The following is a 57,534-nucleotide window of genomic DNA, read 5'->3' as shown; positions in this document are numbered from 1 at the left end:
GATGCGCGGGCGGCGTGGTGCCACCGGAGCGCAGAAGCTCACGGTCTCAACCTCGACGCTCTGCTACGAGCCGTGATTGGCCGTGAGTTCGGCGACGACCCACCCACGTGGACCATCGCAGACCCGCTTCCCGACGACTGGATGCCCGCGGACCCCTTTAGAACTGACGATCAGGTCCGCAACCAGACACCGAAGTGGTTGGCCCGGTGCCGGATCTATATCGCCGAGCGAGTTCTGCAGACAGCATGATCAGCGACGACTTCTCCCGCGAGGACATCGAGGACCTTCTCGAAGCCTGACTCTCAGGGGAACGGCCGACAGGTGCGCCATATCCGGGTGGCGGCGACGACGAGGGCGTAGCATCCATCTGTGGGCGCGTACGTCTTCCCTACCGACACAGAGTGGGCAGCATTTCTTCGAGCGCGCCCAGACCTCGACGAAGTGAACTTCTGGCTGCCGAGCACCGTGACGTTCAAAGCGCTGCAGGCAGGCGAGCGGTTCCTCTTCAAGAGCAAGGCCAAGGCTGGCGGTCGCCTGATCGGAGGCGGGCTGTTCAGCGGCCACGTCACGATGCGTGTCAGTGAGACCTGGGCAATCTATGGCGAGGGAAACGGCTGCGACTCTCCAGGCCAACTCCTCAAACGCATCAATCTCTACCGGGCGCGCAACAAGCAGGAGCCCGACCCGGATCCGACCATCGGGTGCATCCTGCTTCGGGACAGCTTCTTCGTGGAACCCGACGATGAACTACCCGTGCCGAGCACATACCCCGGTTCGGCCGTTCGCGGCCGCGGATACTCGGCCGACAACGGCGAGTGGTCATACATCGAGGAGGCCTTCGCCCAGATGCTGCTCTCGGCGAACGTGCCGATCCTTCACCCAGATTCCGATGCGGCATCGTTCATCGACGGCCCCACTCGCGGGGAGCCGAGGCTGTTCATCCCACGTGTAGGACAGAAGGGATTCAAGAGCCTTGTCCTCTCGTCCTACCATCACCGTTGCGCCATCTCGGGGGCGAAGATCACTCCGACCCTCCAGGCCGCGCACATTCGGCCCGTCTCAGAAGGAGGGGAGCATCGCGTCGACAATGGCATGCTCCTGCGGTCAGACGTGCACATCCTGTTCGACGCTGGCTACCTCGGCATCGATGACCATCATCGCCTTCAGGTCAGCCCGAGGCTGCGTTCTGATTTCGGCAACGGGGACGAGTTCTACTCGAAATCGGGAGAGGTCATCGACCTTCCTGATCGGAAGGTCGATAGACCAGATAAGGATGCAACCATGTGGCACATGGACACTATCTTCCGCGCTTCCTGAGCACAGTGTCTGGCGAACTCCGAAGCTAGCTTTCTGCGGCGGCCCTGTCAGTGGACCGCGTCTCCCACGTTCACACGGCTCGTGCGAGCCACCCTCCAGCACTCTATCGAGCACTGCCAGACGACGCACTCTGCCACCCAAACTCATCGAAGCAGAAGGATGCCTGCTGCACTGCCATCCGTGTATCGATTGGGTGACGGACTCGGGTCGCCACCGGTGCACCACAAGGCTCGCGTGGAACGGTCCGTCTGTCGTACCGGCAGGCACCTCCTGGGCCGAAGCCGCCGACGGGGTCGGGGATGCGGCCCGCATTTTTGGACCTGTGGCATGGTCAGGGCGCGCACAGATAGCCTGAAGCAATTGCCACCGAGGTCAAGAAAGCTGCCCAACCACGTGTCTGATCCTGTTATGAGCGACCCCGCTCACCGCGCGACGCGGCTGTTCCGGTTCCTCGCGCGCGCCCAAGAGATGAAGACCAAGCGAGTCAGGACGTTCGACTCCTACACGCAGATCGGCTCGGTGCAATGGCTGGCGGATGCGCCGCTGCACGAGGCAGTATTCGTCGCGCGTCGGGATGAAGCGCAGGACGACGAAGCAGATGAGCAGTTGGTGATGAGCATCGAGAGATTGGGCAAGCAGCCCGCCCCCGAGATACCTCAGGAGTTGACCGACTGGGTGACGCCAGCACCGAGTTCCACGTCAGAGCCACGGCTTCGCCAGGTGCAGGCGGGCTGGGCGCTCGAGTCCGAGGTTCCCACGAAGGCAAGTCTCGAGGATCGCCCCGACATCCAAGCGGCGTTCGACCAGTGGATGACTCTTTGGCGGCAGTGGGCTGCCGACGAGCGCAGGAATGCACCCGTGCGCGCATATTATGAGCAGCTCTTCCGCATCCACGCCCAGACCGTAGGGCGTGGCGAAGAACTCGAGTTCGTCCTGGGCTTGGGCCTGCTCAGCTGGCGGCCCTCCGATCAGCCCGACGTTCGACGGCATGTCTTCGTCTGCCCGCTGAAGGCCCTGATCGACGACCAATCAGGACGCATCGAGGTGAGCATCGATGACACAGCACGCGGCCTGAACTTCGAGAACGACATGCTCGACCCGGGCGCGCTGCCTGACCGCCACACTCTCGAAAAGGTCCAAGAGCAGGCGTCCGAGTATGCCGATCACGCGCTTGCCAGAGAGCCATTCAGAGCCCTTGCGTCGACCCTGGTGAACCATCTCGATGCGGCCGGCCGATATTTCGATGACGAGCAGCGGCGGCCACCGGCCGAAGACGCAGTCATCGCATGGTCGCCGGCGCTGATTCTCCGACCGCGGCGAGACATCGGCCTGGTCAGGGTGCTTGACGCCATTAGCGACCAGATCGAGTCGTCGGGCGCGGTGCCCGAAGGGATTATGCCCCTCGTCGATCCCGATCACGTGCCCGCTGTCAGCACCAACCCTCGGCCTGGGGCGGTCTTGGACATCGATGGAGACGTCTTCTCTCCGCTGCCCCTCAATGACGTCCAGCGGCAGATCCTCGAACGCGTGAGCCGGCACGCACAGACGCTGGTGCAGGGACCTCCAGGGACGGGGAAGACGCATACGGCAGCCGCACTGCTCTCCCACCTCCTCGCGCAGGGACAGCGAGTGCTGGTCACCGCGCACACAGACCGTGCACTCAGCGAGGTGCGCGGCAAGCTCCCGGACAAGATCAAGCCCCTCGCGGTCTCCGTCATTGGGTCGTCCCACGACGACATGGCGGATCTCAAGGTCGCCGTCGACACGATCTCCCGTGAGTCGAGTGACTTTGACCATGCCGCAGCCGACCATGAGATCACCAAGGCACTCACAGAGGTTGACGAGCTGCGAGGCGCGCGACAGGAGCTGGGTCACCAGTTGCTCCATGCGCGGGAGATCGAGACCGAGACCCACCACCACTTGGGGTACAACGGAACCCTTGCCCAGATCGCCCAGCGGTTCGACGACGAGGTCAACCAGTTCAGCTGGATTGGAGGCCTTGTCGAGTTTGACGGGCAGGTGCCCGCCGCGCTGAGCGACCGGGAGGCTACCTATTGGCTTGAGCTTCTTCGCTCCACGGAAATAGCCGACGACGAGCACGAAGCCCGAATGCGACTGGTCCCGCAAGATCAGGTCCCCGATCCCGAACGATTCTCCCAATCTGTAGCAGCCCGGGCGGAAGCGAGCGCTGCCGTCCAGCAGTTCAACCACCTTGCCCGTCACCCGGCACTGACGCCCGTTCAACGACTCTCCCCGACAGCGCGCTCCGAGGTGACCAAGGAGCTCGTCAGTCTGATGAACGAGGTGGACGCACTGCCCTTGCAGCGCACCCAGTGGATGGAAAAAGCCGTGCACGATGTGCGATCTGGGTTGTCACGCGTGTGGGTCGACCGGCACGAAGCGATCGCCAACCGACTTCGCGGCGTCACCTTGGCAATCACCTTCCTGGGTGTTGGCACGACGGTGCGGTGCCCGGAAGATGCGGGACCCCTGCTTGCCATGGCGGAGACGCTAAAGGCTCACCTCGCGACCCATGGGCCTCTGAAATTGCATCCTGACGGCACGCCAAAGATCGGCGTCTTCGCTCCGTCCGTGGTCAAGAAGGTTGACCTACTCTTCGAGCAGGTCAAGGTGAACGGCCTGCCACCGACCGACGCACGGGCGCTGGAGCTGTTCCGGGCGCACACCGACGCCAGTCGGCTACTGAACGAGCTCGACCACGCGTGGCCCGTCAGCGTCACGATCCCAGACGAGGACACGCTGAATGCGCGTGCCAGCTGGCATCAAGGTCAGTTCGAGCAGCTGGCACGCGTGCTCAACCTCGGCCAGGACCTTGACCGAGTCGGAGTACGCTTCGCCGAGCTGGGTGTGCCGCACCCCGACTGGGCAGACCGCGACGCGATTCAGCAATACACGGAGCTCGTAGACGCCGCAAACGCCCACGACCACAAAGCCGAAGCCACCGGAAGCCTTCGCGCCGAAATCCAGCACGTCGTGGACACGACCGCCTGGGACGACGCCTCACCCGTCGTGCACGACCTCTCCGCGGCCGCGCAGTCCGCCGACTCTGAAGCGTACGCGCGTGCCTACGCCCGACATCAAAAGCTGCACGAGGTGAAAGCACTAGTCCAACAACGCGACCAGCTGACGGCCCGACTCAAATCGACGGCGCCCGCGCTCGCGGCCGCCGTTATCGACACCGCTCCAGACATCGCGTGGAGTGAGCGATTCAGCGAACTCGGTGCGGCCTGGACCTGGGGCAACATCGGCGCCTGGATCCTCGCCCGAGATGACGTTGACTCCAACGTGGCCCAGGCGAAGATCACAGTCATTGAGCAGCGCCTGCGGGAGAAGGCTGAGCTGATCGCGGCCCTGCGTGCCTGGAAGCACGCGGTCGGCGAGGACAGGATCACCGGTTCCGCCCGCGCGAACCTGACTCAGTACTCACAGCTTGTGCGCCGACTCGGGAAGGGAACTGGAAAGTACGCAGCGCTGCAGCGAACCGGCATCCGTGACGCCATGGACCGCTCACGTTCGGCCGTGCCCGTATGGATCATGCCGATCTACCGCATCGCCGAGCAGTTCGACGTCACGGAGAACATGTTCGACGTAGTTCTGGTCGACGAGGCATCCCAGGCCGGGGTCGAGGCGGCATTCCTCCAGTTTCTCGCGCCGAAGATCGTTGTTATCGGCGACGACAAGCAGGTGTCGCCGAGCGCGGTCGGAATCGATCAGGGCGAGCTGCGGCAGCTGGCTGCCCGGTACCTCTACGACAACGAGCACCGGGACTCCTGGCAAGATCCGAAGCGCTCACTGTTCGACGAGGCAGTCATGCGCTTCGGGTCACGGCTCACGCTGCGCGAGCACCGGCGATGCGTCCCAGAGATCATCGGGTTCTCCAACCGAATCGCCTACGAGCCCGACGGTGTCCGGCTACTGCCGGTGCGGCAGTTCGGCGCCGATCGGCTCGAGCCGATCAGGCAGGTGTTCCTGGCGGACGCCTACCAGGAGGGGCAGTCGCGCAACAGGATCAACCGCGGGGAGGCACGAGCAATCGTCGATCAGATCAAGGCGTGTTGCGAGGACCCGGCCTACGACGACAAGTCCATAGGCGTGATCTCGCTACTTGGCCGCACGCAGGCACAGCTCATCGAGACACTGCTGCTGCAGGAGATCCCCAATGAGGAATGGGTTGCCCGAGACCTTCGAGCTGGTGACGCGCCAGACTTTCAGGGCTCGGAGAGAGACGTCATCTTCCTCTCGATGGTTGCGTCGATCGAGCCAGGATCTCGGCTCGCTCCACTCACCCGAGACGAGTACCTACAGCGTTACAACGTTGCGGCCTCCCGGGCAAGGGACCAGATGTGGCTCTATCACTCAGTGAGCTTGGACGAGCTGCCCAACTCCGAGGATCTGCGCCACCAGCTGATCGCCTACGTCGAGGAGGTCGCATCCGCGGGACGGTTCTGGGCAGATGAGTCACCGGCCGTGTCCGAAGTCGACCGCGTCGACCCATTCGACTCCCTTTTTGAGCAGCGCGTTTATAACCGGATCGTGCATCGTGGATACGTCGTGGAACCTCAGTTTGACGCGAATGGCTACAAGATTGATCTCGTCGTGGTCGGTGCGCAGGGCCGCCTCGCGGTCGAGTGCGACGGTGACCACTGGCACGGCCCTGACGCCTATCTGCAGGATCTCGCACGGCAGCGGGACCTGGAGCGATGCGGATGGACGTTCTTTCGCGTGCGCGAGTCCAGTTTTTACGTTGACGAAGTGAGCGCGCTCGCTGGCCTGTGGGAGCAGCTCGGTCAACTCGATATTCGCCCTGGTGGATGGGTGACTGAGAGCGGCAGCTTGGAGTTCGAAGAAAGCCTTGGTCTCAAGGATCCCGATGAGATCGAGGAGCCCGACGATGCACCGCTTGACGCAGCCGGGCCTTTGCGTGCGCGCCCGACTTCAACGGTTATCCCGGATCCTGCCGAGAGCTCCCGCTCCTCGCTGAATTCACTCGGAAGTCCGCCTCCCGCGCTGGCAGACGACGAAGAGCAGTCGGCAGACAGCACCACAACCGGACTTGCTCCTTACGTGCAGTTCGATGGTGCCACCGTCCCGCTTGACTCAGCGTCTCGTCAGGAGATAGCGGAAGGACTCGTGGAGATCGTGCGAGCAGAGGGGCCGATCCTTGGCGAGCGGCTCCGCCACGTCTACGTCAAAGCCTCTGGCGGCGAACGTGTAGGCCGGAATATCGCAGGCCAGCTGAACCGAGCCATTTGGGCTGCGGCTCAGCGCGGGGACCTACTCTCCGACAACCCCTTCAAAGAGGCTGGCCAGGCATCCCGATCATTCCGGCTTCCCGGTCAGGACGCCTCTGCCGTGCGGGAACTCGGACCTCGGACTCTCGCGCAGATACCACCGCTGGAGCTTGCCTCGGTGCTGCAGATGCTGTCCAATGGCGTCTCCGATATGTCGCAGACTGAGCTGTACCGCCGTGCGCTCGCGCTTCTCGGCCGGAAGTCACTGACTGAGGCATCGCGAGCTCAGCTCGACCGCGCGCTTACCCTTACCAGCGACGGCCAGCGGATGAGTCACGAGCAATCGACAGGGCTGAACTCTGGCGATGAGTGACCCGCAGAACGTTCCGCATCGCAAATACAGCGTGACGGCCCGTGGCAGTCGCCGCCGAGGGCGCCACCGCTGAATAGCGCCTGAAGCACTACTTGCTTGGAAGTGCGCCCGACAGCCATCCGGACGGTTGGCGAGTCGGGCTTCGCGCCGCCCGCCGGATCAAACCCACGGTTCACCCAGCAAGCGCGAGAGTGCTCAGCTCAAACCTGAGCGCATCTTCATCCTGATCCGACTCCAGTTCATACGTCTTGGCGAGGGAGACCAACGACTCACCCGCCCGATAGTCCTCGGCAAGCACTGCCGTCCGGACGCCCCGGATGCTTGGCTGACCGACGTTTCGCTGTGGATCAAGCCGCACCGCATGACTCGACCACAACGGCCGGACAGCGGTTGCGATGCCATCGACGTAGTCGACAGAGTCCGCAAACCGCTGAGTCTCGGCCGGCAAGATCATCTGCCCGTTCCGAACGACCACGAGCTGAAGGGCCTGCTCAAGGCCGACCTCGGTCTGCACCCGCAGCACGAGCTCCTGGCCTTCGACCTCCAGAAACGGCCGCATGTGTGCCAGCGGATAGGGGCCGAACTCCTCCCGAAGACGGACCACCGCAGGCCGCAACTTCTGCAGCGACACACTCCGATCACGGAACTGCGCAAGCAGGCGTGCCCCCCACGATCTCTCCCCAGGTCACCAGATCAGCACCTGTCGACTCATCACGAAGTAAGGCTCGTAGAACACTCCGCCGCGTTGGTAGCCCTCGAGCCAACGCCGCCCCGTCCCAGGGGTGAGCGAATTCAACCGGTCCACATCCGCATACGTGTAGATGGCTCGCTCGAGCAGCGATGTTGTCGACATAACCAACATCATGCCGGCCTCGGCGGCCTCTGGCTCGCCCATATCCGCAGGCATGTGGCGCGCAGCGACGGCTCGCGCCCGCCACGCCCCCGTCCCGGAGGTGCGACACGGACCGGGTTGACGACCAACTCAGCCTCAGCGCCAGGTGAACTCCGGTGCGCGTCGTTCCAAGAAGGCCGTGATCCCTTCGCGGGTGTCGGCCGCGCACATCATCTCCCGTTGCCAGGGCACGGCCTGCGCCCCTGCACCGTCCGGCCCGTCGGTGCCGTGCAGCGCGGCCGCGTTGACGATGGCCTTGGCACCACACAGGCTCAGCTGGGAGCGGGATATCATCGTGGCCAACAGCTCCGCGACCGCCTCGTCGAGTGAGTCATCGCGGGCCGGTTCGTCGACCAGTCCCATCCGCCAGGCCTCCTGCGCGCAGATCAGCTCACCGGTGAAGAGCAGGCGCTTGGCCGCGGCCGGACCAACCGCGGCGGTCAGCCGCGCGGTGGTGCGTGGCGGGTAGACGACCCCGATCTTGCTCGGAGTGATCCCAAATCTGGCGCCGGCTGAGGTGATTCGCAGATCGCACGCGAGGGCGAGCTGCACTCCCCCGCCGACACAGGCACCACGGATCGCAGCAATGGTCGGCTTCGGGAATGCCGCCAGGGCCTCCTCCCCACGCTCGGGCGCCGACAGCGGCATACTCCCGCGGTTGTCATCGTCGGGCGCCACCGCCCGGACCCTCGGGATCGGCGGCGAGCGCGGCCAGGACCTCGGGCAACTCCCGCCACATCCGGGCGCTCATCGCGTTCCGCTTCAAGGGGTTGGACAGTGTGACGGTCACGATCGGCCCGTGGACATCGCAGACCACGTCCCCATCCGAATCCACCGGCGCGGAGTCGGTGCCGGCGGCTGCGTTCTCGTTGAGGGTCATCCTGCTCACCTCGCTTCCGCGCCGGTGCCCAGCGCATGACTTGTGCCGACCGGGACGTTCCGTCAAACGCTCCCATGATCGGGGACACACCGGGATTCCGGCAGGACTCAAGACCCCGTGTTTTCCCGGTCGGCTCTGACACGCGGCCCACTGCCGTGTTGGTGGATCGATGATCAGTTCGCGAAGTGCTCCCAGCAGGCCTTCGTCTCTGCCGGATACAGCACGAATACGTGCCCGGCGCAACTGATCGACGTCAGCTCCCTGCCTGCACTGAACCCGCACCGTCGCCGGCAAGACCGTGACCCGCACCCTGACCCCCCGAGCAGGCCGGGCGCTACCAGCCCTGGTTCGACAACGCCCGCCGCCGACGTGAACTGCTCACCGACCTTGAAGCCCAATCCCTCAAGGTGTTCCACGACGCCGAGGACTGATCGGGAAAATGCCGAGATATCGCCGGCAAGATGTGCGGAACGTCAGCCCGAAGGCCTTCCTCCTCCCCGATACCGACCGCAATGAATGAGCGATGACGCATGTGCGATCGGCGTGCACATCGACAGCAACCCAGCCGTCCGGCACGACGCACTCGGCACGCTTGCGGCTGCAGGTGTCTGATCCCAGACATATTCTGCGGCGGTCCGGGCAGAACCTCGAGGTCTACCGGCCTGATCCGGACGGCACTTCAATGCATATAACTACTGATATGATCACGGGTATGGATGTGCGGGCGATGCGGCAGCGGGCCAAGCTCTCACAACGAGAACTGGCTGGGGCGACCGGGATTGCCCAACCCAACATTTCTGCCTACGAGTCGGGCAGGCTCACTCCGAGCACGGCCACCCTTGCCCGCATCGAAGAGGCCACGAGGGTGCGGCCGTCAGTGCTGCTTGCACGAATGCGTGCGCAGGTCACCGCCGTTGCTGCCCGTCATCACGCAAGCAACTTGCGCGTGTTCGGGTCGGTCGCCACAGGGTCGGATACCTCGTCGTCCGACCTCGACCTGCTGGTGCACTTCTCCGACACGGCGAGCCTGTACGACCAGATCGGACTCACCCAGGAGCTGGAAGCGCTGCTTGGGGTCAGCGTGGACGTGATCTCTGACGGCGCGGTCGGTGTGGAGCGCATCGAGCACGCGGTGGCCGTGTGAACCAGGCCGGCGACAGCAACCAGGTGCAGCGGACCTTGAAGGACATCCTGGACTTTGCCGACGAGGTGGACCAGTACGTGATAGCGCTCGGGGAGTCGAACTTCCATGAGCATCGCCCGACCGAGTATGTCGCCGAAGCGTTGCTGCACCGGATCGGAGAGGCGATCTCCCGCCTACCCGAAGACTTTACGGCCGCGCACCCGGAGGTGTCGTGGCAGAAGATGAAGAGCATGAGGAACGTCGTTGCCCATGAGTACGGCTTCATTGACTACCACATCGTCTGGCGTGCGCTGAGCACCAAGCTCCCAGAAGATGTCGCAGCCATCGAACGCATCCTCAGGCATGGTGATCTGAGCACTCCGGCTTCGCCGTAATTGGATCGTCTGGAGCTGATCGGCGAACCAGCCGGTCAGCACGCGGGAACGCCTGACGAGATCGGCACGACGACGACCCGTATACACCCTGCGTCAGACCGACTGCTGCCGTCGAGAGCGGCGACCTCGGGTGCGATGATGCGTCAATGGCACAACGCAAGCGCCGACCGCCCCGCCGCAACGCGACGAGGACACAGGTGCCGCGCCCTCAGCCCGCCCACGCGGAGCTGAACCAGACCTTCGACGACGCAGCCGCATCGGTCATCGGCGAGATTGCTCGGGCCCGCCACCCCTTCGGCGCCGAAGCAGCGCTCTGCGGGGCGTTCTACGCCTCCGAGGCCGCAGCGCCGCAGGACGCCGACGACGACGAGCGACTCGCCGCGTTGACCACCATGCTCACCGAGCTCGTCACGTATGCCGAACGCCTGGCCGACGACCGTGGGCTCGCCTTCCTGCGCGCCGCCTCGATCCTTGGACCCGACGCGACCCGTGACGTCGCACGCAGCCGTGCCCAGGCGCTCGCAAGCAAGGGCGTCCCCGACCGCCCGTGGGCGGAGCACATCGGCCGGCCGAGCCTGCTACGCGCGTGGCACTATGGCGACGACTTCGGCGAGCAGGAGTCGATCGGCCTCACCTTCAGCTACCGAGGCCGAGACCACACCATGCTGGTCCTCATCGACCACCTGTTGGGCGGCGGTGTCAAGGACTGCTGGGTGTCCGAGGGCCGAAAGGCGACGAAGCTGCACGACGACACCGCCCGAACCATCGCGACCAAGCCGGCGACGTTCTTCCGCGACGTCGACGCTCCAGGTGCAGCCAGTGTGCTCGAGACCGCACTGACCAGTCGGGCCTGCCCGATCCAGCCCGACCAGGTGGAGGACGTCGCGCAGAACCTTTACCTACTTCGCTCTCGTACCGAGAACCTGGGTCGACTCCAGGCCGCCGGACGCTGAAGTCTCCCCAGCTGGCGCTTGACGGCGGCCTACTCGTCGCGAATCTTCCGGTCGGCCCGTAGCGCCTCGGCGAGCCCATGGCTGCGTGATCGTCGCACCGCACGTCTGGTCGCCAACCAATCGACAAGCCCGTTGCGAGTTACACCGTGTTGACCGACACCCGCACCTGGATCCGCTCCAGCGCGGAAACGCGAGTCCGAGTCATTTATCAATCTGCCTGCGTCCGCCGCGCTGAGCCGAACGACTCAACATGTTAAACATTTGTCGGACACCTTGCTAGTATGAATGGCATGCCTGCATCGATCGGTTTCCGCCCCACCCAAGAGGACGAGCGCATCCTGCACGAGGCCGCGCAGCCGGGCGAGAGCACCTCGGACACCCTGCGCCGGGCGCTGCGGCTCTTGGACCACGAACGGTGGCTGGAGCAGTTTCGCGCCGACGGGGAGGCGCTGAGGGGCGAGGATGTCAACGCGGAGCCCGAAGCCTGGTGATCCGCGGAGCCGTTTACCGGATCGACCTTGGCCGGCCCCGCGGCCATGAGCAAGGCGGCAAGCGTCTGGGTCTGGTGGTGTCCCCGTCGAACTCACCGCTGTCGGTCGTGACCGTGATCCCGACATCGACGTCAGCCGGCCCGGCCATCCACCGCCCTGAGCTGGAAATCACCGGTCGGCCGACACGGATGCTTGTCGACCAGATCCGTTCGATCGACGCCGACTACGTCGTGGGTGACCCGGTCGACTACCTGACCCGAGACCAGTTGGGCAGCGTCGAACTCGCGCTGGCCCACTATCTAGGCGTACAAGACGCCACCCCACCGCGATTCCCCTAGCATCAACACAGTGCGTCGCCGAACGCCCTGATCCTCTGCGCGATCGTCGGGATGATCGCCATCGGATGCATCAATTTCGTCCCTGTTGGGCAGGCGCAGGGCCTCCGCAGACAGAGTCGGCATGTCGTGCCAGGATGCGGCAACGCTCGGCGACGTGGTCGGGCACGACGGCGGCGAGGACCCTCCACGCTTCGGCCGTCTCGGCTCCGGTGCACTCGATCGCGGCGGCCTCGAACGCGGCCGCCGCGCCGAACGCGGCCACGATGTGCGGGGAGACCACGGCGGCCGCGCGGTCGCTGACCTTCGCGGAGATGAGTCCCACCTCGAGCACCGCGAGGGCGTTCGCGACCTCCGCCGAGTAGCCCTTGGCCCGCAGGTCGGTGATCCTCCCTGCCTCCTCCTCGGTGTATGCGGCTCCCTCGGCCGCGGGGGTCGGCATCGGCAGATCGGACGTGAACGGCGTATAGGCGGTGCGGTGAAAGCCCTCCTCCTGCCGGCCGTCCACCAGCGCAGTGGACAGTGCATCGAGCCAGGCGAGCGGCTCCGACGTGCGCACTGCTTCAGCCACCGTCTGGGCGGTGGCCAGGTCGACGGAGATCGGCAGGGCGGCGAAGATGAGGCCTGGTTCGGACGTGATCGGCGCCAGTCGGCCGATGAGCGCGTCGCCGCTCGCCTCCGACATCGCCCCGATGTTGAGCGCCTCCACCTCGGCCCCCGTGACCAGGTCGTGCAGCACGAGACGGCACCCACGGAAGTCGACGAACTCGTAGGCGCGCATCTCGGCCCCCGCCCAGTCCCGCACGCGGTCCGTTCGATCGAGAAGCCCCGCTTCGGCGCGCTCGGTGATGTAGTCCGCGAACCCACCGAACTCGAACAGCGCGAGGTCCCCGACCAGGTGGTCACCGGCGGCGACCGTGGTCCCGAGGACTCGGAGCTCGACCTCGTCATCGAGCACCCGGGCCACGGAGTCCGGATAGAGCGCGCCGAGCACACATCGCACCGCCAGGTCCGTGCGCGGGTCCTGCGCCAGCACCATCGAGCGGTATGCCAGGTCGGCGCACCAGCGTGAGTATGCCCAAGCCGGTGCCCGGTCACCGTGGTCGATGAGATCCTGAAGGACGAACCGGTGCGGCGACTCGACGATCACCCTGCCGGCCAGCTCGTACGCCAGGCTGGCCTCGGCGTCGCCCCGTGCTCCCGCATCGTTCGCCCGGCTGAGGCAGTCAAGGTCGTATCCGTCCGGCGGCTCCTCAACGAGGCTTCGTATGGATCGCTCCCGGACGTGCTGCGCCCTCTGCGCGTGAGCGGCGCGTCGACGACTGTGGTTGCTCGAGCGGCGGGGACGGCGTTTGCGAGAGATCGGCATACCTCAAGGCTGCCTTCTGCGGCCCGAGTCCGCTGCGCGGAGTTCCCCACCGGTGGATAACTCTGGTGTGCCCGGTGGCGACGCACCGGACGTTGACCCGGGACATGGTTCACACCTGATTACGTCAATCGAGGCCGCACCCGAAAGGCTCGCCCTCGTATGCCAGCTTCAAGAACCTGGCCGCCACGGCCGGTTCACCACTCGAGCGGGCCTCAGCGCCAGGTGAATACCGGTGCGCGGTGCTCCAAGAAGGCTGCGATCCCCTCGCGAGTGTCCGCCGCACGTGCCATCTCGCGCTGCCACGGAACGGCCGCCTCCACCGCGCCGTCCGTGCCGTGCAGCGCGGCCGCGTTGACGATGGCCTTGGCAGCGCACAGGCTCAGCTGGGAGCGAGCCATCATCGTGGCCAACAGGTCCGCGACCGCATCGTCAAGAGACTCATCGGGTACTGGCTCGCCGACCAGCCCGATCCGCCAGGCCTCCCGCGCCGAGATCAGCTCACCGGTGAACAGCAGGCGCTTGGCCGCGGCCGGACCGACCACGGCCGTCAGGCGCGCGGTGGTGCGTGGCGGGTAGACGACGCCGATCTTGCTCGGAGTGACTCCAAATCGAGCGCCGGCCGCGGGTGATTCGCAGGTCGCACGCCACGGCGAGCTGCACTCCCCCGCCGACGCAGGCGCCACGGATGGCGGCGATCGTCGGCTTCGGAAAGGCCGCCAGGGCCTCCTCTGCACGCTCGGGCGCGGACAACGGCATACCCCCGCCGTCCTTATTGCCCAGCCCCGCGTCATCGAGACCGAGTGTCTCGGTCAGCGACGAGATGTCCGCGCCCGCGCAGAAGTGGCCCCCGGCGCCCGTGAGCACCACCGCCCGGACCTCGGGATCGGCCGCGAGCACGGCCAGGACCCCGGGCAGCTCCCGCCACATCCGGGCAGTCATCGCGTTCCGCTTCGAAGGGTTGGACAACGTGACGGTGGCGATCGGCCCGCGGACGTCGCAGATCACGTGGTCATCCAAGTCCGCTGTCGCAGAGTCCGTGCCGCCAACATGCTCGTTCGTGGTCATCCTGGTCACCTCTCTTCCAGCCAGTCCCAGCGCACGGCGTGCGCTCAAGACGGCAAGGGCCCACGACGACGATGTCGACTTCGCGGAGCTCGGTCAGCCGCCCAGCTGCGAACTCAACGCTGGTCAGCCCGTCGCCGCCAGAACCCGGGTGGCGTATGAATTCATCGCCCAGTCGAGATCCGCCTGGCGCGTCAGACCGAGCGAGTTGACCAGCACACCGTTCGAGCCGGGTTAGGTGTACTTGTCGTCCAGCGTCACGCTGTCGTCCGGTACTTCCGATCCAGTTCCGCCAAAGCGTCCTCAAGGCTGATCTTGCCCTCGGCAATCGCACGTGCAGCGGCGAGGTCTTCCTCGCTGGGGAAGTGCCCGGCGAGCTGCTGAATCTTCTCGACCCCCGCCATCACGCGCTCGATCTCTTCGGCGTCCAGCGCCGGCCTCTCGGAAGTGCTGTGGCTCGCACCCATGGGAACACCTCCTCGCGTGGCTCACCAGCCTACAAGCCCGCGCTCAGCAGACCACGACTGTCCACGGGCCTCGTCGCCTCGGCGCGTCGCCTCGACGCAGCGCTGCACACCGTCGGACTCTACGTCTTCGGCAAGGCAGGCCTACGGAAGTGGCCGGCGGTCGCCGAGGAGAACATCGCTGGACAAGTGGCATCACCTAGCCTGGAGCGATGCCGACGAAGAAGCGTACGCCGTCAGAGGCCGAGGTGCTGGCACAGCAGCTGGCCGACCAGCTGCTCGAAGGCGATCCGACGCCCGAGCAGCTACGGGAGGCATTCGGCGGGCTGCTGGGCTCCGCACCGTTCGAGGTGGCCTTCGACGATCCCTTCCTCCCGAGTCCGATCGAGCTGCCCGATCCACCCGCCGAGCCGCTGACCTTCACGATCCGGGTCGACCTGCGTCATGTCAAGCCGCCTGTCTGGCGGTTGCTGGAGATCCCCGGTGACACGACACTGGACCAGGTCAGCGACGTCCTCCAGCTCGCCATGGGCTGGGCGGGCTACCACCTGCACCGGTTCGAGCTGCACACCGGCGGCGGGCGACCCGGGCCCTATTTCGTCAATGCCGATAACGAAGAGCCCGGCGCCGGCACGCACGAGGCCGATGCCCGCCTCGACCAGGTGCTGCACCAGGCCGGCGACAAGCTGCACTACGAGTACGACTTCGGGGACGCCTGGGAGCACCTGCTGCAGGTCAAGAAGGTGACGCCCGGTCGCGCCGACCGGGTGCGATGTGTCGGCGGCCGCCGAGCCTGTCCGCCCGAGGACTGCGGCGGCATGTCCGGGTACGAGGAGATCCTGGAGATGCTGGCGACCCCGAAGGAGCAGCTGGACGAGTGGGGACAAGAACGCGTCGACTGGATGCCCGAGGGCTTCGACCCGGCCGAGTTCGACATCGCGGAGACCGACAGTGCGTTGGAGCAGTGGTCGTCCGGCGACCTGCAACTGGGTGGGCCGATGCCACCGGTCAGCCTGCTGCCCCTGTTGAAGCAGAGTCCCTTCCCACCCGACGAGCTCCTGGATCTGATCGGTGCCGCACACCTGGACGACCAGACGCCCGAGCCCTCCACCGACGTGGCCGCCCGCATGGTGCACCCATGGCTGGTGCTGATGCGCGAGATCGGCGACGGCCTGAAGCTCACCGAGGCCGGCTACCTGCCCCCGGCATCCGTCAAGCGTGTCTTCGACGGGCTCGGCCTCGACAGCCACTGGATCGGCAAGGGCAACCGGGAGGATCAGACGCCGCCGGTCGCAGACCTACGCGCCAGTGCACAGGCGCTCGGCCTGATCCGCAAGCGCAAGGGCATGCTGCTGCCGACCGCCACCGGCACGAAGCTGGGCGGCGCTCCGGACGACCTCATCGGCACCGCGGTCGACCCGATCGCGCTGCTGCGCCACATCCAGGGCCGGCTGCCACTGGAGAAGTCGGGCTTTGGACACCAGGCTGCGCTGCTGCTCCTGCTCGTCGTCGCCGTCGGCGCCCGGCCCGGTGAGGGGTCGGCGCCGGCGGCCGATCTCCTCACCGGTCTCGGCTGGCGATCCGACCAGGATCACCCGGTGTTCCCGATCGCCGTGCACGATCATGCAGGCCTGACGTATGCCGTGCTCGAGCACCTGCACTGGGCGGCCGGCGGCACCGACCACGGGAAGCCACCCTCGACCCCGGACCCGGTGCGCGACGTCGCCCGCCGCGCGCTGGGCGGCGAGGAGATCACCCCCGACATGCTGCAGTTCGCGCCAATGCCTGGCGACCCACGAGTCACGATGTCACGGCCTTCGGCGTCGCAGCCTTCGGCGTCGCCCGAGCCCGCGGACCTGCCCGACCCCGAAGAACTGGTCGAGACGGCGACCGGCGCGCTGCTCGACGGGATCGCCGAGGCACGGCATCCGCTCGCCGCGGAGCTGGCTCTGTGCCCGGTCTTCGCGACGTTCCAGCTGGCCGCGCCCGACGACTTGGATGAGCGGCAGCTGAGCATGGCCATGACCACGATGCTCGCCGAGATCATCTCGTCTGCCGAGAGCGTCGGCGGCCCGAATGCCCTGGGAATGCTGCGGGTCGCCTCGGTCCTCGGCCCAGAGGTCACCCGCGCCCGCGCGCAGGTCGGTGCGGACCGGCTGGCCGCAGCCGGGGTGCCGGACCGCCCGTGGGCCACGCGGGTCGGCAAGCCGGATCTGCTGCGCGCCTGGCGCTATGGAGATCACCTCGGCGAGCAGGAGTCGATCGGCCTGCTGTTCGACTACCGCGGCCGCGAGCACGCGGTCATGGTGCTCATCGACCACCTGCTCGGCGGCGGCGTGAAGGACTGCTGGGTCGCCGAGGGACGTCAGGCCAAGAAGCTGCATGACGACATCCGTCGCGAGCTCGTCTCGCGGACCGAGGCGTTCTTCGAGGACATCGACGCGGCAGAGGCTGTAACCCTCCTCGAGTCGGCGCTGGCGCAGTCGACCTGCCCGGAGCAGGAGGATCAGATCGAGGACGTCGCCCTGTATCTCGACCTGCTGCGCGCCCGCGTCGAACATCTACGGCAGATCGCACCAGGCTCGCACTGAAAGCTGGGGGTGGGTGGCAGAGATGCCTGGGCCAGAGATCCCGCACCCTCCCGGCTGATCCCTGCCGCTCGTCAGGCCCACTGCGGTGAGTCGACCACACGGCACGGCAGCAGCAGGTCCTCCACCGACTCGTGGTCGAGCGCCCCGACCAACAGACGGGTTGCGGCTGCGCCCACGGCTACCGGGTCCAGGACAAGATAAACCGCGCCATTGCCGGGCGCGACGGACGTGGCGTCCCCCATCATCGTCACCGCAAGATCCTGCGGCACCCGCAGCCTGCGCCGGCCCGCCGCTTCGAGCACCGCGTTGCCATAGGTCTCGTTGAGGCTGTGGATGGCGCCCGGCCGCTCCGTCTCATCGAGCAGATCGCCGGCCGCCTCTACCGGGTCCTGTCCAGGTTTCAGTCGGACCACCCGCGTCGAGTGCCCCGCCCGACGGCACCAGTTGCGGAAGTAGCGCGTGCTGTCGAGTGTGTAGGAGTCGGCCTCCGGTCCGATCAGCAGAGCGGGACTCCGGACCTGGAGGTCGTCCAATCGGCCGAAGAGCTCGGCCAGACCTCGCGCGGTGTCGCTTTGCACCATCGGCTCATCGTCGTGGACCTCGTCGATCGGCCTGCCGTCAGTGACGACGGTGATGCCACGACGGCGGCACTCGGCCAGGATCGGATCGTCGCGCACCGGGTCGACGACCACCATCCCGTCGATCGGCATCGTGAATCGCATCCGCCCGTCCGCCTCGAACGGGATGGCCGCCACCGCGTGACCGTGCTCCACCGCCTCCATCGCAGCACCCGCGACGACCGACCGATAGTAGGGCAGGTAGGTCTGCTCCCATGACCGCGAGTTGCGGTGGGCGATCGCCACCCCGAGGATCCGGCTTCGTCCAGACTGCAGGGAGCGCGCTGCCTCATTCGGCTGGTATCCAAGGGACTCCGCTACTTCGCGAATGCGTCGACGGGTCGACTCTGCAACCTCGCCCTTGCCATTCAAGGTCCACGAGACCGCGGTGATGCTGACCCCGGCCGCGTTGGCCACATCGCGGATCCCCACGCGTTTGTGCGAAGCGGTCACGCATTCCTCCGTTGCAACGATTCGTGGGAAGTGGTTGACGCCACCCGGCCGTGCTGTCACTCTAGTCCTCGTTCACCTAAACCGTTTTAGGTCACGAGCAACTTGGAGGCATCATGAGACACACACGTATCGCCGGGGCTGTGGCCGTCAGCGCGATCCTGGTCGTCACCGCAGGCTGCGGCAGCTCTGGCTCGTCGAAGGCAGCCGGCGCCACCGGCAGCTCTTGGGGATCGTGCAAGGTCACCGGCACGGCGGGAAGTATCCCGCTGAAGACGACCACGTCCGGCACGCTGACCATCAAGGCCGACCTGCCGTCGGCCGGCTGGTGGGACGGCGACACGATCGGCTCCATCAAGAGCGGGTACGAGTACTGCCTCGCATCCGAGATCGCCTACCTGGGCGGCCAGAAGCAGATCAGCCTGCAGAACGTCTCCTTCGACAAGCTCGTCTCCGGCACACTCACCGGCTACGACCTGTCCCTCGACGAGATCTCCATCACGCCCGCGCGCGCCAAAGTGGTCACGTTCTCCAAGCCGTACTACGACTCTTACCTCGGCGTGCTGACCAAGAAGGGCTCCAAGGTCACCGGGGCCAACCTGCGCAAGATGACGATCGGCGTCAAGGAGGGCACTGCCGCGCAGACGTGGGTCAGTCAGACCCTCAAGCCGTCCGGGTCGGTCAAGGTCTTCCCCGGCGACACCGAGGCGCTGGCCGCAGTCGCGGCCGGTCAGGTCGACGCCTACATCCAGGACGTCGCGATCGAGCTCGGCCAGGCCAAGAAGTCCAGCGGCGCGGTGTCGGTGATCGGAAAGTACAACTCGGGCCAGTCCTACGGGATCATGTTTCCCAAGGGGTCGGAGAACGTCACCGCCGTCAACAAGATCCTCGCCTGGTGCAAGAAGCACGGCTACCTCAACCAGTTGTCAAAGACCTATCTCGGCCCGGCGTTCGGCGGCGACCCGGCAAGCGTGCCGGCCTGGTCAGTTTCATGACGACACTCCAGAAACCGCTCAACCGACCGGGTCAGCCGACCCAGCCCCTCGGAGCCGCCACGCGGCTGACCGGCGCAGCGACACTGGTCGCCGTGGCCGTGCTTGCGGTAGTCGTGTGGACGGCGGTGCAGCTCTATCTCGTCGCACCCGACTCGGGCGGGTGGCGATGGGTCCTGATCGCGATCGCGATCCTCGGTGTCATTGGAGCGCTGGCGCCATTCTCCCCGGCCCGCAACGCCTTTCAGTCGCGATCTGCCGCTGTACGCGCTGTCGCCGACGGTGACGGACCCGCCATACGCAAGTACCGCTCCCGCATGCGCAACTCGGCTTGGGTCTGCTTGGGCGGATGCCTGACCGTGCTGGTGCTCTGCGCCTTCGTGCTCTTCCTGCTGGCAAACAATCACGCGGTCCAGCGCACGTTCTTCCAGCCGGCGATGATCTCCCGCAGCTGGTTCGAGGTCACCAAGGCGTTCGGACGCAACATCTTCATCGCAGTCGTCGCCGAGATCATCGTCCTTGTCTGGGGCTTGGTGCTCGCACTTGCTCGCCTCGCCCCAGGTCGAGCCGGGCGGTCCATCGCGAGCCTGGCGACGGCATACATCGACGCCTTCCGCGCCGTGCCCGCAATCATCGTGATCTATCTGGTGGGGTTCGGCCTGCCACTGGCCCACTTCCCGGTGCTGTCGTCGCTCAGCCCGACCGGTGCAGCAATCCTGGCCCTCAGCCTGACCTACGGCGCGTACGTCGCCGAGGTGTATCGCGCCGGCATCGAGAGCGTGCACTGGAGCCAGCCGGCCGCTGCCCGGTCACTCGGCCTCTCCCACGGGCTCAGCATGCGCTATGTCGTGGTCCCACAAGCTGTCCGGCGAGTCATTCCTCCTCTGCTCAACGACTTCATCGGGCTGCAGAAGGACACCGCCCTGGTCACCGTCATCGGCACCGTCGACGGGTTCACCCAGGCGAAGATCTACTCCAGCAACTACTTCAACCTCTCGTCGGTGACCGTGGTCGCAGCGCTCTTCGTCATCGTCACCATCCCACAGACACGATTCGTCGACCGGCTGCTCGCACGCGACCAGCGCCGAATGAGCAGGTGACCAAGATGTCCTTCTTGCAGATCCAAGACCTGGTCAAGTCATACGACGACACACCGGTGCTTCGCAGTGTCAGTCTCGACGTCGACCAGCACGAGGTCGTCTGCCTCATCGGCGCATCCGGCAGCGGCAAGTCGACGCTGCTGCGTTGCATCAACTCACTTGAAGAGATCGACGGGGGCGAGGTCTGGCTGGACGACCAGCTCGTATCCGGCGAGGGCACCGACGTGGACCAGTTGCGCCGTGACGTGGGCATCGTCTTCCAGAGCTTCAACCTCTTCCCGCACATGACAGTGCAGCAGAACATCACGCTTGCGCCCCGGAAGATCCGCGGCCTCGCCGACCGCGTGGCAAACGACCGCGCGGCCGAGCTGCTCCAGCGAGTCGGCCTGGCGGACAAGGCGTCCACTTATCCGGATCAGCTCTCCGGCGGTCAGCAGCAGCGAGTGGCAATCGTGCGCGCCCTGGCCATGGACCCCCGAGTGCTGCTGCTGGACGAGATCACGTCCGCGCTCGACCCCGAGCTGGTGGCGGAGGTGCTGGACATCGTTCGAGGTCTCGCCCACGACGGCCTGACCATGCTCCTGGCCACCCACGAGATGTCGTTTGCCCGGGAGGTCGCCAGCACCGTGTGCTTCCTGCACGCCGGAACCATCCTCGAGCAGGGCCCTCCCGAGCAGATGTTCGGCGACCCGCAGGAGGAGCGCACCAAGGCCTTCCTGCATAGCGTGACCGCGGCGGGGCGGCTGTGATGCCGCGAATACTGGTGATCCAGCACGAGGACGGCACCGGCCCGGGCTATCTCGGAGAGTGTCTGTCCGACACGGGTCTCGACCTGCATGTCCTGCACCCGTACCTCGGCGAAGAGCTTCCCGAATCTCTTTGCGGATACGATGGTTTCATCGTGCTCGGCGGGACACAGAGCCCGTTCGACGACAAAGACGCGCCCTGGCTGCCTTCCGTGCGACACCTCATACGCCTCGCCCTCGGCGAGCTGCTGCCGCTGCTCGGAGTGTGCCTCGGAGGGGAGATGCTTGCCGACGTCGCCGGTGGCGAGGTCACTCACGGGTCACGTGGGCCGGAGGTCGGTCTGCGACGGTTGACGAAGCAGCCGGGTGCAGTCGACGACCCGATCTTCCGAGACCTGCCCGACGAGGCCCCCGCGGTCGAGTGGCACTGGGAGGAGCTGCACACACTTCCGCCTGACGCGGTCTCGCTCCTGGGCACCGAGCTCTACCCGCATCAGGCGTTCCGGATCGGGGATGCCGCCTGGGGCCTGCAGTTCCACCCGGAGGTGCTCTCCGACGCGGTGTCTATCTGGGCCGCGCACGAGCGGGAGCACCTCGCCACCGAGGGGCGCACCCCCGAGGACGTCGCAAACGAGGTGCGGGAGGCCGAGCCCGAGCTGAGACAGGTATGGCGCGGCCTGGCCGTGCGGTGGGCAGCCCTCACCCGCTCGGAGGACCTCGCCGACGCGTACCCTCAGGACGGCGCACGAGACCGTCGCTGAGCCGGCCGGCCGCCCTCCCGTAGCCTGGCAGGATGTCGACGAAGAAGCCTGCCACCGACAGCATCGTCTCCCCCGGCGGCCTGACTGCCGTCTTTGATGGGGACTTCGGGCCCGGCCCGGTCAAGCTGCCAGATCCACCGGCCACCTTGAAGACGTTCACGATCCGCGTGGACCTGCAGGGCGCGACGCCGCCGATCTGGCGGCTGCTGAAGGTCCCCGGCAACACCACGCTGGAGGACCTGCACGACATCCTGCAGATCGCGATGGGCTGGGAGGGCGCACACCTGCACCGCTTCGACCTGCCCACCCGCTCGCCCCACTCCGTGTCCTACTTCGTCACCGATGCGGACGACGACGGCGTCAGCACCCACGAGGCCGATGCCCGGCTCGACCAGGTCATGAAGAAGGTCGGCAGCAAGCTGCATTACGAGTACGACTTCGGCGACGGTGGGGGCACCTGCTCACGGTCAAGGCGACGGAGCCCTGCGAGGAGCGCCGGGTGCGCTGCATCGACGGGCGCCGCGCCTGCCCGCCGGAGGACTGCGGCGGCGTGTGGGGTTACGCGGAGATCCTCGAGCTGCTGGGCGGGCCCGCGGCCGAGCTCGACGAGGAGGCGCAGGATCGGCTGGAGTGGCTCGGCGACGGTTTTGACCCGGAGCAGTTCGACGCCGCGGAGGTCGATCGGCGGCTCGAACACTGGGAGGCCGGCGGCGTCGGGCATCTCGAGACGCCGCTGCCCACCACCCTGCTGCCGCTGATCGCGGGGAGCACTACCCTCCCCGCTGGGCTGATGGACCTGATCCAGGCCGCTCGACTGGGCGAGGAGACACTCGAGCAATCCGCCGACCTGGCAGCCCGGCTGGCGCGACCCTGGGTCGTCCTGCTGCACGAGATCGGCTCCGGCCTCAAGCTCACCGGGGCCGGATACCTGCCGCCCGCCTCCGTCAAGCGCATCTTTGACGAGCTCGACTTCGGTGCCGCGTGGCTCGGCACCGGCAACCGCGAGGACAAGACCCTTCCGGTCGCGCAGCTGCGGCGGACCGCGATCGCGCTGAGCCTGATCCGCAAGGAGCGCGGCAGCCTGCGCCCGACGGCCACCGGCAGGAAGCTGGCCGGCGACCCCGACGCCCTGATCACCGACGGTGACCCGCTCGCCCTGCTGCGGCACATCGAGCGCCGGCTGCCGCTGGACACCTCGCAGATCGGCGAGCAGGCCGCGCTCCTGCTGCTGCTCACCACCGCCACCGGCGCCCGGCCCGACAACGGCCTTGACCCGGCCGCCGACCTGCTCACCGGCCTCGGCTGGCGGACCGACGACGACCGCCCGGTCTTTCCGCTGGCAGTGTCCGACGAGGCCGACCTGACGTATGCCGTGCTCGACCAGCTCCACCGGGCCGCCGGCGGCACCGATGACGCCGACGCACACACCACCCCGGACGTGGTCCGCGACATCGCCCGCCGAGCCCTGCACGGAGACGGTTCGATGACCGCGCCGGCGGACCCCGGCGACCCGGCATACCTCGCGGACATCGACCCGCAGGAGGCGGTCGCCGTCGCCGCGACCTCCCTCATCGCCGAGATCAAGGGCGTGCGAAACCCGCTCGAGGCGGAGCTCATGCTGTCTACGGCACTCGCGGCCATGGACATGGGCGCGCCCGACGACATCGACGAGCAGCAGCTGCTCGACACACTGACCTTCATGCTCGGTGAGGTCATCGGGTATGCCGAGAGCCTGGGCAGTCAGGAGGCGCTCGCGCTGCTGCGCGGCGCCTCCGTCATCGGCCCCGAGGCCAGTCGCGGCGCCGCTCGCGCGAGCGCAGAACGGCTCGCCGGCGGCGGGGTGCCGGACCGGCCGTGGGCCGCACGGGTCGGCAGGCCGCAGCTGCTGCGCGCCTGGCGCTACGGCGACATCTTCGGCCAGCAGGAGTCGGTGGGCGTCCTCTTCGACGACCGCGGCCGCGAGCACGCCGTCATGGTGCTGATCGACCACGTGCTCGGCGGCGGGGTCAAGGACTGCTGGGTCGCCGAGGGCAAGCTGGTCAAGCGGCTGCAAAAGGACGTCGGCCGCCTGCGGGCCGGGACCGACGAGACGTTCTTCGAGGACCTCGACGCGGCGAAGGCGGTCGAGGTCCTCGAAGCCGCCCTGGCACAGCCACCCTGCCCCGCGGACGCCGAGCAGGTCGAAGACCTCGGTCTGCACCTGCCGCTGCTGCGGGCCCGCACCGACCACCTTCGCGAGCTGGCCGCCGGTGCCCGCTGAGCCCTGGCCGACCGACCCGTTCTGGCGGTGTGAACTCAACTCGTCGAGCACGTGCACGCCGCCAGGTCAAAGGCCTAGAGTTGGCGTGTGACCGCATCTCGGGTAAGCGGATTCGCACGGTTGGCGCGGGCTTCGGGCCTTTCCGTGCTGGTGGGGGTCGGCCTGTGTGCCTGCTCGGGTACTTCGGCGACGGCCACCGCACGAACCACTCCCGCGAGCCCCGTGTCCACACCGTCGACCACCTCCATGACAGCACCCAGCGGGTCCCCGACAACCTCGCATACTCGGACGACACAGGCCAGCCCCACGACCACTGCGCACCCAACGGTCACGTCGCCGTCTCCACCGCCGGCGGCGACGGTCGTCAAGACGTTCAGCCCGTTCAACCCCACGACCGGCAAGGCCGACATCCCGCTCAGCACGACCGTCACCGGCTACTGCTGGACCGGGTCAATCGCCCTTGTCGCCCCGAACGCATACCGGTGCATGGCCGACAACGACATCTTCGACCCCTGTTTCACGAGCGCCAAGGTCCGCGGGTCAGTCATCTGCGCCGATACACCCTGGGAGTCGGGCACCAGGCTGGTCTTGAACAAGGCGCTGCCGAGCAGCGGAAACACGGGCTCGACACAGCCCGGCTGGGCGATGCGGCTCGCGAACGGCAGCAGGTGCGTGGCCCTGACCGGCACGATCTCCTTTGTCGACAACGTCCCGATGAGATACGGCTGCGGCGCGGGCGGCGGACAGGCGGGCGACCTGCAGCAGCGCGGCACGCACTGGAGCGTCGACTACCTCGCGCCCCACGCCGCAGCGCTGACGCGCGTCGATGTCACCACCGTGTGGGGATAGCGGCAAAGCGATCCGCCACATTCAGTCATCTCCCAGGAAAGCCGGAGCAGAATGGGTCTATATGGAACAGGCAGGCGCATGCCGGGCCGCATTCCGACGACTACGACGCGGGAGTAACTGATGCCCTTCAAGCGACCGGACACCCCACCAGCCCAGCAGGCCGCGCCGGGGACGCCGGGGACGCTGCCGTCCGCCGCGCAGGAGCGCGTCGCGCGGCTGGCGGCCCGCGAGCACCAGGACAACGCCGCATTCACCTCGGACCTGAGCGTCAACGAATTCGTGCTCGTGCACCAGCTCGGCTTCGACCCGGTGGGCTACGTGATGGGCACGTCCATCTATCACGTCGGCTTCCAGGCGCAGCGGTGGAACCGCTCGATGGAGCTGGATGTGCTGACCAGCGCGATGCAGGAGGCGCGCTACCTCGCGATCGAGCGGATGCGCACCGAGGCGCACGCGCTCGGCGCCGACGGTGTGGTCGGGGTGCACCTGAAGATTCAGCGCTACGCCTGGCAGAACGGTGAGATGGAGTTCATCGCCGAGGGCACGGCAGTGCGCGCCCGCGAGCCCAACCCGTCATACAAGCTGCGCGATGGCGGCCCGTTCACCTCCGACCTGTCCGGGCAGGACTTCTACACCCTGGTGCGGCACGGGCACTTTCCGCGCGCGTTCGTCTTCGGCGTGTGCGTCTATCACGTGGCGGCGCAGTCGATGCGGCAGAACTTCTCGATGGCGGGCCGTAACATGGAGGTGCCCAACTTCACCGAGGCGACGTATACCGCGCGGGAGCTGGCGATGACGCGGATGGAGGACGAGGCCAACCGCGCCAATGCCGACGGCATCGTCGGCGTCACCACCAACGTCAACGCGCACATCTGGGGCGAGCACGCCACCGAGTTCCTCTCGATCGGGACAGGCGTCGTCAGCTCGCCGGAGGTGGTCACCGACCCGCCGACCATGACGCTGTCCCTGGACGACTGAGATGTTCAAGCGACCGAAGAAGCCCGTCTTCCCGGCCTACGGCTCCTCGGTCCCCAAGCCCTTCGCGGACCTCGAACCGGAGGGCCCGACCTCACCGCTGACCAAGCTGAGCCGGGCGCCGCGGCTGCCGCCGGAGGCGCGTGAGCTCCTGCGACAGATCGACACGATGTCGACGACGACGCTGCGGCACCTGGCCGAGCTCCCTGGTGCCAACGTGCTCGCGGTCGTGCGGGTGGAGACGATCCGCGACAACGATGCACCGGACGTGGTGGCGGCGTTTCTCGGCGTGCCGCTCCAGCAGGTCGACGCGGTGCTCATCGACGGACGCACCGCCGCCCAGGTCCTCATCGACGACCTGCAGGTGCTGGCATCGGCCGTGCAGACCGAGCTGAGCGCCGCGCGGTCGTCGGGCAGTGTGACCCCGGCGATGGTGCAGCACCGGTTCATCGCCGACAAGTACGGCTCGCTGCCTCCGGAGGCAGACCCCAGCTGACGGCCAGCGCTGAGCGCGTCGCGTCAAGTCGTTCGCTGGAGCACTCGCACCTTCGCATGGTGGCCGCGCGTGTCGAGCTTGTGATCGCAGGTGAACAGCTCGGCATCCAGCGCCTCGGCGAGAGCAAGGTAGTTCGCGTCATAGCTGGTGAACTGGCGCCGCAGCGCCCAGACTCGATCGGCGAGCGGTCCGAAATCCACGCGCGCTACGGCGAATTCAAAATAGGTGCGCCGTGCCTGCTCCGCCGCTTCCGGGGTCGCCTTGCCCGCGAGCGTCAGCGCCCGAAGGACTGACGTCACGTCGACGTCGAGCAGGTGTGGTGCGCTGATGTCGCCGGCCAGGACGTCCATCAGCTCACGATCCGTCGCGCTGCCGAGCAGCGCCTCGACCATGGCCGATGCATCGATCACGATCATCGTCGACTGGACTCGAGCGCTTCCACGATCTCGTCCATGCTGGGGGCTCCCGTTCGATCCACGTTCCTCAGGCGCTCCACAACCTGTGCGTTGGTCGGCCGAGCCGCGATCTTGCGCAGCTCGCTTGCCACGTAGGCAGATACGGACCTGCCCTCGGCGGCAGCGCGCTGCTTGAGCGTCTCAGCCGTGGCCTCATCCACATCACGGATATAGACGGTCACCATGAGTCGAGGCTAGCACTCTGCAAGCACACTGAGCAGATCGTCCTCAGGGGATCAGCACGACCTTTCCCCGCGTATGCCGTTCCTCCAGCTCGGCATAGGCATCCCGCACCGTGAGTCCGGCGCGTCGAAACCCGGTCACCTCTGCGCAAACCCTCACCAGGTTTCGACACGCGCTCGCGCTGCGCGCTCGCCCGGCTCAACCAGCAGTGAGGGTTACGGCCCGGCTCAACCAGCAGCACGGTACGGGCCACACCACTCTCGGCTGGTTGAGCCGCCGGCGAACGCAGTGAGTCCGGCGCGTCGAAACCCGGTCACCTCCGCGCAAACCCTCACCAGGTTTCGACACGGCCTCGCGCTTCGCGCTCACCCGGCTCAACCAGCAGTGGAGTACGGGCCGCGCGCGGTTCCCTCAGGTACCCATTCTCGGCTGGTTGAGCCGACGGCGAACGAAGTGAGTCCGGCGCGTCGAAACCCGGTCACCTCCGCGCGAAGCCTCACCAGGTTTCGACACGGCCTCGCGCTGCGCGCTCACCCGGCTCAACCAGCAGTGGGGGTTACGCCCGGCTCAACCAGCCGACGAGGCTCACCCGGCTCAACCAGCAGTGGGGGTTACGCCCGGCTCAACCAGCAGCACGGTACGGGCCACACCACTCTCGGCTGGTTGAGCCGCCGGCGAACGCAGTGAGTCCGGCGCGTCGAAACCCGGCAGCGGTCCGCGCGGCGCCCGCTACCCGACCAACGTGGACCGCAGGTCCCGCTTGAGGATCTTGCCGACTGGATTGCGCGGCAACTCATCACGCACATCGAGGTATTCGGGCAGCTTGTAGGACGCGATCTCCTTGCCTCTCAGCCAGTCGACCAGGCCCGGCAGAGTCAGCTCCGTGCCCGGGCGCAGCACGACGACGGCGGTGACCCGCTCGCCCATCATCTCGTCGGGCAGGCCGATGACCGCAACCTCCGCGACCGCGGGATGGTCGGCGATCAGGCTCTCCAGCTCACTGGGCGCGATGTTCATCCCGCCACGGATGATCAGGTCCCGCGCTCGATCCTGGTATTCCAGGAACTCACCATGGTCCCCGGCGATCTCGAAAATGTCACCGGTCTTGAGGTACCCCTCCTCGTCGAACGGGCTGGGCAACTAGTCACCATTGAGGTACTTGGGGAAGATCATCGGACCACGGATGTGCAGCTCTCCGGCCCAGCCGGGCTCGGTGATCTCCTCTCCCGTCACAGGATCCACCAGTTTCGCCTCGATCCACTCGGAGATCCGCGATGACCACCGTCGCTCACTGTGGCCGTAGTTGGGGAAGTATCGGGCGCGCAGTGCGGGATCCGGGAAGTCTTCGGTGTTGGACAAGAGCCCCACCCCCTCGTTGCTACCGAAGAAGTTGATCACCCCGATGCCGAACCGCTCCTGCCAGCCCCGCACCATCGGTACCTGCAGTGGCATCGACCCGGAGCCGAGCCGGGTAAGGCTGGACAGGTCGACCTTGTCGAGCAGCTCCTGATCGTTCAGGATCACCCAGAGCAGGGCAGGCGGCGCGAGGGTGTAGCTGACTCGCTCCTGCGCAATCTGCTGGAAGAACGTGCCCAGGTCGAAAGGGTGATGCTGCACCAGCGTGCATCCAGTTCGCAGCCACGGCAGGAGCATCCCGTTGATCCCCGCCATGTTGATCATCGGGAAGGTATTCAGCAGCACGTCGTCCGCGGTGACTCCCGGCGCGTCGACCGTGGCCCAGGAGAAGCACAACCAGTCGTAGTGCGTGCGCAGCACACCCTTGGGCTCGCTCTCGGTCCCGGACGTCCAGGCGATCGTCACGCAGTCATTCGGATCGTTCGGATGGACAGCACGATAGTCCTCGACGATCTGCCGCTCGTCCGCCGTTGCCACGGCGGGAGTTAGCTCGAGAACACCCGCCAGCGGGGACTCGGGTCGCTCGTCCTCCGCGCCGAAGGCCACCACGAGCCGCAGAGAAGGTATCCGTTTGCGCGCCGCACAGACGGCCTCAGCTGGACGCCGGTCGCCTAGAGCGTGGCAGGTGACGAGCACATCGAACTCGGCTTTTGTTGCCATCGTGACGATCTCGCGCTCACGGTATTGCATCGCCAGCGGTGAGACGACCGCGCCGATCGTCCAGGCCGCAAGGTAGGTCTGCACCAGCTCCGCTCCGTTGGGCAGCTGCATACCAATCACGTCGCCGCGCCGGACTCCATGTTCCAGCAGCCACGCAGCCGCGTGCGTCACTTCTTGCTCCAGCTCGTTCCAGGTTAACCTGCGAGGCTCGGATCCGACCAGCGACAAGCGATTTGCCGGATCGACCAGCGCCGGCGCGTCGCCGCGAAGTGCGACCTGGTCTCGAAAGACGCCGTCGATCGTCTCGCGCGTCCAGCATCCCTGCTTCAGGTACGCCTGCACCCGCTCGGCGGGGTGCAGTCCATGGAGTCCAGCCATCGCATTCTCGCTTTCCCGCAGGGCATCACTTCAGTTAACAGTGTGACTCCTATTACTACAGCAAACAGAGTCTCTACTCAAGGTTGTCCCACCTTCGATCCAGCACCTCCTGCGCAGGACCCGGTGAGTCAGCTGGCCCCGCTGGCGAACTGGGCTGTCGAGGGCAGCACGTCGCCGCCCTTCAGCCGTCGCCCACAGTGACTGCACGTCAGGGTGGGCACGAACTCCTTTTGACAGTCGTCATGCACATGGATGAGGGCGGGGCCTTCCTCCGACCGGTACCATTTCTCGGCCCACGTCAGCATCAGCATGACAACCGGGAAGAACGCCCGACCCTTTTCCGTCAGGTGGTATTCGACCCAGTTCGCTCGCTGTCCGTGCTGGACGGTCGTGAGCACACCCTGAGCGACAAACAACTGCAACCGGTCGGCGACCAGGCTGGGCGGCATGCTCAGCGCGGACTGGAACTCCGAGAAGCGGCAGATACCGAGGAATGCGGCACCGATCATCGACGAGGACCACCGGTCACCGAAAGCCTCCATGGTCTCGGGGAAGAAGACCGGCTTGGCCCGGCGGCCGCTGCGACGGCGCGTCATTGCATCGGCGCTCGACCTCGCCCAGGACCCACTAGGCCCCCACGACGTGGACACGTCTTGCACTGCGACCGCCTTGTCGCAGGCCGTGCAGGCCAGCACCGGCCGAAAGTCGCACCCGCACGGGGTGTGGCTCATCGTCGGCAGCGTCTCGTCCTGGTGGGAGACCCAGGTGCGCTCCCAGTCCCAGATCGCCAGCAGGATCGACCACACGGACCGACCACGATCCGTCAGGCGATACTCCGCACGGATCGGGTTGCGCTGGTATATCCGATGCTCCAGCAGCCCCTCGTCGACCAGCGTGTTCAGCCTGGAGGTCAGCACCGAGTTGGAGATCGGCAGTTCATGGAGGAACCCGGAGTAGCGAGTCGTGCCGAGCAGCGCGCGCTGGAGAATGAGCACCGTCCACTCGTTGCCGAGCAGCCCCAGGGCACGGGCCACCGCGTTCGGCCCGCCCGCAGGCAGGACCGTCGGCTCGCTCCCTGCACTCATCCAGCACTCCAGTCGTCGTCGGCACCGGGAGTCTAGCGGCGGCCGCCCGCCCTACAGTCCGATGGCCGATGCGGCATCATCCTCGGTGCGCCAGCGTCGCAACTCCTCCCCAGGCGCCCAGGTGGAGTGGGTTCCACTGGAGATCCGCTCGGGCAGCTTGAGCTTGCAGACCGGCCCGTCGCCGACGCGTGCCGCGTCGAACACCAGGCAGTAGGACGCGTCGGCGCCGAGGTCGGTCGTCAGCGTGACCAGATAGCCGTCGTCCTCGTCACTTCCGCCGACCCTGGGAGCCATCGCCGTCTCGCTGCCGTACACGCCGTCTCCGAAGGAGTAGCGATCCTCAGTCCCTCGCTCAAGGTCGTGGCGGACCATCCCGTCGAAGAGGAACCAGCCGGGCTTGCCGCTGGCCGCGTACACGTAGCGGTAGTCCTTGGTCGCGAAGTTCGCATTCATCATGCCGAACTCGGTGATGCTGTCGCTGAGTGACTCCTCCTTGACCAGCCCGGTGACCAGGTTGAAACGCCAGCGGTGCAGGCGCGTCTGCTGCCGGTCGAGCGCCAGGTAGCGGAAGGCGCGCTGCCACTTGTCGCCGGTACCATCGTCGGCCGGCTGCGGATCGCCCTGGTAGAAGCCGTCCAGGATGATCTCGTCGCCCTCCTCGAAGGCGTTGACGAAGTGCAGGACGAAGGTCGACTCGGCCTCGAACCACTTGATGTCGGTGGCCGTGCCACGGCGTGGGATCACCGCAAACCGGGATGGCACGTCCCGGTGGAAGCGGGGCACATGAGCGCCGCGACCGGTGGCATCCGTATCCGAGAACAGCGGAAAGTCGTTGAGAATGACGTAGTTCTCGGTGTAGGCCATGTCGTGCGGCAGGCGCGGGCCGGGAAGCGGCACGTCCGTGTAGTGCACCAGGTCGTTGTTCGCATCGACGACCCCGTAGTGCATGTAGGGCGCCTGCCTGCTGTAGTTGAAGAAGAGCATCTCGCCGGTGAGACCGTCCACCTTCGGGTGCGCGGAAACCCCCCAGTGAAAGGGGAACCCGCCGTTCCAGTTCTCCTTGCCCTCTGTCGCGGCTGTGTACGGATTGACCCGGTAGAGGTCACCGCACTGGTAGAAACTGGTCAGAGCGGTCCCCCGGTGCACGATGACGTCGGTGCTGGACGAGTCCTTCAGTCCACCGCGCGCTCCCCAGCCATCCGTGCGGATCGACAGACTTGGGTCCTCGGACAACCCGGACCACAGCGACCGACCGGCCTCGTGCTCGGCCAGGAACCCGTCAGTGCGGACAAACCGGTTGCGATAGAAGGCCTTCCCGTCCCGGAAGCCGACGACGTGCACCATGCTGTCGCCGTCGAACGGGTGGTAGTTCTTGATCGCCGGATGCACGGGGTTCTCGGTGTTGCGCAGGTAGACGCCGTCCAGATCGGTCGGCACCGTGCCCTCGACGACCTCGAGGTCGTCGGCCTTCCACTCGTTGGTCTGCGGCCGCCATGCGCCCGTGCGGTAGGGATGATCATCATCCTCCGGCAGCGTGGACAGCATACGTCCGACGATCTCCATCTCTGTGGCCATCGTGTCTCCTCCTTGCGTGCGTTCGGATCAGTTCGGCTGGGGTTGACTCACGACGAAACTCACTGTCGTCGCGGTGCTTCCACCGATGTTCAAGGTGGCGAAGGTCTCGGCCCCATCGACCTGGTAGTCACCCGCGAGCCCCTGCACCTGCTTTGCGGCATCGAGCAGCATGCGGACACCGGTCGCACCCACCGGGTGACCGCCGCCGATCAGGCCACCGCTCGGGTTGATGGGGAGCCGTCCGCCCATCTCGATGTCGCCGTTCTCGATCGCCTGCCACGACTGCCCCGGCTCGGTCAGCCCGATGTGATCGATGGCGAGATATTCGCTGGGCGTGAAGCAGTCGTGTGTCTCCAGCCCGTCGAGGTCGTCCAGAGTGACCTGAGCACGCTTGAAGGCATCCTGCACCGCATCTCGCACGTGTGGCATCACGTAGGGCTGGTCGGCGGAGTGCTGAAGCTTCAGCTGCAGACCGAGTCCGACCGTCTTGTGCCCCCACCCGATGATCCGCGCCCACGGCCGCACCTCAGGGTGCTCTCGCAGGTAGCGGTCGTTGACCAGGACGACCCCGGCGCCGCCGTCGGTCACCTGGCTGCAGTCGAAGCGGCGAATCCGACCCTCGATCGGTGGATTGCTCGCATCATCCGCGGTGGACAGGTCCGGCACCTGCCAGCCACGGGTCTGCGCATTCTGGTTGTTGCGCGCGTTGGCCAGGTTCAGTTGGGCGATCGCGCGCAGGTGCTCGTCCTTGAGGCCATAGCGCCGGTCGTACTCGTCGGCGACCTGGTCGAACATGTAGGGCCACATGAACGTGGCGTCGCCCCCTTCGTGGTCGATCCACGCGGCGGCTCCGAGGATCCGTGCACCTTCGTCCCCGGGGACGGTCTTCTCCAGCTCAAGTCCCAGCACCAGCGCACTGTCGTAGTGGCCGGCGCGCAGGTCTGACATGGCCGCGAGCACCGCGACCGACCCAGACGCGCAGGCCGCCTCGTGGCGCGAGGCGGGGACCGACCACAGGTCGGGACAGACGGTCGCGGGCATGGCCCCGAGCTGCCCCTGCCCGGTATAGAGCTCACCGAACGCATTCCCGACATGGATGACGTCCACGTCACCCGCGGCAAAGTCGCTCTGCGACAGGGTGCCCGCCACGGTCTGCGCCGTCAGGTCCGCGAAGTCTTGCTCCTCGCGGCTGAAGTTGCGAGCAAAATCGGTCTGGTATCCACCCACTACCCAGATGTTCGACTCGTCCATCGGTCCAACTCCTTCGCCCTCGGTGATCGGAGGTGGCCTTGCCTTCTCCGACTCGTCGTACTACAACTATCAGAGTAACCACTGTTGATGAAGTATTGCTACCCATGAGACCGAGGGAGTTTCCGATGGCAGAAGCACTCATCCTGGACTACGTGCGCACCCCGCGCGGCAAGGGCTCGCGGAAGGGCTCCTTGAACGGCTACTCCCCCATCGACCTGCTGACCCACCTGCAGTCCGCGCTGACCGACCGCACCAGCATCGAGCCGGCCCGCATCGACGACTACATCGTGGGCAGCGCGACGCAGGTCGACGAGCAAGGCGCAAACATCGCCCGCACCGCCGCGCTGCTCGGTGGCTGGGGCGACGACGTGCCCGGAGCCACGGTGAACCGCTTCTGCGCATCCGGCATCGACGCGGTAGGCCAGACCGCGGCCCGCGTCCGCGCCGACGACCTGTCACTCGCTGTGGCCGGTGGCGTCGAGAGCGTCTCGCGGGTGCCGATGTATGCCGATCGCGGCCCGCTGTGGTCCGATCCACAGACCGTCGCCAGGATCGGCTCCGTGCACATGGGGATTGCCGCCGACCTGAATGCGACACTGCTGGGCTACACCCGCGAGCAGCTCGACGCCTATGGCCTGGAAACACAGACGAAGTCGGCAAATGCCTGGCAAAACGGGGTGTTCGACCGCTCGGTCGTGCCCGTTCCTGCCACGGAGAGCGCCGCAGGCCTCGATCACGACGAGCTGGTGCGCCCGGGCACCACCGCTGAGGGCCTGGCCGGCCTCGAGCCCGCATTCGCTCGGCTCGGCGCTGACGGGCAGGATGCGATCGCGCTGGCGGCATATCCAGCCGTCGACGAGATCCGACACCTGCACACCGTCGGCACCTCGCCCGCGATGGCGGATGCCGCGGCCCTGCTGCTCATCGGCGACTCCCGCGGCGCCGACGCCACCGGCCTCCCGCCGCGTGGACGCATTCTCGCGACGGCGTCCACCTCGGTGAACCCGGTGGTCATGCTCACCGCCGGCCAGACCGCGGTCGAGCGGGTCATTCAGCGGGCCGGGCTGCGCCCAAAGGACATCGATGTCTTCGAGTTCGCCGAGGCCTTCGCCGCGCTGTGCCTGAAGTTCCGCAAGGACCTGGACGCCGGACCCGACCGGATGAACCCGAACGGCGGCACCATGGCGATGGGCCATGCCTTCGGCGCCACGGGGGCCATTCTGGTGGGCAGCTGTCTGGAGGAGCTCGAACGGCGCGGCGGTCGTTACGGAGTCGCCGCCGTCAGCGGCGCCGCCGGCGTCGGCGTCGCCGTGCTCATCGAGAGACTGAATGCATGAGCAACACCCCACAAAGTTCTTTGCTCGCGAGCTCTCTCCGACACTTTGCGGGGGCCTCGGCATGAGCGACCTGCAGGGCAGAGTCGCCATTGTCACCGGAGGCGGAAAGGGCCTCGGGCGCGCGTTTGCGCTGCATCTTGCCGCGCATGGGGCCGCCGTCGTCGTCAACAATCGCAACCGTGAGGTCGACGACGCCGGGCTCGGACCGGCCGATCATGTCGTGGCCGAGATCGAGGCCGCCGGGGGCACTGCACTGGCCGACCACAGCCCCGTCGAGGACCCGCATACGCCCGAACGTCTCGTCGCCACCTGTCTGGAGAGGTTCGGCAGGCTCGACATTCTGGTGACCAGCGCTGGCATCAGCGGCGCACAGATGTTCCACAAAACGACCGCGGACAACTTCCGAACCGTCATGGACATCAACGTCATCGGCACAGCGTTGATCGCGGCCGAGGCAACCCGGGTCATGCGGGAAGCTGGCCACGGTCGGGTCGTGCTGGTCTCGTCCACCGCCGGGCTGCACGGAGAGCCAACCCTGTCCGCCTACGCCGCAAGCAAGGGAGCAGTAATCGCGCTGGGCCGCACCATCGCCATGGAGGGCGCGCGCAAGGATGTGCTGACCAATGTGCTGTTGCCCTACGCGACCACTCCGATGACCGCGCAGGGAATGGACCCGCGCCATGCCAACGCCATGCGGTCGGAGCTGGTCGCCCCTGTTGTGACCGCCCTCGCCGACCCGGAGTCGACCATCAATGGGCAGGTCATTATTGCCGGGGGCAGCGGCATCCGTCTCGGCGATGCCGTCGAGGGAGCCACCGTTGCCCTGCCGCATCGAGCCCTCCGGCCCGATGCACTTCAACAGCTCCTGAAACAGAGCAGATCCGGTGCAGCACAACGCTACAGCGACGCCCAGGACGCGTTCCAGCAGTTCGCCGCGGACGAGGCCGCCCTCCACCGGGCAGAGCCCGAGGACTCACATGTCTGACTATCCGTGGGCGCGGCTTGCGGTGAACCTCGGGATCTCGGCCGTGGCCATCATCGCCTTGATAGGCCTCGTCCTGCTTGTCTCCCTTCGACGACGCAACCACTCACTGATCGACATCTTCTGGGGGCCGGGTTTCGTGCTGGTCGCGGTGGTGAGCTACGTGCTGTCGAGCTCGTCCGGTGCGGACGGGACACGCCGGCTGACGGTGCTGCTCGCGACCGCGCTCTGGGGAGGACGGCTGGGGCTGTACCTCGCCCGCCGCAATCTCGGTCACGGCGAGGACCCCCGCTACACGGCCCTGATGCGACACCGGACCGGCTCACTGATCGGCTACCTGGTCCGCAAGATCTACGGTCTGCAGGGCGCGCTGATGTTCGTGATCTCGCTGCCGATCCAGGTCGCGATGTATGAGAGTCGTGGCCTCGGCGTGCTCGGCGCCGTCGGTATCGTCCTGTGGCTGTTCGGGTTCGGCTTCGAGTCGATCGGCGACTGGCAGCTCTCCCGGTTCAAGGCCACCCCCACCAACGCCGGCAAGATCATGGACCGCGGCCTCTGGGCGTGGACCCGACATCCGAACTACTTCGGCGACACCTGCGTGTGGGTCGCGCTCTGGGTGCTGTCGCTGGGCCATCCCCTTGGGGTCGCAGCCGTCGTCGCACCGGTCGTGATGACCAGACTGCTGATCAGCATCACCGGGAAACGACTGCTGGACAAGCGAATGCTTCGCAGCAGGGGCACCGAATACGAGTTGTATGCTGCTCGCACCAGCGGATTCTTCCCGCGGCCGCCCAAACGCCGCACCCCGTCGCTGGACGCACCGAGCTGAGCGGTGCCACGGCACACCTCCCCCGAGCCGCTCGACCAAGGAGAACGACAGTGACCCGAAAGCTCGCCCTGGACCAGTTGCGCCTGCCGATGGTAGCGGCGCCGATGTTCCTGGTCTCCGGGCCGGACCTGGTGATTGCGGCCAGCCGTAGCGGCATCCTCGGCGCCTTCCCCACGACGAACTGCCGCACCACCGCTGACCTGGATGGCTGGATGGGCCAGATCAGCGACGCGGTCGGTGCCGAGGGCCGCTGGGCCGTCAATCTCATCACCCACCGGACGAACAACCGGCTCGCCGACGACCTTGCCCTCGTTGCCGAATACCAGCCGCCCGTGGTGATCACGGCGCTGGGCTCGCCGCGACCGGTGATGGAGACCGTCAAGGGATACGGAGGCATAGTTATCGCCGACGTGATCGACCTCGCACTGGCGAGGAAGGCCGTGGCTGCAGGGGTGGACGGGCTTGCCTGCGTCAGCACCGGCGCCGGTGGCCACACCGGCCACCTGTCCCCGTTTTCGTTTGTCTCCTCAGTCCGCCGCTTCTTCGACGGACTGGTCGTGGTCGGTGGTGGGATCGCCGACGGCTACGCATTGGCGGGGGCGGTCGCGGCCGGCGCCGACCTCGCCTACGTGGGCACCCGGTTCCTCGCGACCCGGGAGAGCCTCGCTGTCCCCTCGTACAAGCAGATGGTCGTCGACCTCGGCATCGACGACATTCAGGTCTCGGCGGCCGTCACCGGCACCCCGGCTTCGTGGCTCGCCCCCAGTCTGCACGCGGCGGGATACAGCGACGGGGATACGGCACCGCCTCGCAACTACGACGCGAGCGATGACCCTGCGAAGCGCTGGAAGGACATCTGGGCCGCCGGTCAGGGCCTGGACTCGATCGACGCGGTCTGCTCGGTCGACGAGGTGGTCGATCAGATGCAGATGCAATATCTGTCCGCAATCGAGCGTCTGCAGCGATCGACGCCGACCGCGGCGGCGGCCGTGAGATAGCGTCTTATTCGTCAACACGGGCGTCGCGCAAGGAGATCACATGCGGTACTGCGTATACGGCTTGGGCGCCGTCGGTGGGTTCATCGCCGCACGCCTGGCGCGCTCCGGTGCCGACGTGTGCGGAGTGGCACGAGGTGCGACGCTGCAGGCAATTCACGAACGCGGGATCGAAGTGCGGGACGAGTGCGACGTTGCGCGGGCAACGCTGCCGGTGGCCGAGCGGCTCGCCGATCTCGACGGTGTGGACTGCGTCATCCTCGCCGTCAAGGCCACCGCCTTGCCAGCGCTGCTGAACGATCTCCGTAATGGCCTCGCCGGCGACGCCGTCGTGCTGACCGCTATGAACGGGGTCCCCTGGTGGTTCACCGACGGGTTCACCGGGCCGTTGAACGGCGTCGCGCTCGACTCGGTCGACCCCAGTGGGGTGTTGGCGGCGGCAGTGCCTGCGCACCGTGTCATCGGTTCTGCGGTCCACCTGACCTGCTCGACGCCCGAGCCAGGCGTCGTTGCAGTCGGATCCGGCACCAAGTTGGTCATCGGACCCGCGACGTCGGCCGCGCCTCTCGACGAGGCGACCAGGACCGCCGCCGAGGACCTGGTGGTGGCAGGATTCGATGTCGACGTCACCGATGCCATCCACCAGGAGGTGTGGTTCAAGCTGTGGGGCAATCTATCGTTCAACCCGGTCTCGATGCTGACGCGCGCCGACGCGCAACAGATCCTGAGCGATGCACTGTTGCATGACTTCGTGGCCCGATGCGTGGGCGAAGCCAAGACGATCGGTAGCGCGCTGGGCTTCACCACGACGTCCAGCACTGAGGAGCGCCTGCAGATTGCAAGGGATCTCGGGCCGTTCCGGCCATCGATGCTGCAGGATGCCGAGGCCGGCAAGCAGGTCGAGCTGGACGCCCTGCTCGGCTCGGTGCAGGAGATCGGCACTCTGTTGGGCGTCGGCACCCCGGCAATCGACACGCTGCTCGGGTTGAGCCGGGTGCACGCCCGCGCGCACGGCCTCTATCCAGCTTGACGGACACCGACGGTAGCCGCCGCGCGACTCAGGTCCGGTCGACGCTGACCTTGCCGCGCTGCCATACCTGCCGTATGCGGCCTGGCAACGTCGCGACGTCGCTCACGTCCCCGTCGACCACCACGAGGTCCGCAACCTGCCCTGGCGCGATCCGGCCCACGGTCTCGTCCACCCGGCACAGCTGCGCTGCCCGGCCGGTCCCAGCGGCCAGGGCCTGCGTCGGGGTCATCCCGCACTCCTGCATCAGGACCAGTTCCTCCAGGTTGCGACCGTGCGGGCCGACGCCGCTGTCGGTGCCGAGCGCGATGTTGACGCCCGCCTCGACCGCCCGGCGCACCGAGTCCCGGTGGATCTCGGAGACCGCACGAGCCTTCTCCACCACCACCGGTGGCAGGTTCGCCCCGGCCGCCGCAGCCTCCAGCACCGCACGCGGCGCGACCAGCGTCGGCACCAGCCAGGTTCCGCGCTCGAGCATCATGCTGATGGTCTCGTCGTCCAGGAAGATGCCGTGCTCGATGGAGCGCACCCCGGCGCGCACCGCATTCTTGATGCCCTCGGTGCCCTGAGCGTGTGCCATCACATCCCGGCCGACGGCCGCCGCCTCCTGCACCGCGACCTCGATCTCGGCCGGGGTGAACTGGGTGTGCGTCGGCTCATCGCGCGGCGACAGCACTCCCCCCGTCGTGCAGATCTTGATCACGTCGGCCCCCGCCCGCAGCATGCTGCGCACCACCTTGCGCATCTCGTCGGGCCCGTCCGCGATCCCCGCCGGCCGACCCGGATGCGGCAGGCTCAGCGGCAGGTCATGACCGGAAGCGAACCACCCGTCGGTGTGTCCTCCGGTCTGTCCGATGATGTTGATCGCCAGCAGGACCCGCGGCCCGGGCATGAGATCGTCGGCGACTGCCTGCTGGATGCCGAGGTCAGACCCGCCAGCGTCTCGCACCGTGGTGACCCCGGTCGCCAGCGTGGCCTGCAGGTTCCGCGCGGCCTCGTAGAACTGGTAGGAGAACGGTTTGGTCACGCGCTCCATCAGGTCCATCCCGGACGCGGTCAGGTGCACATGACAGTCGAAGAAACCCGGCAGCACGGTCGCGCCCGAGACGTCCACGACCGTGTCCGCATCCAGGCCGGTGCCGACCTCGACGATCACCCCGTCCTCGACCAGCACGTCGGCGACGCCCGGATCCGACCCAGTGCCGTCAAACACCCAGCCTCCGCTGAGCAGGACCCGAACACGGGACTGCGACGTTGTCATACAAGCTCCATCTCTACTTGGTTCAGTTCGAGGCTTCTGAGACCGCGGTGCCGACAACAGTTGCTGGCACGGGGATTTTCTATCACTTCCCCAGACCACTGACTCACGACCACTCGGCCATTTACTGTTTGGGAAAGTGCCTTCCCCCAACGACGCTTCCAAACACCTCAATTTCCCGAAGTGCTGGTGCTTCTTTGTCCCAGGGGTCATCCCCCAAGATAGCGAAGTCCGCATACTTTCCCGCCTCGAGCGAGCCAATCTCGTGATCCATCTTCAGGGTGTAGGCGGCTCCAAGCGTCATCGCGTGCAATGCTTGATGCACGCTAATTCGCTCGTACTCACCGAGTATCTGTCCACTCGAGGTCCGCCGATCCGCGGCGTAAGACGCAGTCGCCAGCGGGTCCAGGGGGGTCACCGGAGTATCGCAGTGGAGCGTAGTCGGCACCCCACAACGCAGGGCAGTCGCTGCGGCATTCATCCTGGACGCCCGATCCGGGCCTAGAATCAGGTCGCGGTGCTGATCGCCCCAATACCATGTGTGGTTGCTAAAAATATTTGCGCACATCCCCAATTCCGCCATTCGACGATATTGCGCCGCTGTGGTCAGCTGAGAGTGTGTCACCGTGTGTCGGTGATTCCATCGCGGGTGCCGCTCCAACGCGGCCTCAATGGTGTCGAGGAACAGTTCAGTGGCCTCATCTCCATTGCAGTGCACATGCACTGTCAGCCCGGCATCGTGAAAGAGCCCAACCGACTGGGCAAAGGTCTCGGGCGGGATGATCCAGATTCCCTTGCGGGCATCGGGAAGATAGCCTGGCTCCTGCAGTCGGGCAGTAAAACCTTGAATTGACCCATCCAGGACTAATTTGACGTGCCCGAATCTAAGTTTGTCGCTACTGCTTCTCCGCAACTCCAGAATCTTCTTCACCACCGCCGTGGGAGACGTCGATTCCTCAGGGCTGGCTCCCCGATAGAAGACTGAGATTCGCGCCGGGAAGTCCGGGTCGTCGACCGCCGCACGATACACGCGCACCATGTCGTCATTCATTAGGACCGTACTGCCAAGGTCGGTGAGAGTGGTTACTCCGTGGTTACGAGCATCGGCTCCGAACCGCCAGGCAGCCGCTGCTTCGAAGCTCAGCACTCGTGCAGTTGGGACACTTCTCACGAGTGACATTGCCGCTGGCTCTTGCAACTCACCTGTGGGCTCTCCCGAGGCATCCTTCACGACGCCCTCGACGGTCGTGGCACGAGTAATTCCCTCGTTGGCAAGCACTTTCGAGTTCACCGTAAGGAGGTGCCCACTCTGATGAGTGACTACAATTGCCCTATCTCGCGAGGCGACGTCGAGGTCGTGTCTGTCAAGGCGTTCCCCCGGAAAGAAGATCGGATCGAGCCCCCAGGCAAGCAAGGTTTCGTCGGGCGAAGAAAGGTTCGATGCGGCTTCACGAAGCCGATCCACGACGGCCCCCGTCGTCGTGCAGCCCTCCCAGACGTGGCCATCCGGATCGGTCCGATCGTAATAGCCAACGTACACATAGTCCCACATTCCGCCGGACATAACATGCGTATGCGCTTCGACGAAGCCCGGTAGGATCACCTTGTCCTGGTACCGGGTATCGATAGAGAACTCCCCATACGCTGCCAACTCATCGAGTGATCCCACGGCCCGGATTCGGTCGCCCCGAACGGCAATCGCCCTAGCAGTTGGCCGAGATGGGTCCATGGTGCGGACCTGCCGGGCTGGATAAACGATCAAATCATCTGCAGACATGGCTTTCCCCTTCAAGTGGACGGTACCTAAAGCGTCATGGGTCTAGTGGATGGTGATCCAGATGGTCTTGGTCTCGGTGTACTGCTCAAGTGCTTCCAGTCCGTTGTCGCGCCCGCCGAAGCCGGACTGCCGGTAGCCGCCGAACGGGGTGGTGATGTCGCCCTCGCTGTAGCCGTTGACGGCGACAGTGCCGGCGCGGATACTGCGGGCCGTGCGTAGTGCTGTGTCGATGTTCCTAGACCAGACAGTTGCGGCCAGTCCGTATGAGGTGTCATTCGCGAGGAGCGTGGCATCGTCCTCGTCGTCGAAGGACAGGACCGATACCACCGGGCCGAAGATCTCCTCACGGGCCACCGACATCTCCGGACGAACATCGGCTAGTACCGTGGCACCGACGAACCATCCACCGCTGTCGGTCAAGAGACGCTTGCCGCCCGTGACTAGCGTGGCGCCGTCGTCCTGGGCTTGCTGGACGTAGTCGAGCACCCGCTCCAACGCGGACGATTCGATCAATGGCCCGATCACGGTGGCATGGTCTGTCGGTTCGCCGACTGTCCGTCGTTCGGCTTCCGCTTTGAGCGCCTCCACGAGCTCCGCCTTGATCGAGGAGTGCACCAGGATCCGCGACCCAGCGCTGCAGTTTTGTCCAGCGGCCCAGAACGCGGCGTCAGCGAGATCGGCGGCGACGGCGCCCAGGTTGTCTCTGCAGTCGGCCATGACGATCTGCGGGCTCTTGCCGCCGAGTTCGAGCACGATGCGCTTCAAGTTGCTGTCGGCCGAATACCGGAGAAATTCCCGACCAACCTCGGTTGACCCGGTGAAGGTGATCATGTCCACGTCCGGGTGGAGTCCAAGAGCTTTTCCGGCAACGTGCCCCAGCCCGGGGACCACATTGAACACGCCCCGTGGGATGCCGGCTTCGGTCGCAAGCTCGGCAAGTCGCAGCGTGGTCAGTGAAGCGAGCTCTGGTGGCTTGATGACAACCGAGTTTCCCGTGGCAAGCGCGGGGCCGATCTTCCAGGCGAGCATCGCCATTGGGAAGTTCCACGGAAGCACCCCGCCAACGACTCCGACGGGTTCGCGGACGATCAGGCCCACGTGGTCGTTGTCGGAAGGAGAGGTCTTGCCAAACACTTTGTCAATGGCCTCGGCGTACCAGCGGATGGTGGTCAAGACGTCGGGCAGGTCGGCATCACGGACGTCACAGGTCGGTCTTCCTGCGTCGATCGACTCGGTCAGGGTCAGTTCATCACCGTGGGTCTCAATCAGTTCCGCGAACTTCAGCAGCGACGCTTTTCGGACCGTAGGCGCGGCCCTGCTCCAGTCGCCACGCTCGAATGCCGCTCGAGCCGACCGGACAGCACGGTCGACGTCGACCTCCGTGCATGCGGAGATCTGGGCGATGACTTGGCCGGTGGCCGGCTCGAGGCTGTCGAAGGTGGCGCCGTGGGACGCGTCAGCGAATTGACCGTCGATGAATGCCTGGGTGCGGATGGTGTCCGGCAATCCCGGGTGGGTCGTGGTCATACGAAAGTGCCTCCAAAGGGTGGTGCTGGGACAGTGCACCCGCGGTGTCGGGACTGGCGTCAGTGCCAGTCACGTTGGTGGTTGGCATGCGTCGTCAGGTACGCGCCGGGCGCGAACTTCGCGTCGTAGAACTGGGTGTCCAGGTGCTGCGCTTGCAAGTAGTTCATGATCTGCACGGTGGGCACAGTTCCGGGGAACTTTCCGAAAGTCTCATCGATGTATGTCGCTTCCAGAGTGAGCAGTTCGATGAACTTGTTGTCGTACGGTGCGGCGCTTGCCCGGACTGCGGCGCTCTCCGTCCATGGTCCTGGGGTGTCGGGATGGAACGGACCTCCCGGCCCGAACTTCCGGTCGACAAAGCCGAGAACGGCCGCGGCGACGTCGGGGAAGTGTGGTCGGGAGAAGGTCTCGAACACCCCCGGCAGTCCTGTCGGGTTGGGCATCGCCCACCGATCATCGTGTTGCACCGAGAATCCAAGCCCTGGCACTCCTTCGGCCCCGGAGGCACCGAGGATCGAGAGCCGGTCGATTCCGTCGAAGGACCACCCTCCCAGGCCCATTGCACCAAGCAGCAGGTGTCCGTTGTAGGTGGCCGTCATCAGTTCGGCGGAGGCCTCCGCGAGTGTGTACTGCTCGACGAATGTCAGCGACATCGGGGTGTCGAAGTGTCGAAGATGGCTGAACTGCTGGATGCCGGGAATCGCTCGACCGTGGACGTCGTCGTAGATGACGTAACCGTTCTGTGCGAAGAACGCGAGATTTGCCAGCAGGTGCTGGGCGAGGTCTGCTACGGGGATGACCAGCAAGCTCCCGGGCGCGTTGGCAATCCAGGTGTTATGGCCTTCGAGGAATGGCTCCTCCCGTGGCAGGTATACCCGGTCGTCGGACAGCTTCTGGTACCGAGTGGTTGTCGCGGCGAGCCACTCGTCGAGATCTACTTCACCGTCTACGACCGGAACATTCGGTGCCGCATCTCTGGTGGGTAGGTAGTAGACGCCCGAGTCGTCCGTGAAGAAGAACTGCGAGGTATGGAATCCGGCTGCTGAGGGGAACGTGCGCCCGCTTGCCGACCCGCTGTAGTTTGGAAACGCGGGTGCGTAGCCCGGGTGGTGGACGATGCCGTGGTGCCAGCCGGTGACACCCGTGACGGTTGACAGGATCAGCGCACGCTCCAGGTCACTGAGCGGCTGCGGGTCTTGGGGGCTCTTCCAGGCGAGGGGGCCCGCGGGGATCTCTCCGCCCACCGGGAACCGGCGAGACCGGCGGCCATAGATTCCTGCCAGCAGCGGGAAGCTTGCCACACTCTCCAGTGCCGTTCGTTCTTGTGGGCTGATCTTCAGGTGGCTGGCCACGTCGGGCGCTTCGCCGCTCATTCGATGACTCCGTCCAGATGTGTTGGGTTTGCTGTGCGAGATGGACGCTGGGCTGAGCCGGATTCGTTCACTGCGGCTCCGCCGGTGTGGCGCTGTCGTAGAGTTTCATTGCCAGCGCACTGTGCGCTCCTGCCCCCCCGGCTCGCAGCGCTGCGGCAAGGAGCGCCGCCTCGGCAAGCTCATCTCGGGACACGCCTGCTCGCTTCGCGGCACCGACGTGTTCCTCGATGCAGTAAACGCATTGCGTCACGTGGGCGCAGGCAATCGCGATGAGCTCCCTGTACTTCAACGGGATCGCACCGTCCTCGATACCAACCACCTGATCGAGCTGCATCCATGCGGCGAACTCTCGCGGTGCCGACTTGCGCACCTCGCTCAGGAGGTCCATATCGGTTGGGTCGTGGTAGTGGCTGCTCATGGTTCTCCTCAGGTCAGGGCGCGATTGCGTGCGACGGCTGGCGGTGGTGATGTCGGACGGACGCGGACAGCGCCCTGCGAGATGGCCCGGCTGCCATCCTCGGTCAGAAGTTCAAACCAGACTGTCCCGTGCGGGCGGTCATCGAAGACCTCGATCCGCGTGGTCGAGGGGCACATCACCATGGCACGCAGGCTTGCCTGGAACCCCGCCACGGCCGTCGGGTCGCCGCCCAGCTCGTGGTTGACGATGTCGCTCAGCGCGTAGGCGATGGTGCCAGTGCCGTGGAGAATCAGCCCGGGAAGTCCAGCCCGTGTCGCGACCTCGATATCGGTGTGGATGATCCCGTAGTCCCGTGCGCACTCGGAAAACACATACGGTGCAAGGGGTCCGATCTGAATCGTGCCGGATCTGGATGAACGATCAGCTGCAGCGGGTCTCTGCGAAACCGGGGCATCCGGGACGAGCGTGTCCCCGTTCAGTGGAACCCCCCGGAAGACTGTGGCGGTGTGGGAGATCGCCACGACCTCGTCGCGGACGTCGGTGGTTACGGTCTTCAGCGTGAGGCGGGCACCGGACCGACGTCGTTCTACTCCCACAACCGAGGTTATGGAGCTGAGCACGTCACCGGAGCGGACTTCGCGGCTGAGAGCGGTGTGGTTATAGCTGTGCACCCCCTGCAACCGCTCGATCGCCGTCAGTTCGCCCAGTACCTCGTGGAGGTTGGAGATCGCTTCCCACTCCAGGTGCGAGATGTAGGCCGGGTGACCCGGCAGGACAGTGTCGCCGCGGTTGTCGTAGTAGTGCGGCGTCAGGTCGCCGACGGCCGCCGCATAGTTCATCAGCCAACGGTCCTCGACGTGCTCGGACGCAGGCGCGCCGGTGCGCCCGATCATTTCTGTTGTAATGGGCACAGGGTCACCTCCGCGACTCTTCGACTTCGATGGTTCGGCCAAGGATCTCTCGCAGGATCCAGTCACGATCCCCGTTCAGGCTGGGCGCTTTTCCGTGTGCTCGACCACACCAGTTGTCGATCTTGATCGGATTGCCGACCGTCGTGATGCTGACCCCATCCCCCGACACCTCCAGCTCCATTTCGCGAGAACGGGCCTGACTCGATGCCAGCGCCTCACCCGGGTTTCGGATTACCGCCGCCGGTACCCGATATTCTGAGAGCCGGTCTACCGCCTCGTCCCTTGTCTGTCTGCTCAGCCATTGTTCGAGCGGTTCCCGGATTACCTCGTCAAAGCGTTTGACTCGCTCCGGCCCGGTGCCTAGCCCGGCACGTTGCGCTATTTCAGGGGACCCGATCGCCTCACAGAATCCTTCCCACTGGGGTGGTGTGGTCACGTCGATGCAGATGTAGCCGTCTCGGACCGGGAAGACTCCGTAGGGGGCGTAGAACGGGTGCGCGGATGGGTCCCAGTCCTTTCCGTAGAGGAGCGCGTAGGTGCTCCTGATCTCGTTGAGTGAGAGCATCGAGTCGTACATCGCGATGTCGACCCGACCTCCCTCGCCGGTCATCGCCTTTCGGTAGAGCGCCATCAGCAGGCCGCTCAGCGCGTGCAACGCGGGAAACATGTCGCCGACCGGGGGTCCGACTGGCGCCGGGATCGCGTTCGCGTCCTTCTGATAGAAGACGCCGGCCTCGTACTCGGCCACGATGTTGTAGGCCGGTCGATGTTTCATTGGTGATTGGCTGTGCCCGAACCCGCTGACAGAGCAATAGATCAAGGATGGATTGATCTCATACAGATGCTCCTGCGGGAAGCCGAGCCGTTCGAGCACACCCGCCGCGAAGTTCTCGACCAGGACGTCGGCCTTCCGCACCAGCGCTGCCAGTTCCTCTCGACCGGACGCCGTCTTGAGGTCAAGAACGATGCTCTTTTTGCCTCGGTTCATCCGGATAAAGTAGGCACTGACACTTTCTCCCGATGGCCCCGGCACGAATGGTTCGAGTCCTCGGGTGTCGTCCCCGGCAGGTGGTTCGACCTTGATGATCGTCGCTCCGGCATCCGCCATCAGCATCGTGCAGTACGGCCCGGCAATGTAACGGGACAGGTCCAAGACGACGACACCCTCCAACGGGGGAGTCTGCGATGTCCAGGCGGTGTGTGGGGGCATGTTCGGAAGGTTCCTATCTCTCGTGTTCGCAACCTTTTGACAGGCGGCGCGCATCAGTTGACCCCGTGCGTGAGTCGATGCATCAGCATCGGTTGTCAGATTCGCGTGGTCCGCCAAAGCGGTCGGTGGGATCGAACCCGAACACGCCGCCTACAGCGGTGGCCAGCACCTCCACGTCTTCGAGACGCTCGGGCGCAATGACAGTTGGATCATCGTCCAGGACCACGAAGTCAGCTAGTTTCCCGCGCTCGAGCGTTCCAAGGCTCCCCTCCTGGAACGTCGCATAGGCCGATCCCCAGGTGTAGGCCCGGATGGCCTCCTCGACGCTGACCGCCTCCTGCGGGTTAAAACTGGCACCGGAGTCCGTGCGCCGGTTGACCATGTCGTGGATCCCCCGCATCGGCCTGCCGTCTGAGCAGGGGCGATCCGAACTTCCAGGAAGCGTGATCCCCCGGTCTAGGAACGACTTCGCTCGATAGACATTTGGCAGTTGTTCCGCCGAGAGCAGGTCCAGCATCCCATCACCGACAAGCCCCACAAAGCGCCCTTGCGGCGATGGAACCACGCCGAGCTCGGCGATCCGTTCAAGGGCTTCCACGGTGGCGATTGAACAGTGCTCGATGCGATGGCGATGGTCCCGCCGAGGCTGGATGGCCAGGGCTTCCTCGAAGCAGTCCAGTACGAAGTCGATCGCGCTGTCCCCTTGCGCATGGACCGCGAGTTGCCATCCTGCGCAGTGCGCTTCGATCATCCGAGTCCGCAGCCACTGCTGGTCCTGCTGGATCCGTGCCGACTCGTGGACCCCTTCGGGGTAGCCCGCCTTCAGCGCCGCGGTCCGGCCCAGCACCGAACCGTCGGTAAAGAGCTTGACCGGACCGATCCGCAACCATTCGTCACCGAATCCTGTTCTCATGCCGAGGTCCAGCGAACTGGACGGTGTTCCCGAATCGGGCAGGTCGAGCCGGTGCAGCACTTCTCCCGCCGGCATCAGGGTGGTCCGGACACGCAACAACCCCTGCTCCCGCGCCTGCTGATACGCCTGCGCCTCGGCCGCAGAACGGCCAACGAGCCCAGACCCGATACCAGCCTCTTGCACACTGGTAATGCCTTCGCTGAGGTACTGCTGATGGGCGCGACCGACGGCCGCGGTGATCTGATCGGTCGTATATGGGCGAGCCTGGGTCAGGACGAGTGCGTGGGCCTCCTCCTCCAGCAACCCGGTGAAACGCCCAGTTGAGTCGCGTCCAGGCTGGGCGCGCTCGGGTAGCTGACTCAGGTCCAACATGGACAATGCCGAACTGTTGACCACTGAGGCGTGGCCGGACGATGCGATCAGCCACACCGGGTGCTCGGGAGCCACCTCGTCCAGCATGGCGAGCGTCGGTGTTGCTCCGCCCATTCGACGGGGGTGGTGGCCGCTACCGATGATCCATTGCCCTTTGGGCGTGGACCGTGCCCGTTGCGCAACTCTGTCATAGACCACTTCCACGGAAGTGACCTCTGGCTCGTCCAGGCGTAGTTCGACCAAGGACAAGCCGTACCACGCGGTGTGACAGTGCGCGTCATGGAAGCCGGGCACGACGGTCGAACCACCGGCGTCTCTTTCGACCACACCTGAAAGTTCCTCTCCCGAGGCCTGGGCCAGAGCCACGATTCGGCCGTTGTGCACTGCCATCGCATGCGCGCGCGGCCGGGCGGGGTCGCCGGTCAGGATGTTCGCGTTCTTGAGCACAAGGTCGAATCGCATGGACTGTCTCCTGGAGCAGGGTCGGTTGGGATTGGAGTCAAGCGGCGAGACACGGGTCTCCCGGTCTCGTGGAGGCGGTCGTGTCACCCAACTTGCCGGCGCTGTCGGGTATTCAGCCGCGCCTCCGCAATGTCCGCCACTGCACGGCTGGCAAGCAACTGCTTGTCGACCTTGCCAATCGGAAGGCGCGGTAGATCCGGGAGAGCGATAAAGGCCTTGGGCACCTTGTAGTTGGCAAGTCGAGAGCGACACCAATCCGCCAACTCGTCCAGTGCCTCGAGACTGGCCTCGCAGTATGCGACGCCGACCTCGCCATACAAGGGGTCTGAGACTGGTACGACGACGGCCATACGCACCGGAGGGAAGGACTCCAGCACGAGTTCTACCTCACGTGGGTACACGTTGTAACCACCCGACTTGTACATCTCCTTGCGACGGCCAACAAGCCTCAAGTTCCCATCCGCTTGGAGAACCCCAAGGTCCCCCGTTCGGAAGAAGCCGTCGCTGTCGAAGGCTGCATCGGTCGCCGCCGGGTCATCAAAGTACTCAAGAAGAAGTCCTGGGTGGCGGACCAGAATCTCCCCCGGCGTGCCCGCCGGGACCAGCCCGCCACGGCTGTCCACATACTTGATCTCGACCTGTTCGATCGGCCGCCCGACGGTGGTGGTGACCGTCGTGGAATTCGCATCCGCGTCCGTGTAGGTAATGGAACCGGTGACCTCTGTCATGCCGTACGTCGATCCAAGTCGAATTCCCCGCAACCGATAGGCCTCCGCCACCGTTTCAGGCAATGGGCCACCACCCCAGAAGGACGCCTGCACACTGGACAGGTCGGTCGTCGCCCAACAGGGGTGCTCTACCAGCAGCTTCAAGGTTGTGGGCACCTGCATGATGGCGGTGACGCGGTGGGTGGATATCGCCATGAGCATCTGCTTCGGGTCGAACCTCTCCTGGAAGACGATCGAACCGCCACAAATCAGTGGCGTACAGCACAGATCCCCCACCCCTGCAATGTGGTTGATCGGCAGGTTGGCGATGACTCGCGGCGTGTCCAGAAGTTGGTGGGCTGCCTGAATGGCGAAACTCGACGTGATCCCCGAGTCGCTGAGGACCGCGCCCTTTGGCGCGCCAGTACTGCCCGAGGTGAAGACAATGAGTGCCGGGCTGCCTGGGTCCACGGAATCGCGGCGTCTACGCAGCTCAGCGTCCTCTACCCGGGAGGCACCTCGACCGCGCAGTCCGTCCGCTGGGCTGTGTACGGCATCGAACATGACAGGCGCTGCAACCCCGCACTGGGCGGTGACTCGGGTCAGTTCCCCCCGGTAGGTTCGACCTTCAACCTCCGTGAGGCCGAAGACCAGCGCTGGCCGACTGACGGTGATCACATGCGCCAGCTCACGTTCCTGATATCTGGGGTTCAGCCCCACCCACACGCCTCCAACGGAGACCGTCGCAAGGAAACTGACCCAGAACTCCGGACGAGGGGTGGACAAGAACGCGACCCGATCACCGGGCCGAATACCGGCGCCCACGAGCGTGGCCGCCAACTCGTCGACCTGGTCACGCAGCTCCCGGTAGGTGATCGTCTGGTCCCCGAAGATGCACGCGACCGCATCCGGGGTGCTCGTGGCCCAATGGTCCATGTAGTCAACGATTCGCCGGCGACCGATCGCCGACGTTCCCAGCCCCGTCACGCGTTTCCCCCGTCATACCAGAGGCTGAGCCACTCGGCCACCATTGCGGGCTTGACCTGGCCCTCGACGTCCAAAACATTGTCGGTGGTGACCAGCGCGCCGTCGCCTCGAGGAACCACGGCCGTAATCGTCGAGCGGAGTCGGAGCCGCTGGCCCAGCATCACCGGCGCAGTAAAGCGCACCTTGTTCAAGCCGTAGTTGAAGCCCCACTGCTGCTCCGAGAACCGTGGTGCATGCTTGAACTTGAAATAGAGCAGCAGGCTCAGCAGCAAGAACCCGTCGACTAAATCGCCGCCCAACGGGTTGTTGTGGCTTGTGGTCAAGTCGACGTGTTCGGGGTCAAGGTAGGTCGACCAAGCGAACTTCTCCAGGTGTTCACGGTCGATCTCCAACCAATCAGACGTAAAGTACGTGTCGCCGACACGGGGCGCCAGCGAGGCCAATAGGGCATCAGTCGTGGACATAGACCAGCTCTTCCTAGAAGGAGACGAAAGTAGAGGCGGGCAAAGCCCGTGAGTTTCTTGCGAATTACCCCTGACACGAGCCCTGGGGTACGACACTCCTCACTCACCAGAGCGGCGGCATCCGTTACGACATCCTTGCCAAGACGGCGCGTGCCACGTTCGTCCATATAAGTTATTGCTTGCTTTTGTTAAAGTAACACCGTACCGTCATGTGGTCAACAGTCTGAAGGGAAATAGTGATGGCCGGATCCTCTTCGCCCGGAGCCAAACACGCGAAAACTGCGCGGGAGGGGGATTACCGGCGGCACCCTGTCCAAACGAGAGGGCAACGATCGGTGCGCAAGATCCTCGACGCAACCTTGGAGATCATCGTGGAGGACGGGCTCCCCGGCTTGAACACCAACCGTGTCGCCAAGCGCGCCGGTGTCAACGTGGCAACCGTCTACTCCTACTTCCCGGACAAGATCTCGATCCTGCGGCAACTGGCTAAAGAGTTCGAGGAAAAGCGTGGAGACTACGTCGCCGACCACGCACGCCTGCTGCCGACCACACCCGACTGGAAGCATTGGTTCGATGAGGTCATCGACCGACTGGTTCTGTTCCGTCTCGAAGAACCTGGGGCGGTCGAACTTCGTCGGGCCGTCATGAGCTCTCCCGACTTGAAGTACCTGGACGACGACTCCACCGATCGGGCCGTCGAGTCGAACCTGCCCGGACTGATGGCGCACGGCAGGGCGCTGCGCGAGCGCCAGGCTCGCGTGATCTCGCGCGTGGTGGCGGTGACCATCACCGCCATGATCGACAGCGCTTTCATGGTGGACCCGTACGCCGAGGAACAGATCGGCGAGCTCAAGAGCATGATCGGCAGCTACCTGGCGCTCCACCTGGATTGAGCCACGGTGCCGACGCCGAGCCCGTAAACGTCAGTCCGGCCGACGCGAGTCGGCTGGGTGCATCGATTCCCGTACCGCGCTGATCTGGTCGGGTGTCAGCCCTGCCAGCTCTCGGAGCACCTCATCAGTATGCTGGCCGAGGCGGGGCACGACTGCGAAGTGTGGACTCGTCATGTCGTCGATCCGGATCGGGCTGGCAGGCACCTGCATACGGGCCTTACGGCTTTCGCCGACCTCGATGACCATCTCTCTTTCCTGCGCCTGCCGGGAAGCCAGTACTTCACCCGGTTGCCGAACAACGGCCGAAGGGACCCCCGAGGAGCTCAGCAGCGTTGCCACGTCCTCGGACCTACGAACCGCGAGCCAGGTGAGCAGCGGAGCAGCCAGCAGCGTGTTGTAGTTGACGGATCGCCGCGGCCCCGTGGCCAATTGAGGCATCGCAGACAAGTCCGGTCGGCCAATGACTTGGCACAGCGTCTCCCATTGCCGGTCAGTCACAACATCGATACAGACGAAGCCGTCCCCACTGGGGAAGACGCCGCTGGGGCAGTAGTAGTCGGGCGAATCATCCGGCTCGGCATCATCGAGCCACGTGGCGTTGCTGATAGCGGCCTCGTTCAACGACAGCATCGCGTCGAACATGGCGATATCGACTCGGCCACCGAACCCAGTGACCGAGCGGCGATATAGAGCCATCAGGATCCCGCTGAGCGCGTGTGACCCTGGAAAGAGGTCCCCGACATATGGGCCGAGGGATCGTGGAGCATTGCCAGGATCGGGCCTGCTGAAGACACCAGCCTCATACTCCGCGATGAGATTGAAGGCCGGCCGGGCACGTCGCCCGGAAGCGCTGTGTCCAAACCCCGTGATCGTGCAGTAGACCAGTCGCGAGTTGAGGCGATCGAGCGTCGCCGTGTCGAAGCCGAGGTCGGCAAGCACTCCATACCGAAAGTTCTCGACCAGAACATCGGCCTTGGTGATCAATCGCGTGAGGGCATCGCGGCCGGCCGGGCTCTTCAGATCGAGCACCACGCTCCGCTTGCCGCGGTTCATCCTCATGAAGGTGGCCCCGACAACGTGGCCATCACCCACTGGAAACACCGGTTGAGCCCGACGAGAAGCGTCGCCATCCGGCGGCTCGACCTTCACAACCGTCGCACCGGCATCGGCCATCAGCATGGTGCAATACGGGCCGGAGACAAACCTTGTCAGATCGAGTACGACGACACCAGCCAGAGGTGCTCGATCCTGAGTCATCGATTTTGGACGAGACATCATCGCTTTCCGAAGAGGCTCACAGTCGTGAGGTTCAAAGAGCTCAGTTATGGACGTCATCGGTACGCCCGGCTTTTCCAGGCTCGTTCGTGCCATTGATGCAGTGCACGGGCTCGCCGGCTATGCGGACTTCCAGCACCTCAATATCCTTGATCCCGAGGGGATCGATGGTAAGTGGGTTCTCTGCCAGAATGACGAAGTCGGCAAGTTTGCCGGGCTCGATCGACCCCCGGGTGTCGTCGATGAGGTTCTGCCATGCGGCGTCGATGGTGACGGCTCGGAGAGCCAGGTGTGGGGTGACTCGCTCCTCGGGGCCAAGCACCTGGCCACTTCGAGTGAGCCGATTCACCGCGCACCAGACGGCGTGTAGGGGATTCATCGGAACAACCGGCGAATCCAGATGGATGCTAAAACGGATGCCCCTTTCGATGGCCGATTTCAAGGGACTGATACGCCGCGCACGTTCCAGTCCAAGGAACGTGTCCCGGTGCTGGTCGCCCCAGTAGTAGACGTGCGACACAAAGAACGAGGGGCTGATGTGCAGATCGTTGAACCGGTCCAGCTGGTCATCTCGAACCGTTTGCGCATGTTCGATCCTCCAGCGGAAGCATGCCTGAGAGCCATCCGCGGCGGCAGCATACGCGAACAGCAAATCGTCGATAGCAGCGTCGCCGTTGGCGTGGATCGCGGAGCGTAAGCCAAGCCGGGCGAGATCGGATACGCGCTCGGTGAGGGTCTCACGCGACTCGATGGGAAATCCCCGCCAGCTGGGGTCGTAGCCTGAGTCGGCGGCGACTTTGAAATAGGGCTGTGACAGATAGCCGGTGTAGCCCTGTAGCGATCCATCGTGGACACTCTCTCCGTGCGCCCCCAAGGAGAGCCAGTCATCGCCTTCCCCCTCGAGATCGCCGGTCAGTTCGGTGACGGTCGGGTTCGACCACTGCATCATGATGACGCGCATCGCCAGGGTTCCTGCCCGTCGCCATCGGCGAAGATCTTCAAGTGCGGGGAGGTCACCACCAGCGATGATCGATGTGGTGACCCCTACCCCAAGGTATTCCCGCATCGCATGCGCTGCGGCCAGATCACGCTCACTGCCGGAGGGTGGTGGAATCTCCCTCTCGATGAGCCTCGCCGCGGCCTCTTGCAGCAACCCGGTGGGTTGACCGCTGACTGGGTCTTTATCGATGTACCCACCCGTTGGGTTTGCCGAATTTGCAGTGATACCAGCGACCTCCAATGACCGGCTATTACCCACTCCCATGTGCCCTGATGCGTGCCAGACCCAGACTGGCCGGTCGGGACTCACTCCATCCAGCTCCCACCGTGTCGGGTGACGAGTCTCGGTAAGCAGGGTCTGGTCATACCCACGACCCAGCACCCACCCATCGCTGTGTCCGGCCCATCGCCCCATCTCTTCAACGAGACTCGCGATATTTCGTACCAGCCCGTTGGGCGGGGCGGACAGGTCGGTCCATCGGATGCCCTGGAGTCCTGACCCCGGGAAGTGACTGTGAGCGTCGATGAAGCCCGGGAGTACAGTCGCGCCCTTCAGATCAACGATCCGGGTGCGCGGGCCTCCGGTTGCGAGTACCTCCTGATTTGAGCCCACCCCCGTCACTCTGCCGTCCAGGGTGGCGAACGCCTCGGCAGTGTCTGTCAGGCCGTTGCAGGCCTCGTCAAAACTCTCCGCCATGGTGATCACCTTGGCGTTCGTGTAGATGATCTCCGGTGCGGGCACGTTACTTCACATCCTTCTGCATGGGCACGCTGACGTCATCGGTCTGACAAATGTTCGCTGGTGGCGCAGGACTTCTCTCGCGCGCCCGGACCGACCTATCCGACTTCTTCTGCGCACCGACTTGCCGGCACATCGGTCAAGGTTGGCACCGCTCCTTGCTCGAAGGATGGTTCAGCGGACAAGAGAGCAATGGTGTAGGGCTCCTGCGGACGATCAAAGACGTCCTCAGTGCTCCCGATCTCGACGATCTTTCCCTCATTCATCACTGCGACGCGATCCGACATGTGGCGGACCACTGACAAGTCATGGGAGATGAACACATAGCTCAATTCGCGCTGCTGCTGCAGATCGAGAATAAGGTTGAGGATCTGCGCCTGGATGGAGACATCGAGCGCACTGGTTGGTTCATCCAGCACAACAAGATCCGGCTGAGTGCTGATCGCCCTCGCAATGCCGATCCGTTGGCGCTCTCCACCGGAGAAGGCGTCAGGCAGTTGACGCGCCGCCTCTGGCGTAATGCCCACCGAGTTTAGTACCTGCTCGGCCGCCGCTCTGGCCTCCCGACGAGACTGTCCGTCAGAAGCCACCAGGGGTTCCATCACCGAACGTAGCGCGCTCATGCGCGGATCCAGCGCGTCTCCGGGGTCCTGGAATACCATCTGGATGCGGCGCCGATGGCTGCGTAGTCGTCTGCCACGCAGCCGCGTGATGTCCTCACCATCGAAGAACACAGAGCCCTGGTCCGGATGGTGCAACGACAGCATGATCCGTGCGAGCGTGCTCTTTCCGCACCCGGACTCCCCCACAATGCCGAGCGTTTCACCCTTGCGGACAACAAGGGATACGTCGTCGACTGCGTGAACCGGCTCACCAAAGCGCGTGTGAAAACTCTTACGGACGCCACGAAGGCCCAGGATCTCGCTGTCGGTCATCGGCCGGCCCCCCCTGATCTAGGGCCGAGCAGCGGATCCAACTCGTCCGCGACCCAGCACCGGACGGCGCGCGTTCCGCCCGACGCGACAGAAAGTGTCTGGGGCAGTTCGCAACCCGCTCTCGCATGCGGGCACCGCGACTGGAATCGGCATCCCACCGTGGTGCGGTCACTTGCCACAATTCGACCCGGGATGGTCGTGAGCCTGGATCGCCGCACACCATCCGAGCGAGGAATGCACGTCACCAGTCCGGCCGTGTAAGGGTGGCGCGGAGAGCTGAGCAACTCGGACGGAGTGCCTTCTTCGACGATCTGACCCGCGTACATCACCACGATGCGGTCGCACACCTGGCTGACCACTCCGAGATCGTGGGAGACCAGGAGAACACCCAGCCCATGCTCCCGCCGCAGGTCGTCAAGGAGTCGAAGAATCTCCGCCTGGACCGTCACGTCAAGCGCAGTGGTGGGCTCGTCCGCGACCAGCAGAGGCGCCGATGCAGCCATGGCGATGGCGATCATGACTCGCTGTCGCATGCCACCGGAAAGCTGGTAGGGAAACTGATTCATGCGCAGCTCAGGTTTGCTGATCTGGACAGACCGAAGAGCCGCGAGAGCACGTTCCGTCGCTTCCCGCTTGTTCTCCACAAGTCCGTGAAGTAGCAGTACCTCGGCGATCTGCTTACCAATCCGCATACACGGGTTCAGCGCGGTCATGGGTTCCTGAAAGATGATCGACACATCGCGACCACGAACTGTTTCCCACGCCGCCTCAGACATCTCCTGGACATCTGAGCCCATGATCTCGAATCGAGCAGCAGATACGGCGGCGTCTGTGGGAAGCAGGTTCATCGCCGCCAGCGCAATACTTGACTTACCGCATCCGCTCTCACCGATAAGGCCGACCGTCTCGCCCGGCTTGACTTCCAGGTCGACTCCGCTGACAGCCTGCTGACCGGACCGGTAGCGAATGGATAGGTCTTTCATCACCAGGATGGAGTCACCGTCTGCGCCCGGCGTGACCCGAGCACTGATCGGGAGGGTCATTTGCTGACCCACGTGGTCTTCAGGGCAGTGCGGGCACTGTACTGATCGGCGGTATAGCCGTGCACGTTCTTGGACCAGATCTCCGTGCGCTGCGCCATGGCGTAGGGCACAACCGACAGGACATTCTGTGCAGCGAAGTCCTCGGCTGCCTTCAGCGCGGTTGCTTCTGCCGCCGGCGTCGGCGCTGCGTTGATCGCGTTCAGCAGATTGATGGACTTCTGCTTGTTGGCCCCAGGGGTCTGGACACGTAGCGTCTCGGCTGGGTCGGATTCCATTGTGATGTAGGGGATTTCCCTGCGCGTGTCCCGCGCTTTGATGCCTTGAACCTGGGATAATGAGTACATGAATCAGTTTG

The 57,534-nt window shown here is 65.5% G+C and carries 53 protein-coding genes and 1 pseudogene (1 of these 54 only partly in view); 23 read left to right on the top strand and 31 right to left on the bottom strand.

Features of this window, described 5'->3' with window-relative positions; translation table 11 throughout:
- From FGL98_RS01645 to FGL98_RS01635, 3 genes are all read left to right on the top strand, one after another.
- A protein-coding gene (locus FGL98_RS01645) for a hypothetical protein (RefSeq protein ID WP_146314928.1) crosses the window boundary here: on the top strand, window positions 1–249 show its 3' portion. It extends 111 nt beyond the left edge of the window; only the last 249 of its 360 coding nucleotides appear in the window; its start codon lies off the left edge, out of view; the stop codon is at window positions 247–249.
- 120 nt (window positions 250–369) lie between these two features.
- Window positions 370–1,317 carry an HNH endonuclease gene (locus FGL98_RS01640; protein WP_146314927.1) on the top strand — a complete coding sequence of 316 codons (948 nt, stop codon included), beginning with the start codon at window positions 370–372 and terminating at the stop codon, window positions 1,315–1,317.
- Window positions 1,318–1,725: 408 nt separating this feature from the next.
- Window positions 1,726–6,942 carry an AAA domain-containing protein gene (locus tag FGL98_RS01635; RefSeq protein ID WP_186525915.1) on the top strand — a complete coding sequence of 1,739 codons (5,217 nt, stop codon included), beginning with the start codon at window positions 1,726–1,728 and terminating at the stop codon, window positions 6,940–6,942.
- Between the two features lie 172 nt (window positions 6,943–7,114).
- On the opposite strand, the gene FGL98_RS01630 is transcribed toward FGL98_RS01635, so the two are convergent.
- From FGL98_RS01630 to FGL98_RS25725, 4 genes are all read right to left on the bottom strand, one after another.
- Window positions 7,115–7,573 carry a DUF433 domain-containing protein gene (locus FGL98_RS01630; protein WP_146314925.1) on the bottom strand — a complete coding sequence of 153 codons (459 nt, stop codon included), beginning with the start codon at window positions 7,571–7,573 and terminating at the stop codon, window positions 7,115–7,117.
- Window positions 7,574–7,627: 54 nt separating this feature from the next.
- Window positions 7,628–7,795: a hypothetical protein gene (locus tag FGL98_RS25180; protein WP_186525914.1), complete on the bottom strand. Its 168-nt coding sequence runs from the start codon at window positions 7,793–7,795 to the stop codon at window positions 7,628–7,630.
- Window positions 7,796–7,930: 135 nt separating this feature from the next.
- Window positions 7,931–8,512 carry an enoyl-CoA hydratase/isomerase family protein gene (locus tag FGL98_RS01625; RefSeq protein ID WP_222431958.1) on the bottom strand — a complete coding sequence of 194 codons (582 nt, stop codon included), beginning with the start codon at window positions 8,510–8,512 and terminating at the stop codon, window positions 7,931–7,933.
- On the bottom strand, window positions 8,496–8,714 hold the full coding sequence (locus FGL98_RS25725) for an enoyl-CoA hydratase/isomerase family protein (protein WP_222431957.1): 219 nt from the start codon (window positions 8,712–8,714) through the stop codon (window positions 8,496–8,498). Before FGL98_RS25725 ends, FGL98_RS01625 begins: the two co-directional genes overlap by 17 nt.
- Window positions 8,715–9,426: 712 nt before the next feature.
- On the opposite strand from FGL98_RS25725, the gene FGL98_RS01620 reads away from it, so the two are divergent.
- From FGL98_RS01620 to FGL98_RS01600, 5 genes are all read left to right on the top strand, one after another.
- Window positions 9,427–9,858, top strand: a complete 432-nt coding sequence (locus FGL98_RS01620; protein WP_246136320.1) for an XRE family transcriptional regulator — start codon at window positions 9,427–9,429, stop codon at window positions 9,856–9,858.
- A complete protein-coding gene (locus FGL98_RS01615; RefSeq protein ID WP_146314923.1) occupies window positions 9,855–10,232 on the top strand; it encodes a HepT-like ribonuclease domain-containing protein in 378 nt (125 codons plus the stop codon). Before FGL98_RS01620 ends, FGL98_RS01615 begins: the two co-directional genes overlap by 4 nt.
- Window positions 10,233–10,378: 146 nt before the next feature.
- Window positions 10,379–11,185 carry a hypothetical protein gene (locus tag FGL98_RS01610; protein ID WP_146314922.1) on the top strand — a complete coding sequence of 269 codons (807 nt, stop codon included), beginning with the start codon at window positions 10,379–10,381 and terminating at the stop codon, window positions 11,183–11,185.
- Window positions 11,186–11,475: 290 nt separating this feature from the next.
- On the top strand, window positions 11,476–11,676 hold the full coding sequence (locus FGL98_RS01605; protein WP_146314921.1) for a hypothetical protein: 201 nt from the start codon (window positions 11,476–11,478) through the stop codon (window positions 11,674–11,676).
- Window positions 11,673–12,014: a type II toxin-antitoxin system PemK/MazF family toxin gene (locus tag FGL98_RS01600; protein ID WP_146314920.1), complete on the top strand. Its 342-nt coding sequence runs from the start codon at window positions 11,673–11,675 to the stop codon at window positions 12,012–12,014. The genes FGL98_RS01605 and FGL98_RS01600 overlap by 4 nt, the downstream gene beginning before the upstream one ends.
- Window positions 12,015–12,084: 70 nt before the next feature.
- Here FGL98_RS01600 and FGL98_RS01595 read toward each other — a convergent pair whose 3' ends face one another.
- The 4 genes from FGL98_RS01595 to FGL98_RS01585 all read right to left on the bottom strand — a co-directional run bounded on the left by FGL98_RS01595 (window position 12,085) and on the right by FGL98_RS01585 (window position 14,909).
- Entirely contained in the window at window positions 12,085–13,380 is a 1,296-nt protein-coding gene (locus FGL98_RS01595; protein WP_146314919.1) for a hypothetical protein, read from the bottom strand.
- A gap of 212 nt (window positions 13,381–13,592) precedes the next feature.
- Complete coding sequence (locus FGL98_RS26665) at window positions 13,593–13,967, bottom strand: enoyl-CoA hydratase/isomerase family protein (protein ID WP_281289143.1); 375 nt, start codon at window positions 13,965–13,967, stop codon at window positions 13,593–13,595.
- The gene (locus FGL98_RS26660) at window positions 13,879–14,445 is read right to left on the bottom strand and encodes an enoyl-CoA hydratase/isomerase family protein (RefSeq protein WP_222431956.1); all 567 of its coding nucleotides are present in this window, start codon (window positions 14,443–14,445) and stop codon (window positions 13,879–13,881) included. Before FGL98_RS26660 ends, FGL98_RS26665 begins: the two co-directional genes overlap by 89 nt.
- 254 nt (window positions 14,446–14,699) lie before the next feature.
- Window positions 14,700–14,909, bottom strand: coding sequence for a hypothetical protein (locus FGL98_RS01585; protein WP_146314918.1), 210 nt, complete (start codon window positions 14,907–14,909; stop codon window positions 14,700–14,702).
- Window positions 14,910–15,118: 209 nt separating this feature from the next.
- On the opposite strand from FGL98_RS01585, the gene FGL98_RS01580 reads away from it, so the two are divergent.
- Window positions 15,119–17,497: a plasmid pRiA4b ORF-3 family protein gene (locus FGL98_RS01580; RefSeq protein ID WP_146314917.1), complete on the top strand. Its 2,379-nt coding sequence runs from the start codon at window positions 15,119–15,121 to the stop codon at window positions 17,495–17,497.
- Between the two features lie 71 nt (window positions 17,498–17,568).
- On the opposite strand, the gene FGL98_RS01575 is transcribed toward FGL98_RS01580, so the two are convergent.
- Complete coding sequence (locus FGL98_RS01575) at window positions 17,569–18,567, bottom strand: LacI family DNA-binding transcriptional regulator (RefSeq protein ID WP_186525913.1); 999 nt, start codon at window positions 18,565–18,567, stop codon at window positions 17,569–17,571.
- 113 nt (window positions 18,568–18,680) lie between these two features.
- On the opposite strand from FGL98_RS01575, the gene FGL98_RS01570 reads away from it, so the two are divergent.
- The 8 genes and pseudogenes from FGL98_RS01570 to FGL98_RS01535 all read left to right on the top strand — a co-directional run bounded on the left by FGL98_RS01570 (window position 18,681) and on the right by FGL98_RS01535 (window position 26,743).
- On the top strand, window positions 18,681–19,559 hold the full coding sequence (locus FGL98_RS01570) for an ABC transporter substrate-binding protein (protein WP_146314915.1): 879 nt from the start codon (window positions 18,681–18,683) through the stop codon (window positions 19,557–19,559).
- Window positions 19,556–20,656 (top strand): amino acid ABC transporter permease, encoded by a 1,101-nt coding sequence (locus FGL98_RS01565; RefSeq protein ID WP_146314914.1) that lies wholly within the window; start codon window positions 19,556–19,558, stop codon window positions 20,654–20,656. Before FGL98_RS01570 ends, FGL98_RS01565 begins: the two co-directional genes overlap by 4 nt.
- Window positions 20,657–20,661: 5 nt before the next feature.
- The gene (locus FGL98_RS01560) at window positions 20,662–21,405 is read left to right on the top strand and encodes an amino acid ABC transporter ATP-binding protein (RefSeq protein WP_146315089.1); all 744 of its coding nucleotides are present in this window, start codon (window positions 20,662–20,664) and stop codon (window positions 21,403–21,405) included.
- Window positions 21,405–22,163 carry a type 1 glutamine amidotransferase gene (locus tag FGL98_RS01555; RefSeq protein ID WP_146314913.1) on the top strand — a complete coding sequence of 253 codons (759 nt, stop codon included), beginning with the start codon at window positions 21,405–21,407 and terminating at the stop codon, window positions 22,161–22,163. Before FGL98_RS01560 ends, FGL98_RS01555 begins: the two co-directional genes overlap by 1 nt.
- Window positions 22,164–22,195: 32 nt before the next feature.
- Window positions 22,196–24,423: pseudogene (locus FGL98_RS01550) on the top strand (plasmid pRiA4b ORF-3 family protein).
- An 87-nt stretch (window positions 24,424–24,510) separates the two neighbouring features.
- A complete protein-coding gene (locus FGL98_RS01545) occupies window positions 24,511–25,272 on the top strand; it encodes a hypothetical protein (protein WP_146314911.1) in 762 nt (253 codons plus the stop codon).
- 120 nt (window positions 25,273–25,392) lie between these two features.
- Window positions 25,393–26,250, top strand: a complete 858-nt coding sequence (locus tag FGL98_RS01540) for a heavy metal-binding domain-containing protein (protein ID WP_146314910.1) — start codon at window positions 25,393–25,395, stop codon at window positions 26,248–26,250.
- A gap of 1 nt (window position 26,251) precedes the next feature.
- Window positions 26,252–26,743, top strand: coding sequence for a hypothetical protein (locus FGL98_RS01535; protein WP_146314909.1), 492 nt, complete (start codon window positions 26,252–26,254; stop codon window positions 26,741–26,743).
- Between the two features lie 23 nt (window positions 26,744–26,766).
- On the opposite strand, the gene FGL98_RS01530 is transcribed toward FGL98_RS01535, so the two are convergent.
- From FGL98_RS01530 to FGL98_RS01505, 7 genes are all read right to left on the bottom strand, one after another.
- Window positions 26,767–27,159, bottom strand: a complete 393-nt coding sequence (locus tag FGL98_RS01530) for a type II toxin-antitoxin system VapC family toxin (RefSeq protein WP_146314908.1) — start codon at window positions 27,157–27,159, stop codon at window positions 26,767–26,769.
- Entirely contained in the window at window positions 27,156–27,383 is a 228-nt protein-coding gene (locus tag FGL98_RS01525; RefSeq protein ID WP_146314907.1) for a FitA-like ribbon-helix-helix domain-containing protein, read from the bottom strand. The genes FGL98_RS01530 and FGL98_RS01525 overlap by 4 nt, the downstream gene beginning before the upstream one ends.
- 727 nt (window positions 27,384–28,110) lie before the next feature.
- Window positions 28,111–28,521 carry a class I adenylate-forming enzyme family protein gene (locus tag FGL98_RS26115; protein WP_246136317.1) on the bottom strand — a complete coding sequence of 137 codons (411 nt, stop codon included), beginning with the start codon at window positions 28,519–28,521 and terminating at the stop codon, window positions 28,111–28,113.
- Window positions 28,522–29,835, bottom strand: coding sequence for a long-chain fatty acid--CoA ligase (locus tag FGL98_RS01520; protein ID WP_246136316.1), 1,314 nt, complete (start codon window positions 29,833–29,835; stop codon window positions 28,522–28,524).
- 128 nt (window positions 29,836–29,963) lie between these two features.
- On the bottom strand, window positions 29,964–30,920 hold the full coding sequence (locus tag FGL98_RS01515) for a winged helix-turn-helix transcriptional regulator (RefSeq protein ID WP_222431955.1): 957 nt from the start codon (window positions 30,918–30,920) through the stop codon (window positions 29,964–29,966).
- Between the two features lie 51 nt (window positions 30,921–30,971).
- The gene (locus tag FGL98_RS01510) at window positions 30,972–32,495 is read right to left on the bottom strand and encodes a carotenoid oxygenase family protein (protein ID WP_222431954.1); all 1,524 of its coding nucleotides are present in this window, start codon (window positions 32,493–32,495) and stop codon (window positions 30,972–30,974) included.
- A gap of 27 nt (window positions 32,496–32,522) precedes the next feature.
- The gene (locus FGL98_RS01505) at window positions 32,523–33,746 is read right to left on the bottom strand and encodes an acetyl-CoA acetyltransferase (protein ID WP_146314906.1); all 1,224 of its coding nucleotides are present in this window, start codon (window positions 33,744–33,746) and stop codon (window positions 32,523–32,525) included.
- Between the two features lie 125 nt (window positions 33,747–33,871).
- Between FGL98_RS01505 and FGL98_RS01500 the strand changes: the two genes are divergently transcribed.
- The 5 genes from FGL98_RS01500 (at window position 33,872) to FGL98_RS01480 (ending at window position 38,919) form a co-directional block, all read left to right on the top strand.
- Window positions 33,872–35,083: an acetyl-CoA C-acyltransferase gene (locus FGL98_RS01500; protein ID WP_146314904.1), complete on the top strand. Its 1,212-nt coding sequence runs from the start codon at window positions 33,872–33,874 to the stop codon at window positions 35,081–35,083.
- 61 nt (window positions 35,084–35,144) lie between these two features.
- Window positions 35,145–36,068, top strand: coding sequence for an SDR family NAD(P)-dependent oxidoreductase (locus FGL98_RS01495; protein ID WP_222431953.1), 924 nt, complete (start codon window positions 35,145–35,147; stop codon window positions 36,066–36,068).
- Window positions 36,061–36,894 carry a DUF1295 domain-containing protein gene (locus FGL98_RS01490; RefSeq protein ID WP_146314901.1) on the top strand — a complete coding sequence of 278 codons (834 nt, stop codon included), beginning with the start codon at window positions 36,061–36,063 and terminating at the stop codon, window positions 36,892–36,894. The genes FGL98_RS01495 and FGL98_RS01490 overlap by 8 nt, the downstream gene beginning before the upstream one ends.
- Window positions 36,895–36,944: 50 nt before the next feature.
- On the top strand, window positions 36,945–37,892 hold the full coding sequence (locus tag FGL98_RS01485; protein ID WP_246136315.1) for an NAD(P)H-dependent flavin oxidoreductase: 948 nt from the start codon (window positions 36,945–36,947) through the stop codon (window positions 37,890–37,892).
- A 40-nt stretch (window positions 37,893–37,932) separates the two neighbouring features.
- Complete coding sequence (locus FGL98_RS01480; RefSeq protein WP_146314900.1) at window positions 37,933–38,919, top strand: ketopantoate reductase family protein; 987 nt, start codon at window positions 37,933–37,935, stop codon at window positions 38,917–38,919.
- A gap of 28 nt (window positions 38,920–38,947) precedes the next feature.
- Here the strand turns inward: FGL98_RS01480 and FGL98_RS01475 are convergent, their stop codons facing one another.
- The 10 genes from FGL98_RS01475 to FGL98_RS01430 all read right to left on the bottom strand — a co-directional run bounded on the left by FGL98_RS01475 (window position 38,948) and on the right by FGL98_RS01430 (window position 51,295).
- The gene (locus FGL98_RS01475; RefSeq protein ID WP_146314899.1) at window positions 38,948–40,177 is read right to left on the bottom strand and encodes a metal-dependent hydrolase family protein; all 1,230 of its coding nucleotides are present in this window, start codon (window positions 40,175–40,177) and stop codon (window positions 38,948–38,950) included.
- Window positions 40,178–40,298: 121 nt separating this feature from the next.
- Window positions 40,299–41,951 (bottom strand): amidohydrolase, encoded by a 1,653-nt coding sequence (locus tag FGL98_RS01470; RefSeq protein ID WP_146314897.1) that lies wholly within the window; start codon window positions 41,949–41,951, stop codon window positions 40,299–40,301.
- 42 nt (window positions 41,952–41,993) lie between these two features.
- A complete protein-coding gene (locus FGL98_RS01465; protein ID WP_146314896.1) occupies window positions 41,994–43,478 on the bottom strand; it encodes an aldehyde dehydrogenase in 1,485 nt (494 codons plus the stop codon).
- 59 nt (window positions 43,479–43,537) lie between these two features.
- Window positions 43,538–44,851: a hypothetical protein gene (locus FGL98_RS01460; RefSeq protein WP_146314895.1), complete on the bottom strand. Its 1,314-nt coding sequence runs from the start codon at window positions 44,849–44,851 to the stop codon at window positions 43,538–43,540.
- Window positions 44,852–44,918: 67 nt separating this feature from the next.
- Window positions 44,919–45,269, bottom strand: a complete 351-nt coding sequence (locus FGL98_RS01455; protein ID WP_146314894.1) for a carboxymuconolactone decarboxylase family protein — start codon at window positions 45,267–45,269, stop codon at window positions 44,919–44,921.
- A gap of 8 nt (window positions 45,270–45,277) precedes the next feature.
- Window positions 45,278–46,180, bottom strand: a complete 903-nt coding sequence (locus FGL98_RS01450) for a MaoC family dehydratase (protein WP_146314893.1) — start codon at window positions 46,178–46,180, stop codon at window positions 45,278–45,280.
- A gap of 4 nt (window positions 46,181–46,184) precedes the next feature.
- Window positions 46,185–47,390: a CaiB/BaiF CoA transferase family protein gene (locus FGL98_RS01445; RefSeq protein WP_186525912.1), complete on the bottom strand. Its 1,206-nt coding sequence runs from the start codon at window positions 47,388–47,390 to the stop codon at window positions 46,185–46,187.
- Between the two features lie 82 nt (window positions 47,391–47,472).
- On the bottom strand, window positions 47,473–49,137 hold the full coding sequence (locus tag FGL98_RS01440) for an amidohydrolase (RefSeq protein ID WP_146314891.1): 1,665 nt from the start codon (window positions 49,135–49,137) through the stop codon (window positions 47,473–47,475).
- Window positions 49,138–49,220: 83 nt separating this feature from the next.
- A complete protein-coding gene (locus FGL98_RS01435) occupies window positions 49,221–50,780 on the bottom strand; it encodes a class I adenylate-forming enzyme family protein (protein WP_146314890.1) in 1,560 nt (519 codons plus the stop codon).
- Window positions 50,781–50,827: 47 nt separating this feature from the next.
- The gene (locus FGL98_RS01430; protein WP_146314889.1) at window positions 50,828–51,295 is read right to left on the bottom strand and encodes a MaoC/PaaZ C-terminal domain-containing protein; all 468 of its coding nucleotides are present in this window, start codon (window positions 51,293–51,295) and stop codon (window positions 50,828–50,830) included.
- A 335-nt stretch (window positions 51,296–51,630) separates the two neighbouring features.
- Between FGL98_RS01430 and FGL98_RS01425 the strand changes: the two genes are divergently transcribed.
- Complete coding sequence (locus FGL98_RS01425; protein WP_186525911.1) at window positions 51,631–52,188, top strand: TetR/AcrR family transcriptional regulator; 558 nt, start codon at window positions 51,631–51,633, stop codon at window positions 52,186–52,188.
- Between the two features lie 30 nt (window positions 52,189–52,218).
- Here the strand turns inward: FGL98_RS01425 and FGL98_RS01420 are convergent, their stop codons facing one another.
- From FGL98_RS01420 to FGL98_RS01400, 5 genes are all read right to left on the bottom strand, one after another.
- The gene (locus FGL98_RS01420; RefSeq protein WP_186525910.1) at window positions 52,219–53,445 is read right to left on the bottom strand and encodes a CaiB/BaiF CoA transferase family protein; all 1,227 of its coding nucleotides are present in this window, start codon (window positions 53,443–53,445) and stop codon (window positions 52,219–52,221) included.
- A 61-nt stretch (window positions 53,446–53,506) separates the two neighbouring features.
- Window positions 53,507–55,204 (bottom strand): amidohydrolase, encoded by a 1,698-nt coding sequence (locus FGL98_RS01415; RefSeq protein ID WP_146314886.1) that lies wholly within the window; start codon window positions 55,202–55,204, stop codon window positions 53,507–53,509.
- 95 nt (window positions 55,205–55,299) lie between these two features.
- Complete coding sequence (locus FGL98_RS01410) at window positions 55,300–56,136, bottom strand: ATP-binding cassette domain-containing protein (RefSeq protein ID WP_146314885.1); 837 nt, start codon at window positions 56,134–56,136, stop codon at window positions 55,300–55,302.
- A complete protein-coding gene (locus tag FGL98_RS01405; protein WP_146314884.1) occupies window positions 56,133–57,179 on the bottom strand; it encodes an ABC transporter ATP-binding protein in 1,047 nt (348 codons plus the stop codon). The genes FGL98_RS01410 and FGL98_RS01405 overlap by 4 nt, the downstream gene beginning before the upstream one ends.
- Window positions 57,176–57,454, bottom strand: a complete 279-nt coding sequence (locus tag FGL98_RS01400) for a hypothetical protein (protein WP_146314883.1) — start codon at window positions 57,452–57,454, stop codon at window positions 57,176–57,178. The genes FGL98_RS01405 and FGL98_RS01400 overlap by 4 nt, the downstream gene beginning before the upstream one ends.
- Window positions 57,455–57,534: the final 80 nt, after the last annotated feature.

It is taken from the genome of Leekyejoonella antrihumi, from assembly GCF_007845645.1.
In the GTDB taxonomy this organism is placed as follows: Bacteria; Actinomycetota; Actinomycetes; order Actinomycetales; family Dermatophilaceae; genus Leekyejoonella; species Leekyejoonella antrihumi.
Note: the sequence above shows the minus strand (reverse complement) of the source record. Positions and strands in the feature narration are given on the sequence as shown.

Coding starts and splice junctions, on each gene's coding strand:
- FGL98_RS01635 (WP_186525915.1), top strand. CDS start 1,726: ATGAGCGACCCCGCTCACCGCGCGACGCGGCTGTTCCGGTTCCTCGCG.
- FGL98_RS25180 (WP_186525914.1), bottom strand. CDS start 7,795: ATGTCGACAACATCGCTGCTCGAGCGAGCCATCTACACGTATGCGGAT.
- FGL98_RS25725 (WP_222431957.1), bottom strand. CDS start 8,714: ATGACCCTCAACGAGAACGCAGCCGCCGGCACCGACTCCGCGCCGGTG.
- FGL98_RS01620 (WP_246136320.1), top strand. CDS start 9,427: ATGGATGTGCGGGCGATGCGGCAGCGGGCCAAGCTCTCACAACGAGAA.
- FGL98_RS01610 (WP_146314922.1), top strand. CDS start 10,379: ATGGCACAACGCAAGCGCCGACCGCCCCGCCGCAACGCGACGAGGACA.
- FGL98_RS01605 (WP_146314921.1), top strand. CDS start 11,476: ATGCCTGCATCGATCGGTTTCCGCCCCACCCAAGAGGACGAGCGCATC.
- FGL98_RS01595 (WP_146314919.1), bottom strand. CDS start 13,380: ATGCCGATCTCTCGCAAACGCCGTCCCCGCCGCTCGAGCAACCACAGT.
- FGL98_RS26660 (WP_222431956.1), bottom strand. CDS start 14,445: ATGACCACGAACGAGCATGTTGGCGGCACGGACTCTGCGACAGCGGAC.
- FGL98_RS01585 (WP_146314918.1), bottom strand. CDS start 14,909: ATGGGTGCGAGCCACAGCACTTCCGAGAGGCCGGCGCTGGACGCCGAA.
- FGL98_RS01580 (WP_146314917.1), top strand. CDS start 15,119: ATGCCGACGAAGAAGCGTACGCCGTCAGAGGCCGAGGTGCTGGCACAG.
- FGL98_RS01570 (WP_146314915.1), top strand. CDS start 18,681: ATGAGACACACACGTATCGCCGGGGCTGTGGCCGTCAGCGCGATCCTG.
- FGL98_RS01565 (WP_146314914.1), top strand. CDS start 19,556: ATGACGACACTCCAGAAACCGCTCAACCGACCGGGTCAGCCGACCCAG.
- FGL98_RS01560 (WP_146315089.1), top strand. CDS start 20,662: ATGTCCTTCTTGCAGATCCAAGACCTGGTCAAGTCATACGACGACACA.
- FGL98_RS01555 (WP_146314913.1), top strand. CDS start 21,405: ATGCCGCGAATACTGGTGATCCAGCACGAGGACGGCACCGGCCCGGGC.
- FGL98_RS01540 (WP_146314910.1), top strand. CDS start 25,393: ATGCCCTTCAAGCGACCGGACACCCCACCAGCCCAGCAGGCCGCGCCG.
- FGL98_RS01535 (WP_146314909.1), top strand. CDS start 26,252: ATGTTCAAGCGACCGAAGAAGCCCGTCTTCCCGGCCTACGGCTCCTCG.
- FGL98_RS01530 (WP_146314908.1), bottom strand. CDS start 27,159: ATGATCGTGATCGATGCATCGGCCATGGTCGAGGCGCTGCTCGGCAGC.
- FGL98_RS01525 (WP_146314907.1), bottom strand. CDS start 27,383: ATGGTGACCGTCTATATCCGTGATGTGGATGAGGCCACGGCTGAGACG.
- FGL98_RS01520 (WP_246136316.1), bottom strand. CDS start 29,835: ATGGCTGGACTCCATGGACTGCACCCCGCCGAGCGGGTGCAGGCGTAC.
- FGL98_RS01515 (WP_222431955.1), bottom strand. CDS start 30,920: ATGAGTGCAGGGAGCGAGCCGACGGTCCTGCCTGCGGGCGGGCCGAAC.
- FGL98_RS01510 (WP_222431954.1), bottom strand. CDS start 32,495: ATGGCCACAGAGATGGAGATCGTCGGACGTATGCTGTCCACGCTGCCG.
- FGL98_RS01505 (WP_146314906.1), bottom strand. CDS start 33,746: ATGGACGAGTCGAACATCTGGGTAGTGGGTGGATACCAGACCGATTTT.
- FGL98_RS01500 (WP_146314904.1), top strand. CDS start 33,872: ATGGCAGAAGCACTCATCCTGGACTACGTGCGCACCCCGCGCGGCAAG.
- FGL98_RS01495 (WP_222431953.1), top strand. CDS start 35,145: ATGAGCGACCTGCAGGGCAGAGTCGCCATTGTCACCGGAGGCGGAAAG.
- FGL98_RS01490 (WP_146314901.1), top strand. CDS start 36,061: ATGTCTGACTATCCGTGGGCGCGGCTTGCGGTGAACCTCGGGATCTCG.
- FGL98_RS01480 (WP_146314900.1), top strand. CDS start 37,933: ATGCGGTACTGCGTATACGGCTTGGGCGCCGTCGGTGGGTTCATCGCC.
- FGL98_RS01475 (WP_146314899.1), bottom strand. CDS start 40,177: ATGACAACGTCGCAGTCCCGTGTTCGGGTCCTGCTCAGCGGAGGCTGG.
- FGL98_RS01470 (WP_146314897.1), bottom strand. CDS start 41,951: ATGTCTGCAGATGATTTGATCGTTTATCCAGCCCGGCAGGTCCGCACC.
- FGL98_RS01465 (WP_146314896.1), bottom strand. CDS start 43,478: ATGACCACGACCCACCCGGGATTGCCGGACACCATCCGCACCCAGGCA.
- FGL98_RS01460 (WP_146314895.1), bottom strand. CDS start 44,851: ATGAGCGGCGAAGCGCCCGACGTGGCCAGCCACCTGAAGATCAGCCCA.
- FGL98_RS01455 (WP_146314894.1), bottom strand. CDS start 45,269: ATGAGCAGCCACTACCACGACCCAACCGATATGGACCTCCTGAGCGAG.
- FGL98_RS01445 (WP_186525912.1), bottom strand. CDS start 47,390: ATGCCCCCACACACCGCCTGGACATCGCAGACTCCCCCGTTGGAGGGT.
- FGL98_RS01440 (WP_146314891.1), bottom strand. CDS start 49,137: ATGCGATTCGACCTTGTGCTCAAGAACGCGAACATCCTGACCGGCGAC.
- FGL98_RS01435 (WP_146314890.1), bottom strand. CDS start 50,780: ATGGACCATTGGGCCACGAGCACCCCGGATGCGGTCGCGTGCATCTTC.
- FGL98_RS01430 (WP_146314889.1), bottom strand. CDS start 51,295: ATGTCCACGACTGATGCCCTATTGGCCTCGCTGGCGCCCCGTGTCGGC.
- FGL98_RS01420 (WP_186525910.1), bottom strand. CDS start 53,445: ATGACTCAGGATCGAGCACCTCTGGCTGGTGTCGTCGTACTCGATCTG.
- FGL98_RS01410 (WP_146314885.1), bottom strand. CDS start 56,136: ATGACCGACAGCGAGATCCTGGGCCTTCGTGGCGTCCGTAAGAGTTTT.
- FGL98_RS01405 (WP_146314884.1), bottom strand. CDS start 57,179: ATGACCCTCCCGATCAGTGCTCGGGTCACGCCGGGCGCAGACGGTGAC.
- FGL98_RS01400 (WP_146314883.1), bottom strand. CDS start 57,454: ATGGAATCCGACCCAGCCGAGACGCTACGTGTCCAGACCCCTGGGGCC.